This window comes from Bacillus cereus group sp. BfR-BA-01311 (assembly GCF_022664295.1).
GTDB classification, from domain to species: Bacteria; Bacillota; Bacilli; order Bacillales; family Bacillaceae_G; genus Bacillus_A; species Bacillus_A cereus.
In genome coordinates this window covers 1-57,671 of record NZ_JAKUHC010000015.1, presented here as the reverse complement: position 1 = coordinate 57,671, position 57,671 = coordinate 1, and the positions used below count along the sequence as shown (strand labels likewise).

Genomic DNA, 57,671 nt, shown 5'->3' with positions numbered 1-57,671 from the left:
GGAAATAATAAAATGTATAAAATTCTTATAAAAAAGCCCTAGGATTAGGGGATCTAGGGCTTCCTCTGTTGGTATATCTCACACGACATTATAAAAAGAAAAGAACTTAATGAAGGTAACACATGAATGTTTCGTAAATGTATCAAAAAAGTGAACAAAAGCGTTATTTTATTAGAAAAGTATGATTGTATGAAATAACATGTATGAAAGAAGAGGCGTTAGCAAAAATATCCCTTAACGAAATCGGCTTTATTTTTCAGCAAAGTAACCTTCTTAAGTGACTCATGTTGTATAGGTAGCAGAGAAAACAGAAAGAGTTCTTTTTATGGAGGACGGAGAAGTTGTTAGTGAAATACAACTAGGCAAGTTTAGGAATGATGATTTAAAAGCGCGAGAAGAGAAATTGTTAAAATGGTTAGCTGTACTCGGATTTTAAAGACAAAAACTCCTATTGAATATAGGAGTTTTTTCTTTGTTTGAAAGTTCGAAAAGATATATAATAATTTTCTGACTATTAATTTATGGAGGGGTATTAATGAAAACTGAAACGTTACACACACAAGAAGACATTTTAAAAATGCTTGATTCATTATTAAGACCTGCAGAACCATTTTGGAATGATTTTTATAAGAATAGAGAAAAGGATGTTCCGTTTTTTGAAAATGTTCCAGATGAGAATCTAGTTTCGTATATACAAAAAGAGAGAGTTTCAAAAGGGAAGGTATTAGAACTTGGATGTGGTCCAGGTAGAAATGCCATTTATTTAGCGACTCAAGGATTTGATGTAACAGCAGTGGATTTATCTGTAGAAGGCATTAATTGGGCTAAAGAAAGGGCATTGGCAAAAGGGGTAGCAATTCATTTTATTTGTGATTCAATTTTTAATTTAGAGGTTCAAAACGAATTTGATTTTGTATACGATTCGGGCTGTTTGCATCACATTCCACCGCATAGAAGAATAAATTATGTGGATTTAATTAAAAACTCATTAAAATCGGGTGGTTATTTCGGATTAACATGTTTTGCGGCAGGCGATTTAGATGAGCGAAATGGATCGGAAATAACAGATTGGGATGTATATAGAGGATGGAGTCTACAAGGTGGTCTTGCATACTCGGAAGAAAAGTTAAGAGAGATATTTAAAGAATTTGAGGTAATTGAGATTAGAAGGATGAAACAAATGAAACAACCGAAAGAAATGTTTGGAGAATCATTTCTTTGGACAGCATTATTTAAGAAGAAATAATAAAGTAGATAATTGACAAACTCATCGTTTTTATAGACAATATATTCATAGGAATATACGTTCGGTTTTTGAGTGACGTATGTTTTACATAAATACATAACAAGGGGCTGTCTCCATATGAGTAACGCAAATCAAAAAATTACTACGTTTTTAATGTTTGAAGGCAAAGCTGAGGAAGCAATGAATTTTTATACGTCGCTATTTGATCAATCGGAAATTGTAAGTATTTCTCGCTACGATGAAAATGGACCTGGTAAAGAGGGAACTGTAATTCATGCAACTTTTACGCTAAATGGCCAAGAGTTTATGTGTATTGATAGTTATGTAAATCATAATTTTACATTCACTCCAGCTATGTCTCTTTATGTAACTTGTGAGACAGAAGAAGAAATTGAAACGGTCTTTCATAAACTAGCGCAGGATGGAGCAATTCTCATGCCTTTAGGTTCTTATCCGTTTAGTAAAAAGTTTGGCTGGTTAAATGATAAGTATGGTGTATCTTGGCAGTTAACTCTTGCTGAATAAAAAAGAAAAAGCGTAGCTTATTTTTGTTTGTAAAAGATGTTCATCTTGTATGGAATGAAGTTTCTAGGGTTTTAAAGAATAAAGGTATTCTTATTGCTGGATTTACAAATCCGTTACTATGGATTTTTGATGATAACCAAGAGCAAAAAGGTATTCTTGATATTAAACATTCAATTCCTTCATCAACATTGGATTATTTACCAGAGGATGAAGTTCAAGATTACATCGATTCAAATCAAACAATAGAATATGCGCATACTTTAGAAGACCAAATCCAAGGCCAAATTGAAGCTGGTTTTGCTATAACAGGTTTTTATGAGGATGATTTTGGTGGGACAAGGATATTAGATAAGCATATTAAAACATTTATTGCGACAAAAGCTATAAAGTTAAAGATGGATTAAGAATTTTTGCTTGTCATACGGGGCGTCAGTCGAAGAATGCTCTTAAAATAGAAAAGGATGGTGCTTTCCATCCTTTTCCTTATGTATTTTGAGTGTCGAAACTATTCTCAAAACAAGTTTTACACTACCAATTGTATAATTAGGTTATGCTTTTATATTAAGAATTTTGCTGACCAAATCTTTTCCCGAGTTTAGCTAACAATTCAGGTTGATCGCTTTGGCTCATTATAACTTCAATAAAGATAAGTTGATTCTTATTAAAAGTTATATTTGTTAAGACTTCTGCTAATTCTGCTTCATTTTCTACTTTAAATGTTAGACTTTTTTCTTCTGACCCAAATACCATTGATAGTTTATTGTAATCCCACATTTGTATATCATTATAAGGTTGGTTTTGGCCGTGAATGGCACGTTCAACGGTGTATCCGTTGTTATTGATTAAAAATATAATCGGTTTTAAATTTTGACGTAGTATAGTTGATAACTCTTGGGCAGTTACTTGGAAAGAACCATCACCAATAATTAAAATGTTGCGCCGTGATAAATTGGCGAGCTGTGTACCAAGTAGAGCGGGCAGTGTATATCCGATAGATCCCCATAACGGTTGTCCTACATATGCAGTGTTATTAGGTAGAGGGATAGCAGCACTACCAAAGAAAGGTGTTCCTTGTTCTACAATTAAGATGTCGTTTTCTTGTAAGAAATGGTACATTTGCTGCCAAAAACGTTTTTGTGTGACCATTTTTGCTTTTGGATTGAACTCTTCAGTAAAAGGTGATGGTGCTGAAATAAATGGCTTAATTTCAAGAGTATCTTTATTACGATGCGCAATTGAATCACTTAAATGTTGTAAAACATCCTGCATTACAACTGGACCGTATTTTTTATCTATAATTTTCACAGTGTAGGGATGGATTTCTATAACTTGTTCTTTTGTAAAACCTTGTGTGAAGCCGCCTGTAATAGTATCAGTTAACTTCACACCAATACTAATAATACAATCAGATTCATCAATTCTTTTTCGCAAGTACGGAGAACTTACATCACCAGTATAAATCCCTATAAATTGAGGGTGTTTTTCTGGGAATATTCCTTTTCCCATACTTAACGTCGCGATGGGAAACCCAGTTTTTTCTACAAATTGATGTAAATTTTCTTTAGCGTGAAATCGATCTACTTCAAAATCAGCTAAAATTACAGGTTTTTTGGCGTTATTTATTATTGAAGTAGCATGTAGTAGCATTTTATCCAACGCTTCTTTATTACTTAAAATCGGTTTATATAAAATTGGTTCTGTAGGTTTATTAATTGGTTTATTATATACATCAATCGGCAAATTAATATGAACCGGGCGTTTTTCATTCCAACATGCACGTAAAACACGGTCAATTTCCTCAGCAGCATGCTCAGGTGTTACATTTGTTTGTGCCACAGTGATTTCTCGATACATATTGGAAAAGTGATCGAACTTTCCATCTCCTAACGTATGATGGACGATTGCTCCATTTTCCATTACTTTTGTTGGTGGCGTACCCGTGATTTTTATAACTGGCACGTTTTCCGCATATGAGCCAGCAATACCGTTAATAGCGCTTAATTCTCCAACTCCGAAAGTAGTAATAAGAGCAGCGATTCCTTTTATGCGAGCGTACCCATCTGCTGCATATGCAGCATTTAATTCGTTACAATTGCCAATCCACTTTAAATTTTCATGTGCTACCACATCATCTAAAAAGGCAAGATTATAATCACCAGGAACCCCAAATATATGTTCAATTCCTAATTCATGTAGTCTATCCAATAAATATGTACTTACAGTATATTGTTTTTTCAAATGAATCATCTCCTAATTATGCAATGAATGTTTCAATAGACTAAATAAGTTCTAATGCGTTGATTAAAATATTCATTACTAGATTGTGGTATAATTTACATACAGGGGGAAAGTAGATGACACAACATAAAGAAGAACAGATGAATGAGGCATTAGCATTATTTTATTTTGCATATAAAACATTTACTGAAAAGCCAGATGAAATTATAAAAGAATATGGCATTCAACGAGTACATCATCGAATTTTATTTTTTATCGCACGTTTTCCAGGGATAAGTGTAAATGAGTTATTATCACTATTAGAAATAAGTAAACAAGCTCTCCACGGACCGCTACGTCAACTTGTGGAAAAGGGCTTAATTGAGAGTAATGAAGCTATGCATGATCGACGTGTGAAACAGTTGTCTTTAACAGAAAAAGGTACAGATTTAGAGAAAAAACTGAGTGATGTACAAAGACAACAAATGGGTTCTATTTTTTCAAAATTTGGTGAATCATGTGAGGACAATTGGCACCAAGTTATGAATGAAATGGCAAATAGCCGATCAGGTTTTGATGCTTGGATATCCAAACGTGAAATACCAGTCGATCAAAAATAATGAAAAAACTTCTGTTTTTATCGTTTGAAAAAGAACAAATTTTATCCATACATTTGGCAACTATGATTTGGTCATAGAGTGAATGGATAAAAAGATACATTACTAGATACTTTATACGTGTACGCAATGGAACAATAAAATTCACATTTCCGAAAGGGGAATTATAATGATAAAACTTGTACTTATTCGTCACGGACAAAGCTTATGGAATCTTGAAAATCGCTTTACTGGATGGACAGATGTTGATCTATCAGAGAATGGATTAAGTGAAGCGAGAGAAGCAGGAGCAATATTAAAGAAAAACGGATATACTTTTGATGTGGCTTATACATCAGTATTAAAACGCGCAATTCGGACGTTATGGATTGTACTTCATGAGATGGATCTTACTTGGGTTCCAATACATAAATCTTGGAAGCTAAATGAAAGACATTATGGTGCATTGCAAGGGCTGAATAAAGATGAAACTGCACAAAAATATGGTGAGGAGCAAGTTCATATTTGGAGAAGAAGTGTTGATGTAAGACCACCGGCTCTTACTGAAGACGATCCTCGATATGAAGCGACCGATCCAAGATATAAAACACTCAAAAAAGGTGAATTTCCATTAACTGAATGTTTAGAGGATACGGAGAAGAGAGTACTTGCTTATTGGCATTCAGAAATTGCGCCGACATTAAAAAGTGGTAATAAAGTAATTATTTCATCACACGGTAACACAATTCGCTCGCTAGTAAAATATTTAGACAACCTTTCAAGTGATGGTGTAGTTTCATTAAATATTCCCACTAGCATTCCGCTTGTTTATGAATTAGACGAAAACTTACGTCCGATTCGTCATTATTATTTAAGTATGGATGGAGAAGTACCTGAAGGGGAAATTCCGAAACATATTTCTTTTTAATACGAAAATTTGAAATGAATGCTTGTCTACATATACAATATAGACTCATGGTAAAGTGAAATTTTAATCAGTAGGGGTCTTATTTCCCACAAATAACAGGATAAAAGACGTGGTACTTTCTAATATATATGCGATGTAGCTAATTTTAGAAGCTTGTCCACGTCTTTTGTCATAAAGAGAGCAGCTTGCGCATGTAATGATATCGTGAGTAGTTTTTGAATGGAGGGTGATGTGATTAATGATCTCTAACATTCGAATTGGCTTATTTGTTTTAGCGATTGTCTTTGTAGTCCTTGTTTTCTTTTATTGGAAAAATGAGGAGTTGTACGAGGAGAAAAAGCAACGTATTAGAAAGGCTTGGTATGGTTTGTTTATCATATCTGTCACCGTGTATTTCATGATAAAAGGAATTGATTTAACCCTCTGGAAAAATCTTTTAATGTTTACTGCAATGGTTATTTTTGTTGATATTGCGTTCATTTTAACGCCTAATATTTCAGAAATATGGGGTGCGAAATTTAGCGATATTGGCAAGACAGTTCAATCAATAAAACGATCATTAATTGCATCTAAAGCGAGAGGGGAAATATACACGACAATTATTCAAAATGTTAATCCAGCAGTATTCGGTACGATGGAATGGCATACGGAAGAGGAATATACAAAGAGCTTAAATGCATTTTTAGATTCATATGGGGAAAAGATTGGCGCGAAAATTGTTGTTTTTGAAGCCGCGAAAGAGTTAAATACAAACTTTCGTGGTATTCGCTCGCAATTTAGTATTATCGTTCCGTTAGAACATATCGAGCAATTGAATGAGCAGAAAGCGGTGCAAGTAGAAAATGTCGGGATTATACCAGCAAAAATAGTAAGTGACGTTTTCATTGTTATTGATGGAAAGAAAAATAACCTGCAAGATCGGGATTTTGAAAATGTATATAATTTAACAATACATCATAGTTATTTTAGTAAATAAGGACAGAATCTTTTTCTGTCCTTTTCTTCTATACATAAATTAAAAACAAAATCCGACAAAGTTGAATAAAATTGGACAATCATTCCTACACTAGCATGTAGAGGTGATTGTAGTGGTAAAAGATTATGACAATGATTTTTTTAAAGAAGGTAACGAAGATACAACAGATTTCTCTTTAATAAAAGGGGATACGTTGCAGCAAGTAGAAGAATTAGAAGAAGAATTAAAAAGAAAATCATAAGTGTACACTCTTTCTACATTTGCTATATAATATAAATAAAAGGTTGTATCTTTTTGAAAAGGGGGAGAAGAGATGGCTGAAGTCAATGTGCAAAAGTCTTCGTTTTTTAAAGAAAAAAAAGAAGAATCCAATACAGATTTCTCTCTTGTGAAAGGTGCATTAACGGAGAATATAAATCGGTTAGAGAAACTGATGAATAATAGTAGTTCAAAATATATACAGGTGAAAAGAACAAAAGAAAATGCATAGAGCATTTTCTTTTGTTCTTTTATTTAATAGTAAACTTATCTTTTACTTTTTCAGGTAAATCTGCTTTCTGAATCTCTTCATAGGACTTTACTTCAATTGATGATATTTCATTTTTATTATTATCATCTTGATCTACATAAAGGCGTAAAAACGCGTCTGCATTTAATTTATGATTGTTTTCTTTTTTTGTACTTCTAAATGTAATTTGTTTTTTGACGCCATCTTCATCATATGCGGGCAGCGTATAGTTTCGTAAGTTTCTACCATCTACCTTTTCGATAGTTCCTTCGCCTTTTATCTGCATGTAATATACATCTTTACCAATTCTATTTAGTGACGCTCTCTCACAGCCAATAGTAAAACTAGAAAATAATAAACATAGTGTAATAATTGCTAAAAACTTTTTCATTTTCTTTATCTCCTTTAATGTGTTTCTTTAAAAAGTATACGGCTATTATTAAATGAGAAAAATCGATATAGATTACAATGCCCTTACAATGTTGTAAGAGTGTTTTACATAAAATGAACAATAAAAGTTAAAAGAAAGGTAAAATAATGAATCATGGTATAATGATAAAAGACTTACATAATATTTTTTCATTTTGAAAGGAGCTTGAAAAATGTATTCTACTTTAGAACAATTAACAAAGCACCCTGTATTTTATCATTTTGCAGAAATTTCAAAGATTCCTAGAGGATCAGGTAATGAAAAGGAAATTAGTGATTATTTAGTGGGCTTTGCAAAAGAGCGTAACTTAGAAGTCATTCAAGATGAAGCATTAAATGTCGTTATTAAAAAAGAAGCAACAGCTGGTTATGAAAATGTACCAGCTATTATTATTCAAGGTCATATGGATATGGTTTGCGAAAAAAATCAAGCAACAGTACATGATTTTGAAAAAGATCCAATTGAATTACGAATCATTGGGGACATGTTATATGCAAATCAAACAACTCTAGGTGCTGATAATGGTATTGCAGTTGCGTATGCATTAGCTTTATTAGATTCGAAAGAAATTCCGCATCCAGCACTTGAAGTCGTTATCACTACTGAAGAAGAAACGACAATGGGTGGGGCTTTTGCTATTGATCCAAATCATTTTGAAGGAAAGATATTTATAAATATTGATTCTGAAGAAGATCATAAATTACTTGTAAGTAGTGCAGGTGGTGCGAAAGCTGTTGAAACAATTCCCGTAATTTGGGATGAAACGCCAGCGAATATGGATGCATACCGTCTATATGTTGGTGGTCTAAAAGGCGGACATTCTGGTATGGAAATTGATAAACAACGCGGTAATGCGAACAAAGTATTAGGACGAGTATTACGTGATTTATCAGCACATACGGAGTTTAACATAAGTGAAGTTCACGGCGGATTAAAAACGAATGCAATTCCGCGTGAAAGTATAGCTACAATTTTAATTCGTACAGAAGATGTAGGACAAGTAGAAGAAAAACTAGAATCATGGACACGTGTATTACAAGAAGAAATGCGTGCTGTTGATCCAGATGTTCATGTTACACTGACAAAATTGGATGAAACAGTTGAAAAAGTATTTGCTAAAGAGACACAAAAGCAGCTTATTTCATCATTATTCTTAATTCCAAATGGCATTCAAAGTATGAGCATGGATATTAAAGGTCTTGTAGAAAGCTCAACAAATTTAGGCGTTATTGAAACGTTGCAAGATGAAATTAAATTACGTAACGAAGTGCGAAGTTCTGTAAGTAGTTTAAAACAACATGTTGCAGAAGAAATCAAATATATTGCTGAATTAGTTGGTGCTACATTTGAAATAGAGTCAGAGTATCCAGAATGGCCATACAATCCAAACTCACAAATTCGTAATTTATTTGAAAAAGTGCATCAAGAAAAATACAATAAAGAAATTGAAATCTTCGCTGTGCATGCGGGGATTGAGTGTAGCGCATTCGTTCAAAAAATGCCTGAATTAGATGCAATTTCATTCGGACCAGACATTTTTAACGTCCACACTCCAGATGAACATATCAGTATCTCTTCTGTAGTGAATAACTGGGGATTCTTCATTGATGTAATGAAGGGTACAAAAGAATTAGCTAAGTAATAACGACGAAATAAAAAGGAGCCTATAAAAATTTATAGGCTCCTTTTTTGTATTGGAATTTATCCCGCTATTTGCAGAGCAGCCCGATTGGTTTAACTAACAATCAGTGGGGGATGAATAAAACCACTACTGATCAAAGTTTCACTTTATGAGAAGTCATTTTTCGTTAGTATGTAATATTAAGCTTGAACAATTAATAAGGATGAATTGTTGATGTTTTTTAGTACTGATGAAGGGGTGGAGAAATGAAGGGAAGAAAGCATTTTATTGTTTGTATGTTTTTATTGTTCTTCACATTTAGTTTTATTGGTGTTCAGAAAATAATAGCAGAAGAAGTTGAATTTACAGGAACAACAGCTCCATTGAATGTAAATGTTAGAGAGGCAAAAAGTTTGAATGCAAATATTGTAGATGTGATTCCCGGAAATACAACAGTATCTTTTAAAGGATGGGAGTATGGTGAAGCGGTTAAAGATTACTGGACAGGAAATTTAGATAATCGTTGGTTTTATTATTTTAAAGATGGAAAAAAAGTATATGTAACGTCAGCGTATATTAATGGAAATCCTCCAAATACATCAATAGATCGTAAATTATCTGTACCTAACATATTACAAGAAAGATCAAATTGGTGTTGGGCAGGCACTTCGGTTTCAGTTTTAAATTATTTTGGGAAAACTCCTTCACAAGATCAGTACGTTAGGTATGTTAAGGGTGGATCATATAATAATCCTGCAACTTCACGTGAAATACAATATGGATTATCAGGATATGGTGTTAGCTCAGCTATAAGTTCTGGAGCAAAATCATATGATTGGTTCAAAAGACAAATTAATAGTAATCAGCCGATGATTGCACTCATTATGTGGCAAAATGGAGCTAACATCGGACACTTTCTAGTACTTGATGGGTTTTATAAAGGGACAAATGGAACAGATTATATAACGTACATGGACCCTTGGTATGGTGATCATTATAATCATAATTTCAGTACGTTCCATAACAATAATAATTTTTGGTGGAGTGAAACTGTTTATAATATCCATGCAAACTAATAATATTAAAAGCGGGGGTTCATAAATGGGAAAACTACTTAAGCTTGTGATACCGTGCATGTGCTTAATGACCGTTATTATTTTCGCTAGTAAAATTAGTTATGCATCAAAAAATAAAAGTGAATCAGTACAATCGATCGCATTAAAAGATTATCAATATAGTAAGGGAAGTTCTTCTGAAAATTTAAGTTTTGAAAAAATAACAACATCTCCATTTTCGTTACCAATCTATGCAACAATTCCAGCACAGCAAATTTTAAATAGCTCTGAATTTAAGAATTTACTATTACCAACAAATGAAAAGCTGTGGTTTATTATGAAGGGTGAGCAGCCAGAAGGACTAATTGTTGCGAATGATATTGAACCGATTCGAACGGGCGGAGAAAATAGAAGTAAAGATTTATATGGATTATATACAGCAATAAAGAATAATACAAATGAAACAAAAGATATTAGTTATTTCGAATTTGAAGGGCAAGGAATATTGGTAGTAAATCAAAATAATGATCAAGAAATATACCTTAGTAAAGGTGCCGCTGCCATATTAAAACTTCCTACTGGTCAAAAAGTATTGAGCAGTGAAGTATTACAGAAAATGAAAGAGAGAATTGTAACTGGTTTTGAATAGTGGTAATGTCTGATTCTTTTTTGTGTTTATACAGGGTTGAATAGGGAACAGGATCAATGGTAGCATTAGGGCATCTTTACTGTTTGAAACCTAATAGTGTATATAAAAAGGTTAGAGAAGTTAATTCTCTAACCTTTTTATATTAATGTATGAAATTTAAAAAGTGATGGAGTAAACCAAATAATAAAAATTTGTCTGCTCTTCTATTTTTATTTGCAATTTAAACTCGTTATATTCCGCTATCTATTGTACAACCTTTTTACATAGCTGAATTTTTTTATTTGAAAATAAGGGTGCATCTATAAAACCATAATGATAAACTAAAATACCTAATTCCACTCTAGAATTAATATGCCATTTTTCTTTAATATGATTAATTATCGTTGAAATTCTTCGAGGGGTAACATATATTTTTTTGGAAATTTCTGCATCTGTATATCCTTTTGCTACATAAATAGCTACTTCTAACTCTCTTTCGGTCAACATTCTTTTCATAAAATACGCTCCTTCGAAATTATTTATATAAAAATCAAAAGAAACTATTAAAAGAAATAAAGGTGAAAAATCATATTTATTTTAATCAGGCTATTTGCGGATAGTAAGACTCCCACCTCAAAATTTAGATGTGGCAAAGAAGTCGAACTCCCTGTAAAAGCCTGCCTGGAGTGGACTAATAATCAGTGGGGGGATAAAACTCCCATTAATTATTAGTGAACCATATTTTAATAATTTCTCGTATTGTAATACAAGTTTGTAAAAGAAACTATAAATCCATATAATTAGTAATTGTAACTATATTAATTTTACATTACATTAAAAGTTGGGAAATATTCTTATACTCATAAAGTGTTACATTTGAGGGAGGAAAGATGGAATTCTACAATCTTGGTATTATTATTAAAGAACTTAGAAAGAAAAAAAACATGTCACAATCTGAATTATGTCATGGAATATGTTCACAAAGTCAAATTAGTAAGATAGAAAAAGGTATTATTTATCCATCTAGCATATTGTTGTATCAATTATCTGAAAGACTTGGTATTGATCCAAATTATATATTCGCACTAACCAAAAATAAAAAAATAAAATATATTGAAAATGTAAAATGTGTAATGAGAGATTGTGTGAAACAAAAACAATATAATGAGCTTTACGAAATAGTAAAAAAAGAGAAAGATGAGAATAATTTTCAATCAAAAGAAGATAAACAATTTCTATTATGGCATGAAGCGATTGCTATATATTATGTAAATGGAGCAACAAGTAATGCCTTTGACATTTTAAATAGAGCACTAAAACAAACCTTAAGTAGTAGTAACTTTTTATCAGAAAAAGAAATAAGCATAATGAATTCAATTGCTATAATACATGCAGAAAATGAAGAGTATGAGAAAAGTATAAATATATTAAAACAAAGTTTAATTAATTTTAATAAGATAGAATTTCCTAGAGAAAAAGAAATCAAATTAAGACTCATTCATACGTTAACAAAATGTTTACACCTTGCAAATCAATATGAAGAAGCAATAAAGTATAGTGAAATAGGTATAAAATTAGCGATAAATATGAATACTTTATACTTATTAGGTGAATTATTTTTTGAAAAAGGTGCAATTTTATTGAAAGTTCAGCACTCAAATGAAGTTGGTTTAACAGACATAAAAAAAGCATTATTTATATTTGAACTAACTGAAAGAAAACAATATATAAAAATGATCAAGGAAAAATATATTAAAAATCAAGAATAAACAAGAAAGAATTCTAACATAAACTATTCCTAATTGTTATTTTTTTCTAAAAAAAGTACTGTAATACGAACTATTCCTAATTGTTATTTTTTTCTAAAAAAAGTACTGTAATACGAACTATTCCTAATTGTTGTTTATTGCTAAAATAAATACCGTAATATTAGATAAATATAAAGGGTGGCATTTTATGAAATCAAGAGGAATTACTCGTAAAGCAGATAGCATGGGGCGTATTGTTATTCCAATGGAAATAAGACGGAGTTTAGGAATTGTAGAAAAAGATTCTCTTGAAATGTTTATAGAAGAGGACCAGATTATTTTACGAAAATATCAATCTCCAAGAGCTTGTGCACTTACAGGGGATATTTCAGACAGCAATATTTCTTTAGCGAATGGGAAGATTATTGTAAGTCCAAACGGGATGGAACTGTTAATAAAGAAGTTACAGCAATATCTTTTAAAATAAAGTGAAACTTTAATCAGGGGGAGTTTTGTTCATCCCCACTGATTATCAGCCCTCACCAATCTTGCTTTTATGGGCAGCCCGAACCCCCACCTAACTTCTTTGCTTCCGCTGTATTTCGAGGTAGGGGTCTTACTGCCCGGCAAATAGCGGGGTAAAAGGTAAGTAAGAACTTTAAAATAGAATATACTTGAAAAAAATTCCTCTATCAATTTAGGGGGGGTTTTTATTTTTATCAATAAAATTGAGGGGTCGTAGTTCGTTCAATGGAATACGAATTACTTCATAAATAGTCTGACTATTTTTTATAAAAAAACTATTCATTTACATTTTTTGGTTTCGTGTTATATTTTTAATGTTAACATAGTTGTATTGAAAATTCCGATTTTAAAATTAGGAAAACTTTAGAAAATGAAAGAGATTTTTAAATTAAATTTACCAATTCAATAGAGGTTCGTCGGGGAAATGTACCTAAGAAGAAATCTCTTATAATCCACGTTTTTTATTTGGAAATCGGTAGTTCTAATAGCTCTGACGAAAAGCGAAGGAGCAAAAAAGAAATGGATAGTTTGTTTAATAGAAGATAGAGTATAAAAAATAAAACAACGGAGGTTTTATAATGAATAAAGGAATACTGCAGATTACAGAAATTGAAGAAATTAGCATTCCTAATGTATTGAAGGATAAAATGAAGAATCTGATAGAAAATGAATTGAAAACTCATAATCCTTATACTTGTGATCAAGAAATAGCAGCATATTTTTCAAAAGAGTGGCTTAATTGTTTGATTGACTATTCAAAGAAAAATCCGAATTCAGATATGAAAAACCTACTACATATAATAAAAATAGCGAATTGTGGCGGAAACGTACCACCTACTCTTATTAAAAATACTCCATGTGATCCTATGGAAACACTATTACCTGGGGAAAATCGCAGAGGTTTTAATTATGGCGAAGACGAACACGATAGAATGAAAAAATATTTTTATGCAGAATGGGTCACATGGCTTTTTGCCACACTTTTTAATTATGATGCTTTAATTCACCCATCCGAACATGCAGGGAAAAATAGATTTCATCTTATTTCACCTTTAAACAACGATGAAGTTTTGCGAAATGTCGGTGCAAGCACCGGTGGCGGGAACTTTTATCAACATAACGATGCCACAGTGTATACAGATATGAAAGACCAATCAGATATTGAAGCAAGATTGAAAACATTCAATACGAATTTAGAAATTGTATCAAATAGACTTAATAAATCCGTGGAACGAATAGTGTCTGAAATTACTTGTGGAAAATTTACTAGAGTTGATGCTCTTTTATTAAAAGGAGTGTTAAATTTAAAAACTCAAACTCATATTGGAACGCCAAAATTACTGCAAAAGCATCTTGAAGAAAATCACTTCAGTAAAGATGACATATTGGCGGTAAGTAAAATGCCTATTGCTCATATCGCAGGAATGGCTGATGGTGAAATATCGGGATTTGTAGGAGAAATAAACCAAATTATATTTTTAGATGATAATGGTGATATTATTGCAACTTGTTTGAATGGAGCGGAAAATAGATTAATTTATGTGGGAGAAAGTGAAGAAGAAAAATTGAAATTTGACATGTTTTTAGAACTCTTACGAACAACGCCTACTTATAAGGTTCCACTTACATCTGAAGATTTATTACTTATACCAAATTCATACTATGGTAAACAAACAAATGTAACTCATGGTAGGGAAAGGTTATCTGAGGAAGAATATAAAATCCCGATTGGAAACAATAAATATGGAAGAAGAATTGTTTGCAGACAATACGTTTCCAGTCGATTACGTGATCAAAAAGAAAGTTACTTTACAGATTTAATTAACTAGTTTAAAGAGAGGAGGGACGATGGGGAGGTTTGGGTTATAATAGCTCAAGCCTCCCCATATTCTTTGTATGGATTTTACTATTGAATTACTTATACTACTATTTTTAGTAGCTGTATTAGCAGGATGGATAGATACGATTGCTGGGGGCGGTGGTATGATAACTATCCCGATAATGTTATTAGTAGGTATGTCTCCTTCTGTAGCGATAGCGACTAATAAACTACAAGGGAGTAGCGGAACTCTCATGGCAACAGTGTTTTTTATTAAGAAGAAAGAAATTAATCTTAAAGAAATGCGTTTGTCCATCTTAATGACCTTTTTGGGATCAGTTTTGGGTGGATGGCTTGTTTTACAGATACGAGCAGAATATTTAATCATGATATTACCTTTTTTACTTATTATTATTGGTCTTTATTTTCTATTATCTCCAAATATAGCAAACGAAGATCGACCGAGAAAAATAAGTATGTTGTTGTTTGCGTTAACAGTGGCTCCATTCCTTGGATTTTATGATGGTTTCTTCGGCCCAGGAACAGGTAGTTTAATTGCTTTAGCATTCATTCTTTTATGTGGATATAGTGCTACGAGAGCAACTGCAAATGCTAAAATCTTGAATTTTACAAGTAATTTCGCTGCTTTGTTATATTTTATTATTTTTGGCCAAATCGATTGGACAATTGGGTTGATTATGATGCTTGGTCAAATTATAGGATCGTATATTGGAGCGAAGATGGTGCTTACAAAAGGGACGTCATTAATACGACCAATAGTGGTTATTGTTTGCTTTGTCATGGCAATTAAAATTTTTTTACAAAATATAAACTGAATGTAATCAATATATTATTTGGATCAAAGTTAGAGTGTTTTCATGTTCTTATTGCAGTATTACGCTGTTTAAGATGTGTTCAAAATTACACAATTTGACTAGTGTAATGTATTGCGTTATGCTTTTTTTAGTATAAAAGAAAGGCTTGAAGATAATGATTCGTCGTTTGAGAAAGCTAAAAAATGTAGCTGTCGTAGTAAGCTTCTAAGTAAATAGCAAAATATATAATACTTAGAAGCGAGGAATAAAGTTATGAAGTATCCATTATTTAATCATTGGTCAGAAACAAAGTATATAAAAGATATAGTAACAAATCCACTCATTGAAGTGGGAGAGTACTCCTATTATTCAGGCTATTATAGTCATCAAAATTTTGAAGATGGCTGTGTAAGGTATTTGTGGGGGGATGCTAAGTCTCAAGCACTTTTCAATCCAATTGAACAGATGGGATGGCATCTTGATAAACTCATTATTGGGAATTATGTTTGCATTGCAAGTGGGGTAGTCATTTTAATGGGTGGTAATCATAATCATCACTCAGAATGGATTACAGTATATCCATTCGCTGAGCAAATCAAACAATCATATGAACCAAAGGGCGATACAGTCATTCAAAGTGATGCTTGGATTGGAATGAATGCTATAATAATGCCTGGCGTTACTATTGGTGAAGGGGCAATTGTTGCTGCAGGATCTGTCGTAAGTAAAGATGTTCCGCCGTATACAATAGTTGGTGGAAATCCTGCTAAGGAAATAAAGAAACGATTCACTGATATAGAGATAAATATGTTAATGGAAATGCGTTGGTTTGATTGGGATAGGAAATTGATTGAGAAGGCAATTCCGCTGTTATCTAGTCCATCCATCGAACCATTATTTGCTTTTTATAGAAATGAAGTGAAAAATAAATAAATTAGTTAGAAAAACTACATCCAGTATAGGTTGTAGTTTTTTTATTACAAAAAACTAATAGTTTAGACTAAATAAAATTCATCTCTAATATAGGTCTAGCAAATAGCTGAATTGAATAATTAAAATCCTTGATAGCTAATAAAAGAATGTTTTGTTACCAGTGTGTCTTGATATTTAATGGGGACACATTGGTTTTATCCCGTAAAAGTATTTTTAAATAAGAGTGTATTTGTATATTTAGGAGAAATTTCATACAGTATCTATTTGTGTCATTTTCCAATCATGATGGTACTATTTAAACTTTTGTATACAAAAATACCTATCTTTTTCCTTCTTACTTTGTGCATTGCAATGACACTACTTTTTTCTATAGTTTCATATCATTTAATCGAAAAGAAATGTATCAACTGGGCAAAACAAAGAACAACAAATTTTTTGAAAAAAGTATAATTCCTAGATAGATTTTATTTCTTTAGTAAATATATGAATATGACCGATTCCTAAGTATACTTAGGAATCGGTCAATTTTAGATTCTAAATGTAAATATAGTAAAGTGGAATATAATTGAAATCGAAAGCCACTTAGAAATAACAATTACGGTGTGAGCTATTGTATAGTATAGATATGGTTAACAATAAAGGGGGAATACATATGTGGAAGCGATTTGTAGCAATTGGCGATAGTTTTACAGAGGGGATAGGGGATGAAGTTGAGGGAATTGCATTAAAAAGCTGGGTAGATCATTTTGTTCAACTGTGTGAAAATAATATAGAATATGCCAATTTTGCAAAGCGTGGGTTAGTAACTAAAGAAATTCGATCGCAGCAATTGGAAAAGGTGCTAACTTTTAATCCAGATTTGGTTAGTCTCATTGCAGGGGCAAACGATGTTTTAAAAGGACGTTGGAATCATGATGCATATAAGAACGATATGGAATTTATGATAGATACATTAAGTAAAGCAGGGGCTGATATTATTATAGCAAACCTTCCAGATTTTACAGTTAGGCTTCCTTTTGCTTCTGAAAAAAAACAAGTAATAAAAGAACAATTATTAGAGGCAAATGAAGTTATACATTCACTGAGCAGAGAGTATAAGCTTCATCATGTTGATTTTTGGAATCATCATTTAGTTAATGACAATACGCTTTGGTCTAAGGATTTAATTCATCCAAACTCAAAAGGATATGTAAAAGTTGCTGAACTAATTTTTAGTAGTTTGCCTGTACAGAAGACAAAATAATAGTTTGCAATGTAACGAATATGATATTAAGTGTATGAAGCTATGTTTTTTAGTAAATGGAAAGAACTAAACATTTAGCAAACAAAGCGTTTCTACGATATATTTCTACAGTAGTGCACAAATACAGAATCACAAAGAAAGATCACTTATGGAAATAGGTGGTCTTTAAATGTTTTTATAACTAAATTAGTATATACTGTATTACTAACAGTTTCGTACTACATAAAAATTAAGTTCTCTTATAGAAAAACTGATTTTATATTATCTTAAAATATAATAAAACGTTCAAAACATATTTTGGGTATGTATACTAATTGTGAATGATGTGTAATTTTTTGAAGTATAAATATCCAATAAATAAAATAGGTAGTAGGTGCAGAAGTATTAATACTATATTATTCAATTCTTGTTATGAGTACATTAGTGATTGGTAATATTATATTTTTATTATCAACTTTAGTTATTGGGATTAATTTGCATAGAAAATATGTAGGATAAGAAAAAAATATACTTTATTGTATATTTTTTTTGTTTAGTAGGATTTACGGTCTCTTTAAACTATTATGTTAATAAAATTAAAAAACTTAATTCTTGATACCCTTATGGTTAAAGCTATCTATAAAATGAAAATATAAATAAATAAATAATAGTTTGTTATGATTTGTGGATTTGGTTTTTTATCCGAATTTTCTGATTCAAATATTTCAACTTTATGAATATAGTAGGTGAAATATTTGTGTGATAGTATTTGAGATAGAAAAAAGCCAACTTTAAAAAGGATGTGAATTGAATGTGTAAACGACTGTAAAGGGTTATATTAAGGCAACGTTTAGCTGTTATTAGTGTAAGATAAAGATATATTTTGTAACAGTTGATATAAAAATGAAGAAATAGGTACGCTTTCGTTTGTCTGACTATTTTAAATATATGAAAAATAAGACCGGTTTGAGTTTTGGCGAAGTTAAATTCTAGGTGAGATGTCAATAATGATTAATTAGGTTTAATAAAGAGGTACCTTATACGCAAAAGCGTTTATATTAGTAACCTAAGGAGCTTGCTTTTATGAAAACTACTGATTCAAAAGGCCTATTAGGAAATAGGGTTTATTTACAAGTTTTCTCTGCCTATTCATTGCTTATGCTTGGTGTTTTTATTGATATGTTAGCGATTATGACTATAGTTGGGTTTGAATGGGAAGTAGATCCTACTATGATTGGATTGATTCCTGTTGCATATGCACTTCCTGGAATTATTTTTGGCTCATGGGCAGGTGTTATTGCAGATCGTTTTAGAAAAATTCCAATTATGATGTTCTGTAATCTAATGGTTGGTCTAATAACAATTGCTCTTTTATTTGTACAAGATATCCACTGGCTCTTAGTGGCATTAATGATTCGTTCCATTTTTATTGTTTTCTATTATCCTGCACAGCAAACACTAACAAGACAGATTGTATCCCCGGACTTGCTTACTAAAGCAGTAAGTATCAACGGAATAGTAGAGCAGGGTACCAAGATAGTAGGCCCCCTTATAGGGGGCATGTTGTTGAGCTGGTTTCAACCAGAGTTCTGCCTCATTATAAGAGCTATAAGTTGTTTATTAGCTACCTTAGTTCTCATACCCACAATAAAATTTAAAGAAACTATATCGAAAGAATTTGTTGAACAGCAAAAACAAAGTACTTGGACCGCTTGGGTACAAGGGTGGGGTTATGTGTTATCTAATCGGATAATATTATCAACCATGATTTTCGTTACAATAGCCATGGCGGTATTACAATTAGTAGACTCACAATTCCCAACTTTATTTAAGAGCTTATTCCCACATGATAAAAGTAAAATGGGATATATCATTTCTATTATTGGTCTTGGCGGAATACTTGGTGCATTACTAACTCAGAAATTAAAACAATTTCAATATGGCTGGGTAGTATGTGGAGGTATGGTTTTAATGGGAATTGGTTTTGGGGGGATTGGTTTGATAACGCCCGGTACGGTCTTCGTTTTAGCTTATTTAATTAGTTTTATCGCTGGTATCGGAAGTGGGCTGATGCTTGTATCTAATCAAGTCATTTTACAAATAGAATCCGATCAAGATCAAGTAGGAAGAGTATTTGGTATACAAAGCAGTTTAACAAACGCAGTTCTAATTATTTCTCCTGCTATGAGTGGTCCATTAGTGCATTTGTTTGGAGTAACTCAACTCTATGTTTATGGAGGGATTGGGCTTGTTATTATTGGAGTAATTGGAGTTTCACTGCAGAAATATTTATGGGCTAAACATAAACACGAACCTATAAGAGCAAATAATTTTTGAAGGGAAGATTTTTATGACCAATGAGGAATGCTATCCATTAAGCCATCCGCAGCGAAGAATATGGTATACAGAAGTCGTTCATTCTGATAAAGGAATATGTAATTTAAGATTTTTATTTAAACTTCATCGAAAAATGAATTATTCAAAATTAAACCAAGTTGTGAATCGCGTTATCAGTGAAAATGACGGTCTGTGCATTAGGTTAAAAGAAAATGGGCATCAGGAACCGAAACAATATTTTACTAAACATGAAGAACAAGAATTTGAGTTTTTTGATTTCAGTAATGTGGAGAATACAAATTTGCTTGAGGAATGGATTGAGCAGAAAACAAAAGAAACGTTTACATTATTTAATTCAAATTTATACTATTTCGCTTTAATAAAATTAAACGATAATGAATGTGCAGTCTTTGGAAATGTTCATCATATTATTATGGATGGTTTATCAATTCAAATATTTACTGAGCAGATTGCAAAATATTATTATGACATGCATAACGAGAATGAGGAAGGCGAAATTAAAAATTCATATGTTCAATTTCTGACCAACGAACAAACATACTTGAATAGTAGTCGCTTTCAAAAAGATCAAAAATTTTGGTTAGAGGAATTTAAAACACTGCCATCTGTGACTGGATTGAAGCCTTATAATACGTACCAAGTTAGTACAAAAGCATCACGTGAGACGTTTATATTAACGGAACATTTGAAGAGAAAGATAGAGAAATTTTCTGAAGATTATAAAAATAGTTTATATACTCTTTTTGTTGCTGCTTTTTCGTTGTCCATGTATCGGTGGACCTCATCGCTTGATATTGGTTTAGGAATGGCTTACGGCAACCGTATGACTAAAATGGAACGAAAATTGATTGGAATGATGGTGAGTACAGTTCCTTTAAGAATGGATATTGATCCAGAAGAAGAAGTACTTTCATTTATTAGTAGAGTGTCCAGAAAACAAAGTAAATCATTAAGACACCAGAAATATCCATTTGATTTGTTATTAAAGCAGATTAATAAAGAGAATAACAGTAATGTGAGACTTTTCGGAACTACGATTGATTATAGGGATCGTGATGAAAGTGGTGACTCACTATGGATTCCAAACCGTGAAGAAGTACAAGATTTTGCAGTTCATATTGAAAATCTAATTGATATAGACTCTTTATATGTACATATTGATTATCGTGAGGAGCTATTTTCTAAGGAAGAGATAGAACGATTCTTTAACGTTATGCTAGTGATACTGGAAAATATTTTTGAAAACCCAAAGCAGAAGGTGGCTGAAATAGAAATCATTTCTGAGGAAGATAAAAGAAAAAGTTTAGTTGAGTTCAACAATCCTAAACTGGATGTCCCACCTCAAGTAACTATTCATGAAATGTTCGAACGGCAAGCGATGATTTATCCAAATGCTATTGCAGTTACGTATGAAAAAGAAAAAATTACTTATAAGGAGCTTAATGAACGTGCAAACCAGTTAGCTCATTATCTGCAGAAAAAGGGAGTAGGACCTGATACTTTAGTTGGACTGTGCGTTGAACGTTCCCTCGAAATGATTGTAGGTATTTTAGGAATTTTGAAGGCTGGTGGGGCTTATGTTCCGCTTGATCCAACATATCCAGAGCAGCGACTTCAATATATTTTAGAAGATGCTAGCATTCAGTTATTCGTAACGCAAGAAAGTTTAAAAGAATTGAACTGGTTACCAGAAAATGTTGAGTCGATTTGCCTGGATCGTGATCAAGATGAGATTGGGAAAGAAAGTAAGACTTTGCCGGTTTCTAGTGTCGGTCCCAAAAATCTGGCATATGTAATCTATACTTCGGGATCAACGGGAAATCCAAAAGGCGTTATGATAGAGCATCACAATGTTATACGGTTATTTAAATCGACGGATTGTTTGTATCAGTTTAATGAAAAAGATACTTGGACGCTTTTTCATTCGTATGCATTTGATTTCTCAGTATGGGAAATTTGGGGAGCGTTATTATATGGTGGGAGATTAGTTGTTGTTCCGTACTGGATTAGTCGATCACCTAAGGATTTTTATCAAGTATTGGTGGAGGAAGAAGTCACAGTTCTAAATCAGACACCTTCCGCATTCCGCCAATTAATACGAGTGTGTGAACAAGAAGATAAGAATAAAAATTTGCAGCTGCGTTACGTGATATTTGGCGGAGAAGCGTTAGAACCTATTGGCTTGTTACCGTGGTTTCAAAGGTATGGGGAGAAAAAACCACAGTTAATTAATATGTATGGAATTACAGAAACTACAGTTCATGTTACATATTATCCAATTACTCAAGATGATGTGCAGCATGCTTCAAGAAGTAATATTGGAAAGCGGATTCCCGATTTAGAAGTGTATATACTAGACGCTTATCAACAACCTGTTCCTATAGGTGTTGATGGTGAACTTTATATTGGTGGAGCAGGATTGGCACGTGGATATTTAAATAGACCTGAATTAACAGCAGAGCGTTTTATATCTCATCCATTTAGTAGTAATCCGAAAGAAAGATTATACCGGACAGGAGACTTAGCTAGGTATTTGCCAGATGGGAATCTAGATTATCGTGGAAGAATTGATCATCAGGTTAAAATACGTGGTTTCAGAATTGAGATTGGGGAAATTGAGTCTACTTTAAATACATATGCATCTGTAACAGAGGCAGTTGTAATTGTAAGAGAAGATCAGCCGGGCGATAAAAGATTAGTAGCATATGTTGTAGGAGATGGAAATGTAGATGCGTGGAGAGAGTATCTTAAAGCGAAACTACCAAGTTATATGGTTCCTTCGGGATTTGTGGCGATGGAAGCTATTCCACTTACAGCTAACGGTAAAGTTGATCGTGAGGCCTTACCTATGCCAGAGGAAAAGCAGATTAATAGTGAATGGGTTGGCCCTCGGAATAGTAACGAACAGATACTGACTACCATTTGGAAGCGAGTATTAGGTGTTAAAAAGGTGGGAATCTATGATAATTTCTTTGAAATTGGTGGCGACTCGATTCTCAGTATTCAAATCATATCTCAAGCAAGTCAAGTGGGGTTAAAACTTACTCCAAAGCAAATGTTTGAATGCCCAACTATCGCTGAGCTGGCACAAGTGGCTATAGAAACGCAGGGAGTACAAGCGGAGCAGGGAATTGTGATAGGTGATGTGCCTCTTACTCCAATTCAGTGCTGGTTCTTCGAGCAAGAACATCCACATACAGAGCATTGGAATCAATCAATGCTTTTAAGAGTAAAAGAAAGATTGAATGTGAAATTACTAGAGGGAGCGATATTAAATTTACTGAAACATCATGATGCTTTACGTTTCCGGTACGAACAGTTACCAAACGGAACGTGGAGGCAGAGAAATGAAGGGACTGATGAGCTGTCAGTACTCCATGTTGTAAAACGGAATCAAGTTAATGAAAAAGAGTGGAATAAAATAATACAAGAAGAGATGAATATTCATCAAGCTAGTTTCAATTTAATTACTGGTCCGTTAATGAAAGTAGTGTACTTTGAAGATAACTTGACTGGAAATGATCGAATATTCTGGGTGATACATCATTTAGTAGTAGATGGAGTGTCATGGAGGATTCTATTGGAAGATTTACAGGTGGTATATAACCAGATGAAACAAGGTCAAGAAATTCGCTTACCTGCGAAAAGTACATCTTTTAAAGAATGGTCTGAACGACTTCAGACATACAGTGATTCGGGTATTTCAAAAGAAGTAAAGGATTATTGGAATGAACAAGTAGAAAAAGAAACGATGAAAATTCCAATGGACTATCCAATACAAGAAACGACAGAAGAATCGATTGATCAAGTGACGAGGACTTTAGGAATAGAAGAAACACAAGCATTGTTACACGAAGTTCCAGTCACTCATAAGACAAGGATTGATGAGGTACTATTAACGGCATTAGGACAAGCTATCGTCGATTGTACAAATCAGCAAACCGTTTCTATTCATCTAGAAGGACACGGAAGAGAAGAGATGATTGAAGGTATTGATTTATCAAGGACAGTGGGCTGGTTCACGAGTATTTATCCCGTTCATCTCAATTTTCAAGGAACTCAGACACCTATTGAAGGGTTAAAGGCAGTCAAAGAACAATTGCGTCGAATCCCAAATCGCGGAGTAGACTATGGTATTTTACGTTACTTGAATAAAGGATTACTTCCGTTTTATCAGCAAAAGCCTTCAATAAGCTTTAACTATTTGGGCCAATTTGATCAGGTGTTTTCAAGGGACTCTTTGTTTATGCAAGAGACAGGATTTACATTTTTAGATCATGCTCCAGATTCCAAACCATCTCATCTAATTGATGTTATCGGAATGTTGAAGGATGAAAAGTTACATTTTATTTGGCTGTATAGTAGGGAACAGTTTTCTAAATTAAAAATTCAAGTGATAGCAGATGGTATGTTGAGGCATCTTCGTCAACTTATAAATAAACCAACAACAGAGTCTGCTTTTACGGTATCAGATTTTGCTGATGCAGAGGATCTTACGGAAGAAAGCTTAAGCAAAGTATTACTTAAATTAACAAAGAAGAGGGTGTAAAAATGGGAGACGTTATTGATATATATGGTTTATCACCTTTGCAAAAAGGAATACTGTTTCATACTTTATACGATCAAGATGATGAACATTCTTTTTCCTATATTGTACAAGTAGGTTTCTTGCTCGGGGGGCAATTGGATGTTGCTACTTTTGAAAAAGCTTGGGAATATGTTATTCAACGACATGAGGTTCTGCGCTCAGTATTTGTTTGGGAGGAAGTAGAAAAACCTCTACAAGCAGTTTATGAACGTCTTCCTTTTACTATTCATCAAGAGGATTGGAGTACCCATTCGCACGAGGAGAAGGAGAAGAAATTACACCAGTTTTTGACTGCAGATCGTAGAAAAGGATTTTTATTGGATGAAGCACCATTGATGAGAGTCACTGCGATTAAAGAAGCAGAAGGGGAAACGAGAATTATTTGGACACATCATCATATTTTGCTAGATGGATGGAGTGTGTCATTGGTCTTTAGTGAAGTGATGGAAGTTTATCTCAAGATGATAAAGGGAGAATTGTTGAATCTTTCTAAATCTCTTCCTTATAAAAAATATATCCAATGGATAAATAAACAAGATCAAAGTCAAGCAGAGGAATTTTGGAAAGAAGAATTAAAAGGGTTCTATGCACCTACTCCATTAGCAATGGAAAGAAAGGATCAAGGACAAGAGAAGGGTTATGGGGAGTGTGCTTATCAAGTATCTGAGGAACTTACTGAGAATTTACAAGAGTGGGTACGAAATAGTCGATTAACGTTGAATACGTTAGTACAAGGTGCATGGGCTTATTTGATGAGTAGGTATAGCGGTGACAGTGACGTCGTATTTGGCGTAACTAGCGCTGGACGTCCTACTGATTTAATGGGAGCAGAGAATATGGTGGGGCTATTTATTAACACATTACCTACCAGAATTCGATTAGCGGATAATACATCAGTAGTAGATTGGCTTCGTAAAATACAAATGAAAGAAATGGAACGAAGACAGTATGAGTATAATTCGTTGATAGATATTCAAGGCTGGAGTGAGGTTCCGCGAAATAGCTCCTTATTTCATACCTTGTATGTGTTTGAAAATTATCCAATTCAAGGTGAGAGAAATGATGATTTAAGATTACTAGATGTTACAAGCACGGAACAAACAAATTATCCTTTAACACTCATTGTAATGCCCGGTAAGAAAATTACTTTAAAGTTGATGTATGATCGAAGCTATTTTAATGAAGAAACAATAAATCTGATTCAGAATCACTTATTGCAAATATTAATTCAGATGACGAAGAGCCTAGACTCAAAACTATTTGAAATTACTCATTTAACAGAAGAAGAACAGATACAGTTACTAGAGGAACGGAATCATACTCAAGTTAATTATTCGGCTGAAGGCATGATTCATACGATGTTTGAGGAGCAAGTTAAAAAAACACCGGAAGCAATCGCGGCTAGTTACGAAAATGAACAAATTACCTATAAAGGGTTGGAGAAGCGTGCAAATCAGCTAGCTCATTATTTACAAAAGCATGGTGTAGGCCCAGAGTCTCTAGTTGGGGTATATATGGAACGTTCATTACAAATGATGATAGCGTTATTAGGTATTCTAAAATCAGGAGCAGCGTATGTTCCACTTGACCCTACTTATCCAGAGAGTCGACTTCGATATATATTAGAGGATGCTGGAATCGAAGTACTAGTGACGGAAGAGAATTCTAAAAATTTGTTTGTATCTGAAAATATAGAAACGATTTGTATGAATAAAGATTACACTGCAATTGAAAAAGAAGAAACAACCCCATGTATAAGTGGTGTAACAGGAGAAAATTTAGCGTATGTTATGTATACTTCAGGATCTACAGGGAATCCAAAGGGAGTAATGATTGAGCATCATTCAGTAATTAATTATCTAGAATGGATGCAACATAAATATCCGCTTTCTGAAAAGGATGTGGTCTTGCAGAAAACGCCATTCTCATTTGATGTCTCTGTTTGGGAATTGTTTTGGGGCATTCACGTTGGTGCAAGTGTATCTTTCCTGCCTCCAGGTGGAGAAAAAGATCCTTCTATTATAGCTGAAGTGATTAAACAACATCAGGTTACTATAGTCCAATTTGTACCTTCGATGTTATCTGTTTTCTTAGACCACTTCAATCATATTGAATTGAACATGAATTGTTCGTCCGTACGCCATGTATTTTCTGGTGGAGAAGAACTAAGTTCAGGGTTAGTTAGACGTTTTCAACAGAAATGGGATTATAGTGGACAAGTGAAATTAACCAACTTTTATGGGCCAACTGAAGCCACTATTTATGTGAATGCATTTGATATTCAGCCTAATCAAGAATTTGTTTCTATTGGGCAACCAATACAGAACACGCAATTATATGTATTAGACCAAAATCAACGCTTGCAATCAATAGGAATTGAGGGTGAGTTATATATTGGTGGTGCTGGTTTGGCACGTGGATACTTAAATCGTCCGAATCTTACTGCTGAAAAATTCGTTTCGCATCCATATCGATTTGGGGAACGACTATATCGAACAGGAGATTCAGTAAGATATCTAACTGATGGAAATTTAGAATTTATAGGTAGAATGGATCACCAAGTCAAAATGCGTGGTTTTAGGATTGAATTAGGAGAAATTGAAGCGACTTTAGAAAAATGTTCGTTTATTAAAGAGGCTGTCGTATTAGTTAGAGAAGATCGTCCAGGTGATCAACGATTGGTTGCATATGTAATAAGCGATGGAAATACCGAGGAGTGGAGAGAGTATTTACAAAAACAATTACCGACTCATATGATTCCAGCGCACTTTATAGAGTTAGAACACTTCCCGCTTACTCCAAATGGGAAAATTGACCGAAAGGCCTTGCCAGCACCTGATGAGCAAGCTATTGAAGATTTAAATGTGCTACCTCGGACGCCATCGGAAGAGCTTATTGCCTCGGTTTGGGGTCAAGTGTTAGGGATAGAAAATATTAGTATTCAGGATTCCTTCTTTGAACGTGGTGGGCACTCACTACTTGCTACTCAAATCGTCTCTCGATTGCAAGAACTGTTCCAAATTAAAATTCCATTACGTGAACTTTTCAAGCACGATACAGTGGAAGCATTGGCGAAACGAGTGGATCAGTTACGAAAAGAAGATAAAAAACGAGAGGTTGCTCCCCTTGTACCTATGAAACGAGAAGAAGTTATCCCACTTTCCTATGCGCAGAAACGTCTATGGTTTATTAATCAATTAATGCCAAATAGTGCTATGTACAATATCCATGCAGCGTGTCGCTTAACAGGTGAATGGTCAATTGAAGCATTGAAGGTCGGATGGAATCAATTGTTGGAGCGTCATGAATCATTAAGGACGACAATTCTAGAACGAGAGGGTGAACCTTTTCAACAAGTTCAATCTCATGTATTCAGACATATTCCTCAAACGAATCTAACAGATCTCTCTTTGGAAGATAGGGAAAGAGAAATGAAACGACTCATTCAAAACGAAGCTGAGGAACCATTTCATTTTGGACAAGGTCCTCTGATTCGAACACGATTATTGAAAGTGGACAGGGAAGAATGGATTCTCATTTGTACGATGCATCATATTATTTCAGATGGATGGTCAATGGGAATCTTACTTGAAGAATGGATGGCTTTTTATGAAGGAGCATTAAGCGGCAAACCGGCGGAATTGAAGGAGTTATCTATCCAATATGCAGATTTTGTCATGTGGCAGAAGGAATGGCAAAAAGAAGAGAATTTGAATCAGCACCTTCAATATTGGAAGGAAGAATTATCTGGGGAACTACCGGTTTTACAATTACCGATGGATCGTCCTCGACCGGCAGTTCAAACCCATCGTGGTGCAAGTCAGTCCTTAATAGTGGCGAATTCCCTACAGGAAAAGCTCAAAGATTTAAGTCTGCAAGAAGGATGCACTTTATTTATGACATTGATGGCAGCGTATCAAAGCTTCCTTTCTCGTTATACAGGACAGGACGACATTATAGTTGGAAGCCCAATCGCTAATCGAAATGTAAAAGAGATTGAGGGATTAATAGGATTCTTTGCAAACACGTTGGTTTATCGAGCTGATTTCAGTGAAAATCCGACGTTCCAAGAACTTTTGTCGCAGGTAAGAAAAAAAGCGCTAAAAGCATACGAGTATCAGGACATCCCATTTGAGAAAGTGGTAGAATCCGTAAAACCTGAACGGAATACAAGTCATTCACCAATATTCCAAACTATGTTTACTTTACAGAATACGAAACAAGAGTTTGTTCAGCTATCTGAAAGACAAATGGAACTCATGGAAAGCCATGCTTCTGTTGCCAAATTTGATTTGAGTTTATTTGCTTCTGAGACGGAAGAAGGATTATCACTAACCTTTGAATATAATACTGATTTGTTTAATGATACAACCATTGAACGGATGGGAAGTCATTTTAAACATTGGTTAAATCAAATTGTCTCTCATCCAAAATGTGTACTATCAGAACTGAATATGTTATCGAAAGTAGAATATAAGCAACTACTAGAAGAATGGAATAAATCGAGTGTTATAGATATGGAAGAAAGTACGATTCATACAATGTTTGAAGAACAAGTGGAAAAAACACCAGAAGCAATTGCAGTAGTGTGCGAAGATGAAAAACTAACATATCGCGAGTTGGACGAACGCTCGAATCAGTTGGCACATTATTTACAAAAAAATGGTGTAGGTTCCGAATCATTGGTTGGGATTTGCGTTACACGTTCATCCGAGATGATTGTCGGTCTCTTAGGAATTATGAAGGCGGGAGGAGCATATGTCCCAATTGATCCAGCGTATCCGGAAAGTCGACTACAGTACATTTTAGAAGATGCTCAAATAAAGGTACTGGTGACACAGGAAAAGTTACAACAAAAAATGGTTATACCTAAATTCATTGACGTGATTTGTATTGATGGTGATCGAGCAGAAATAGAACAAGAAGTAACTACGGTATGTATGAGTGAAGTGACGGCTGATAACTTAGCCTATATTATCTATACTTCAGGTTCCACTGGAAATCCAAAGGGAGTAATGATTGAGCACAGGAATACAGTAACAATGATTCATTGGGCGCATCACACGTATTCCCGAAAGGAATTAGCGGGAGTGTTAGCTTCAACTTCGCTATCTTTTGATTTATCCGTTTTTGAAGTATTTGTTCCCTTAACGATGGGTGGTAAGGTGATTGTCACTGAAAATGCTTTACATCTAGAGAAGTTGTCTTCCAAAGGTGTAACTTTGGTTAATACTGTGCCATCGGCAGCGAAGGAACTGGTTCGAGCAAAAACAATCCCTTCTTCGGTAAAGGTGATGAATTTGGCTGGAGAACCATTGCCATATTCGCTTGTTCAAGATTTATACGAGAGAAGTACGATTGAAAAGGTGTACAACCTATATGGCCCGTCCGAAGATACTACATATTCCACGTATATGGAATTAGAAAAGGGGGTCATGCATAGGGTACCACCAATTGGTAAACCAATATTCAATACAGAAGTATATGTACTGAGTGCCGAACAAAAAATGGTTCCAATTGGTGTAGTTGGTGAGCTATACATTGGTGGATCAGGATTAGCACGTGGATATTTAAACCGCCCTGACTTAACGCAAAATCGTTTTATATCGCATCCGTTTAAAGAAGGAGAGCGAGTATACCGGACTGGAGATCTAGTAAGGTATTTACCAGATGGAAATTTGGAGTATGTTGGACGAATCGATCATCAAGTAAAAATTCGTGGGTTCCGGATTGAATTAGGAGAAATTGAAGCGGCATTACAAAGGCATACACTAGTTAACGAAGCTATTGTGATGGTGCGGGAAGATTATCCTGGCGATCCGCGTTTGATCGCCTATGTTGTAGGAGGCGGGGATGCTCAAAAGTGGCGTGATTATCTCAAGGATCAACTACCAAATTATATGATTCCAGCCTATTTTGTTGGATTAAATGCATTTCCACTCACTCCTAATGGGAAAATTGATAGGAAGGCCTTACCAGCACCAGAGAGACAGGAGATAGCAAGTGGTTATATTGCTCCTCGTACGTCTACGGAAAAAACAATTGTTTCGATATGGCATGAAGTTTTAGGTATGGAAAACATCGGAATTCAAGATTCATTTTTTGAAATTGGTGGCCATTCACTACTCGCTACGCAAGCTGTTTCCAATCTTAAAGAGGCTTTTGGAATCGAGATACCATTGCATGATTTATTTATGTTTCATACGGTGCAGCAATTGGCAGAACAGATTGATCAATTGCTCGATAACAAAAATCAAGAAATGCAGAATGATAGTAAGGAGAATGTAAGTCTTCAAGACTATGTTCAAAAAGAAGCAGAAGTGAGTAATGATGAAGAATTATTGGAACTACTTAAGCAATTAGAGGAGCTATCAGAGGAAGAAGCACAAGGGATATTCGAGAGTAATTTGATTGAGGAAGGGGTAAAAAAATGAGAAGTGATTTACTTGCAAAGCTGAGTTCACTTTCTCCTGAGAAGAGAGCATGGCTTCAGAAGCAAATGCAAAAAAAGGAGAATAAAGAAGCACTCCCGTTGTCTTATGCACAACAACGCTTGTGGTTTATGGACAGATTTAATCCAAACAGTTCTTTATATAATATTCCAACGGTATGGCATCTAAAAGGAAATTGGATACCTGAAGCATTAGAAAAGGGATTCAATCGACTCATTGAACGCCATGAATCATTACGAACTGTTTTTAAAGAAGTAGGAGAACAACCTGTGCAACAAATTGTCGAATTCCTTCCTAGAGCATTACCTGTAAGAGATTACTCTCAACTTCCTCTAGAAGTAAAAGAAAAAGAGGTAGATAGTTTAATTGCGAGAGAAGCGCAAGAACCATTTGATTTAATGAATGGTCCTTTAATTCGTAATCAGCTTGTTCAATTAGAGAAGGATGAATGGTTATTACTGTGTACGATGCATCATATTATTTCTGATGCTTGGTCCATTGGTATATTCATGAATGAATGCCTTGCTTTCTATGAAGAAGAAACGGGCGGAAATCATGCTAAATTAAGTTCACTATCCATTCAATATGCAGACTTTGCGAAGTGGCAAAAGGAGTGGTTGCAAGGTGATGTGCTAAATCGTCAGCTTACGTATTGGCAGGAAGAATTGTCTGGTGAACTTCCTATCTTACAACTGCCAGTGGATCGACCTCGACCGGTTAAACAGACTTACTCTGGGGCTACGCATCATGTAATTTTTCCATATAAATTGCTCAGTCAATTGAAGGATATAAGTCGACAAGAAGGATCTACTTTATTTATGACTTTAATGGCCGCATACCAGAGCTTTCTTGCTCGTTATACGGGACAAAAAGATATTCTAGTTGGTAGCCCGATTGCAAATCGGAACCATAAGGGAGTAGAAGGATTAATTGGTTTCTTTGTTAATACATTGGTTTATCGATCAGATTTGAGTGGCACCCCTACTTTTCGGGAGATTTTGAACCAAACAAAGAAAAAGGCGTTAAAAGCTTATGAATATCAAGATATACCATTTGAAAAAGTAGTAGAAGCTGTGCAACCTGAACGAAGCATGAGTCATTCCCCTATATTTCAGACCATGTTTACGCTACAGAATATAAAACAAGAACGACTAGATTTGCCTGATAGAAGTATTGAAATGGTAGAAAGTAATATGTCTATTGCTAAATTTGATTTGAGCTTAACTGCCTATGAAGTGGAAGAAGGTCTATTCGTCTCATTTGAATACAACACGGATTTATTTGATAGTAGTACCATTGCACGTATGGCAGGACATTTTGAGAACTGGCTAAATGAAATCACGTATCATCCAGATGAATCATTTACAAAGCTGTCAATGTTATCGGATAATGAGCAAAAACAACTCCTAGAAGAATGGAATGATACGGACGTAGTTTATGGTCATGATTGTATGATTCATGAGCTATTTGAGCAGCAAGTTGCACGGACACCTGATACAGTGGCGGTAGTTTATGAGGGTGGAAAGCTAACGTATCAAGAACTTAATGAAAAATCGAATCAATTGGCACATTTTCTACAAAAACGAGGTATCGGACCTGAATCATTGGTCGGTATATGTATTGAACGTTCTCCTGATATGATTATCGGTCTCTTTGGGATTTTGAAGGCAGGTGGGGCTTATGTCCCACTGGACCCAAGTTATCCCGAAAACCGCCTGAGATATATTTTGGAGAATTCACAAATTCAAGTGCTGTTAACAAAAGAAACACTACAGGACTGGTTACCTAAAGATATTCAAGCAATTTGTTTAGACCGGGATCAAGTGATGATTTCTAAAGAGAGTAATTTAGCTCCGGTAAGTGGAGTAACAGCAAATAACTTAGCCTATATCATATACACTTCGGGTTCGACGGGAAATCCAAAGGGGGTAATGATTGAACATCATTCCGTTATCAACCGTCTACAGTGGATGCAGAAAAAATACCCATTGTCCGAGGAGGATACAATCCTACAAAAGACACCGTTCTCATTTGATGTTTCTGTCTGGGAATTATTTTGGTGGTCATTTGTAGGAGCACGTGTTTGTTTACTTCCACCAGGAGGAGAGAAAGATCCTGCGGTGATTGAGGAGTATATTGAACGATATCGTGTGTCCACCATGCACTTTGTTCCGTCGATGTTATCTACTTTCTTAGATTATATGGAACTATATAATTCGAAAAGGGATGTATCGTCTTTAATTCAAGTTTTTACTAGTGGAGAAGCGTTAAACACTGAGCAGGTTCGCCGGTTTAAGGGGATCTTTTACAATGTTCAGCAAACAAAGTTAATTAACTTGTATGGTCCTACTGAAGCAACTGTGGATGTGACTTATTATGATTGTGATTTAGAAAAAGAAGCAATGCTTATTCCGATTGGTCGTCCGATTGATAATACAGAGTTGTATGTGCTAGATCAATATCAACAAGTGGTCCCGATTGGTGTGGCAGGGGAACTTTACCTTGGAGGAGTAGGATTGGCACGTGGCTACTTCAATCGACCGGATTTAACTACTGAACGTTTTATTCCGCATCCTTTTAAGGACGGGGAACGATTATATCGAACGGGTGACTTGGTGAGATATATGAATGATCGTAACTTAGAATATATTGGAAGAATAGATAACCAAGTTAAAATTAGAGGATTCCGAATTGAATTGGGAGAAATTGAAGCAGCTTTACATGATCACTCATCTGTAAAAGAGGCAGTCGTGTTGGTGAAGGAAGATCGACCAGGAGATAAGCAGTTAGTAGCTTATGTAGTGGGTGAAGGGGATATTGGAGAGTGGCGTGAATATCTCAAGAAGCAACTGCCACATTATATGGTTCCGGCATACTTTTTCAAAATTGAAGGTATGCCACTCACTCCAAATGGTAAGGTGAATCGGAAAGCCTTACTGGAATTAGAAGAACAGTTCATAAGTGAAGATATTACTTCATCACGAACACCAGTGGAGGAGCTTATCGTTTCCGTTTGGAGTCAAGTGTTAGGAATAAAAAATATTAGTGTTCAGGATTCCTTTTTTGAAATCGGTGGTCATTCACTACTAGCTACTCAAGTAGTGTCACGTTTACAGGGAATTTTTCAAATTGAATTACCAGTACGTGAACTATTTGAATATACAACGGTGGAGTCACTGGCAAAGCGATTAGATCAGTTACGTAAAGGAGATAAAAAACGAGAGATTCCGCCGCTAATACCAATGAAACGAGGAGAAGCTATCCCACTATCTTATGCCCAACAACGCTTATGGTTCATTGATCAATTTACACCTAATAGTGCCCTTTATAATATGCCAATGGTATGTCGCCTTACAGGGAATTGGCTACTTGAAGCATTGGAAACGGGATGGAATCAACTAATAGAACGTCATGAATCACTGCGGACGGTCTTTCACGAAGTGAACGGTCAACCCGTACAGCAAATTGAACCGTATGCTTTTCAATCAATTCCGAAAACGGATTTAACTATGCTTTCTTCTGAAGATCAAGAAGAAGAAGTTAAACGTTTAATTCAACAAGAAACAGAAGTGCCATTTGATTTAACAGAGGGTCCATTAATCAGGACAAGTATTTTGCATGTGGGAGAGGAAGAATGGATACTCCTTTGTACTCTACATCATATCATTTCAGATGGATGGTCAATGGGAATCCTACTTGAAGAATGGATGGCATTTTATGAGAAAGCAACGGATGGAAAGGTAGCGGAACTTGAACCATTACCGGTTCAATATGCAGACTTTGCTCAGTGGCAAAAAGGATGGCTAAAGGAGGAGGTGCTTAATCAACAACTCCAATATTGGAGGGAAGAATTGTCTGGGGAGCTTCCTGTACTCCAACTTCCTATGGATCGCCCGCGTCCCGCAATACAAACTCATCACGGGTCGACATACACTCTGGTTCTGCCAAGCAGGCTACATGATAAATTGAATGAACTTAGTCGAAAAGAAGGGGCTACACTCTTCATGACGCTTTTAGCTGCATATCAAAGTTTTCTATCTCGTTATACGGGACAAGAAGATATTCTGGTCGGAAGCCCAATTGCGAATCGGAATTATAGAGAAATTGAAGGACTAATTGGTTTCTTCGTTAACACGCTGGTTTATCGAGCTAATTTGAGTGGTAGGCCGACATTTCAAGATGTACTATATCAGGTTCGTCAAAAGGCATTGAAGGCGTATGAATATCAAGATATTCCATTTGAAAAAATTGTAGAAGTTGTACAACCGGAACGAAGTACAAGTCATTCGCCAATCTTCCAGACTATGTTCATCTTGCAAAATATGAAACAAGAGTTTCCGATGTTATCTAGTAGAAGTATTGAAATGATAGAAAGCCATAGTCCAATTGCAAAGTTTGATTTAAGTGTAATGGCAGCTGAGACGGAAGAGGGATTACTTTTTACTTTTGAGTACAATAAGGATTTATTCAATGCTACTACTATTGAACGGATGGCAGGACACTTTGAGAAATGGCTACATGAAGTTTCTCATCGCCCACAAAATCCGTTGCATGACCTGAGCATGCTATCAGAATCCGAGCGTACTTTGTTATTAGAAACATGGAATGACACTGTAATGGAAATGTCTCATCAGGGTCTTATTTGCGACAGATTTGAGGAGCAAGTAGCAAGGCGTCCGGATGCGATTGCGGTAGTTGATCAAACAAAACAGTGGACTTATGGTGAACTGGATGCACAAGCAAATCAGTTGGCAAATGTTTTACAGCGAAAGGGAGTAGCCCCAGAGTCAGTGGTAGGAGTTTATCTTCCGAGGTCAGCTGAGCTGATGGCAAGTTTACTAGGCATTTTAAAAGCTGGTGGAGCTTATGTCGTTTTAGATCCGTTGTATCCAAAATCAAGGTTAGAATACATGATTGAAGATGCAGGAATTCAATTTGTAGTGACGGCGGAAGGACAAGAAGGACATTTCGCACACGTCGAAATGGTGAGGTTAGAAGAATTAACGGTGGAAAGCGTAATCCCACCTACACGTCAAATAAATCCAGAGAACTTAGCCTATATTGTTTATACCTCTGGTTCTACAGGAAAACCGAAGGGTGTTATGGTTGAATATCGCTCATTAATGAATATGGTTTCTTGGCATCAAGAAGTTTATCGTATTTCAGCAGAGGATCGTGCGACTCAGATTGCAGGGGTTGCTTTTGATTCGGCTGTCCAGGAGATTTGGCCGTATCTAACTGCTGGTGCAGCACTCTACTTGTCAACAGAGGAACTGAGAATTAATCCAGAAGCACTAAGGGACTGGCTCATTGATTCACGAATAACAGCTAGCTTTGCACCTACGCCTATTCTGGAAAGACTCTTGAAATTATCTTGGCCAGATAAAACGGATCTTCGTTTTATCATTACTGGTGGGGATCAATTAACACAGTATCCATCTAACGATATTCCTTTTGCGGTAATTAATCAGTATGGTCCATCGGAAAATACAGTCGTTACCACAGATAGTTATGTACCTATAGGAGTGACAACAGGTACGCCATCGATTGGTCGACCGATTGCGAATACAGAAGTTTATGTATTAGATTCTCATCTTCAGCTAGTACCAATTGGTGTAATTGGAGATCTCTATATTGGAGGGAAGAGTCTTGCACGTGGATATGCTAATCGTCCGGATCTTACAAAGGAAAAATTTATTCCACATCCTTTCAAGTCAGGAGAACGTCTCTATTATACAGGGGACAAAGCAAGTTATCTTTCTGATGGTAATCTCCAGTTCCATGGACGTATAGATGACCAAGTGAAAATTCGTGGTTTCCGGATTGAATTGGGAGAAATAGAAGCTGTTTTGCAGGCGCATTCTTCTGTGAAAGAAGCTGTTGTATTGGCGCGAGAGGATAATCAAGGTGATAAGAGATTAGTAGCTTATGTAGTTGGTGAAGGAAGTGTCCATGAATGGCGAGAACATCTACAAACACATTTACCTAATTACATGGTTCCAACAAATTTTATTGAGATGGAATTTTTACCACTTACACCGAATGGAAAGCTTGATTTGAAGGCATTGCCTATACTTAGTGAACAATCCGCTGAAAATACTGTATACCCAAGAACTCCGCTGGAAGAACTTATTGCTTCAGTGTGGAGTCAAGTGCTAGGAATAAGAGACATTGATGTTCAGGATTCTTTCTTTGAGCTCGGTGGTCACTCTCTACTTGCTACACAAGTGGTCTCACGCTTACAGGAAGTCTTTCAAATCAAATTGCCAGTACGTGAACTGTTCGAATATTCAACGGTCGAGGCATTATCGAAACGAATAGATCAGTTACGTAAGGGGAGCGAAAAACGAGAAATTCCACCATTGATGCCGATGGAACGAGGGGGAAATATTCCACTGTCTTATGCCCAACAGCGCTTATGGTTTATTGATCAATTTGCACCTAATAGTGCCCTTTATAATATGCCAATGGCATGCCGTCTTACAGGGAATTGGTTACCTGAGGCATTGGAGTTGGGATGGAATCAGTTGATAGAGCGTCATGAATCTTTGCGGACTGTATTTTATGAAGAGGATGGCCATCCTATGCAGCGGATTCAACCGTACGTTTTCCGTCCGCTTCTGCAAATGGACTTAACTAAGCTTTCATTAGAGGAGCGAGAAAGAAAGTTGGAGCAATGGATTCAAACTGAAGTCGAATCTCCATTTGATTTAGAAAAAGGGCCATTGTTCCGTGGGAAACTCATAAGAATTTCAGAAGAAGAATGGGTTCTTCTATGTAATATGCATCATATTATCTCAGATGGATGGTCGATGGAAATCTTGCTTCAAGAATGGATGGCATTTTATGAGAATGCGATTGGTGAAAAACAAGCAGAGCTGGAACCACTACCAGTTCAATATGCCGATTTTGCTCAGTGGCAAAGAGAATGGTTGAAAGATGAAGTACTATATCAACAACTTGCGTATTGGAAGGAAGAATTATCCGGTGAGTTACCAGTCTTAATGTTGCCAATGGATCGTCCGCGTCCGCCAGTGCAAACCCACCATGGATTAACTCATAATGTTTTGTTATCGCGCTCATTACTGGATAAATTAAACGAACTAAGTCGTCAAGAAGGGGCCACACTTTTCATGACCTTATTGGCATCGTATCAAAGTTTCCTTGCTCGTTATACGGGACAAACGGATATTATTGTTGGCAGCCCAATTGCAAATCGAAATTATCGAGAAATTGAGGGGCTGATTGGTTTCTTTGTCAACACCTTGGTTTATCGAGCTGATTTAAGTAATGCACCGGCATTTCAAGAGTTGTTGTCTCAAGTGCGGATAAAAGCATTGAAGGCGTATGAGTATCAAGATGTTCCGTTTGAGAAAATTGTAGAGGTTATCCAACCTGAACGAAATACAAGCCATTCTCCGATTTTCCAAACCATGTTTACATTGCAAAATGCGGGACAGAAGCTACCAGAACTACATGGAAGAAATATAGAAGTAATGGAAAGTAATGCTCCAATCGCTAAGTTTGATTTAAGTTTAACTGCTGCAGAAGTGGAAGAGGGTTTATTACTTACTTTTGTTTATAGAACTGATTTATTTGACAGCTTAACTATTGAATCCATGGCTGAACATTTTGGGAACTGGTTGAATGTAATCGTGGAGAATCCTGATAAATCATTAGCTAAGTTGCCTATATTATCAGGATTACAGCAAAAACAGTTGGAAGAGTGGAATAATAATACTGTAGCATATCCACAGGAAAGTACGATTCATCAGCTGTTTGAAGAGCAAGTAAATCGTACACCTGATGCGGTAGCAGTGGTAGATGAAAAACAGCAGTTAACATATCGAGAGCTGAATGAAAAAGCTAATCAATTGGCCCACTATCTTCAGCAATGTGGGATTGGGACTGAATCATTAGTTGGAATTTGCTTTGAGCGTTCAGTTGAGATGATTGTTAGTATTATGGGGATCTGGAAGGCTGGAGCAGCCTATGTTCCATTAGACCCATCATATCCAGAAAGTCGCCTACGATATATTTTGGAGGACACTGGAATTCAAGTATTAGTTACGAACGAGTCATTAGAAGATTGGATACCTAAAGAAATCAAGATAGTTTGTCTAGATAGGGATCAAGCAATGATTTCAAAAGAAAGCATTCTTTCACCAAAATGTGAAGTAACAGGAGAAGACTTAGCGTATGTTATCTATACTTCGGGATCGACGGGAAATCCAAAGGGTGTCTTGATACAGCATCATTCTGTACTAAACTTGTCGCATGGTTTACAAAAAGAGGTTTTCGAACATGAGATACCATCTAACATGCATGTCGGTTTAAATGCGTCAATTGCCTTTGATGCATCTATTCAGCAATTACAAATGCTGCTTTATGGTTCAAGTTTGTATATTATTCCAAGCGAAGTACGAAGTGATCCGGAACAGTTTGTAGCTTATATTAGGGAGAACAAGTTAGCAATCTTTGATATAACGCCTTCAATGCTTCAATTACTTATAGATGCCGGATTGTTAGAAACGTACGATGGTGTTCATGTTCCAAGTAAGGTACTGGTTGGTGGTGAAGCGATTATGCCGTCATTATGGGAACAGCTAGTAGAGACTGATAAAATACAGTTTTATAATGTATATGGTCCTACAGAATGTACGGTTGATGCAACATGCTATCATATCAAAAAAGATAGTAAGAGAGTAACAATTGGGCGTCCATTGCCTAACATCCAAACTTATGTATTAGATGGAAATAGGTTGCCAGTTCCAGTTGGTGTGATGGGCGAACTTTATATCGGAGGAGCGGGTCTAGCGAGGGGATACTTAAATCGTCCAGAGTTAACATCCGAACGATTTATTTCTCATCCATTCAAAGAAGGCGAGAGGTTATATAGAACAGGCGATCTTGTGAGATATCTTCCTGACGGTAATATAGACTATCTAGGAAGAATGGATAATCAAGTGAAGATTAGAGGATTTCGAATCGAACTTGGGGAGATTGAGTCGACCTTACAGGAGCATGACTTGGTAAAAGAGGCAGTTGTAATGGTTAGGGAAAATCAGTTGGGAGATAAGAGGCTGGTAGCTTATGTAGTGGGCGAAGGCAATTTAGAAGAATGGCGAGAGTATCTTAAAACAAAGCTGCCAATCCATATGATACCTTCCTACTTTGTCGAAATGAAAGAATTACCGCTAACCATAAATGGAAAGATTGATCGGAAATCGTTACCTATACCAGATTATCAAGGAACACAAGAAGGATACGTGGCCCCAAGAAATGAACGTGAACATAAGCTTTCTATCATTTGGGAACGTGTGCTAGGTTCAAAACGTATTGGTATGAATGATAACTTCTTTGAAATTGGTGGAGATTCAATTCTTAGCATTCAGATTGTCGCGCGCGCGAAGCAAGCTGGTTTACAATTGACACCAAAACAAATATTTGAACACCAAACGATTGCTGAGTTGGCGCAAGTAGTCAAAGAAGAACAAGGTGTACAAGCTGAACAGGGAATTATAACTGGAGAGACGATACTTACACCTATTCAGCAAAGGTTTTTTGCACAAAATCATCCTAACCCACATCATTGGAATCAATCCATGTTCTTCAGAACGAAAGAGAAATTGGACATAGGATCACTGGAAAAGGCAGCGCGTAACCTTCTACTTCATCATGATGCCCTGCGTTTAAGATATGAACGTTTACCTAATGGGACTTGGGAACAGTGGAATGAAGGAATTGAAGAACAATTGATGCTGACTGTCATTTCATTAGACGAAGTGCCGGAAGCGGATTGGCATGAAGTTATTCAAAAAGAGATTAATGTTGCACAAGAAAGATTGAATTTACATGATGGTCCTTTAATGAGAATGGTGTATTTTGATGAAGGTGAGGAGACTGGTCGATTATTTTGGACAATTCATCACTTAGCCGTGGATGGTGTTTCTTGGCGGATTTTATTGGAAGATTTGCAAACAGCATATACGCAAGCGGTCCAAGGGCAAAAAATTCAATTACCTATGAAGAGTACATCTTTTAAAGAATGGTCGGAGAAATTACAACATTACGCTCAAACTGGAATATCAAAAGAAGTGCTACATTACTGGGAGCAGCAGGTTGAACAAGACGTAGTTATACTGCCAGTAGATGGTACTATAAGTAATCCAGTAAGCGCAGTAACTGAGGAAATTACTGTGGTGTTAAACGAGAATGAGACCCGTATGTTATTGCAAGAGACTTTAAGCACTCACCGTGTCCAAATCAATGAAGTATTATTAGCAGCATTGGTACAAGCTACAGCAGCATGTACGGGGCAGCCGATATTAAGCGTAGATTTAGAGGGACATGGTCGAGAAGAGATTATTGAAGATGTTGATTTATCGAGAACCGTGGGATGGTTTACAAGTATTTACCCAGTTCATTTAAATATTACTAATGCTAATACGCCAATTGCAGCATTAAAAGCAGTTAAAGAACAAGTTCGCAAAATTCCTAATAAGGGTGTTGATTATGGGGTGTTGCGTTACATGAACACAACAATGTGTGAGCCATTAAGCTCCCAATATACACCGTCTATTAGTTTTAACTATCTTGGACAATTTGACCAAATGTTTTCTAGCGATGCAATGTTTATTCCAGAGAACGAATTTAAGCGTTTAGATCATGCTGCCGGTTCCAAGCGATCGCATGTAATTGATGTAATTGGGGTTGTAACGGATGGAAAACTTCAGTTCACTTGGGTATACAATGTTGGACAATTTGCCAAATCAACGATTCAAAGTATTGCACAGAATATGCTATATCAACTGAGTACATTGATTCAATCTTCAGATAGAGAATCTGCACTGACCATTTCGGATTTTGCAATGGCTAATCTTAGCCAAGAAGGTTTGACAAATGTACTAAATAAAATGCATCGTGGAAAGAAAAATCAGATTACTGATTTATATCCACTATCACCTTTGCAAGAAGGTATGATCTTCCACACATTGCATGATCAAGGGGATGAACATGTTGCACCGTATATAGTGCAATTGAGTTTTATGATTCAAGGGGAAATGGATATTCCTACTTTTGAGCAGGCGTGGAAATCTGTAATTCAGCGGCATGAAATTTTTCGTACAGCATTTGTATGGGACGAAATTGAAGAACCTGTACAAGTGGTGTATGAAAATATCCCATTTAAAGTGAACAAAGAAGACTGGCGTACAATGACAAGTGAAGAGATAGAGAAAAAAAGAAAAGTCTTTTTGGCATTAGATCGAAAACAAGCCTTCCAATTTGATGAAGCACCATTGATGCGGGTAACAGTCATTCAAGAAGGTGAGGAAGAATATCGGATTGTTTGGACCCATCACCATATTTTACTGGATGGATGGAGTTTACCATTAGTATTTAATGAATTACTTACAGTCTATCAGAAGCGAATGAATGGAGAAGCTGTGAAGTTACCTAAGTCCTCACCATATAAGAAATATATCCAATGGTTAAGAGAGCAAGATAAGGAGCAGGCGGAACAATTTTGGAGAGGGAAGCTAAAAGGTTTTACTGCGCCAACTTTGCTGGGCTTAGAAAGTAAAGAGGAAGAAAAAGGTTACACAGAGAAGGTTACGTATTTATCAGAAGAGCAGACTCAAGCGTTACAAGGATGGGCGAAACGCAATAAACTTACTTTGAGTACAGTAATTCAAGGTGCATGGGCATATCTCATGAGCCGATATAGTGGAGAAAATGACATTGTTTTTGGTGTAACAAGCTCAGGGCGTTCTACGGAGATTATTGATGTTGAAAACATCGTAGGTCCTTTCATTACAACGTCACCGACGCGAATTCAATTGATGGATGATATAAAATTAATAGATTGGTTGCAGAAGATACAAGAGGAAGAGATAGAAAGAAGACAATATGAGTATGCTTCTTTGACAGAGATTCAGGGGTGGAGTGAAGTTCCTAGAGGAATACCGCTGTTCAATAGTTTATATGTGTTTGAAAATTATCCAGTGAAAGAGGAGTCTTCAGAAAATCTGGAAATTGGTGAATTGGAAGGGGTAGAACAAATCCACTACCCATTAGGGTTAGCTGTAGTTCCAGGAATCCAGTTATCGTTAAAGTTAATGTATGACCGTAGTAAGTTTAATAGAGTAACCATTGAACGAATGCTGGGTCATTTACACCAAGTGTTAATGCAAATGCTCAAAAACATTGATCAAAATCTATCGGAGCTAGTATATATTACGGAAGCTGAACAAAGAAAGCTATTGGAAGAATGGAATAATAATACTATATCCTATCCACGTGAGAATGCAATCCATCAACTATTCGAAGAGCGAGTAAATCGTACGCCTGACGCGTTGGCAGTGGTAGATGAAAAACAGCAACTAACATATCGAGAGCTGAATGAAAGAGCTAATCAATTAGCCCATCATTTACAGAAATGTGGAATTGGGACAGAGTCATTAGTTGGCCTTTGCTTTGAGCGTTCAGTTGAGATGATTGTTGGTCTCATGGGAATTTGGAAGGCTGGAGCAGCCTATGTTCCATTAGATCCATCGAATCCGGAAAGCCGCCTGCAATATATTTTAGAAGACACGGGAATTAGAGTGTTAGTTACAAATGAGGTATTACTAGGATGGATACCTAAAGACATCAAGACAGTTTGCCTAGATAGGGACCAAGCAATGCTTTCTCAAGAAAGCAAACTTTCACCAATATGTGAGGTAACAGGGGAAAACTTAGCGTATGTTATCTATACTTCTGGTTCGACAGGGAATCCAAAGGGGGCTTTAGTACAGCACCATTCTGTAATAAACCTATCCTATGGTTTACAAAAAGAAGTTTTCTCACATGAGATACCTAGTAATATGCGCGTCGGTTTGAATGCATCAATTGCCTTTGATGTATCTATTCAGCAATTACAAATGCTGCTGTATGGTTCAAGTTTATATATTATCCCAAGTGAAGTTCGCACTAATCCGGAACGATTTGTGTCTTATATTAGGGAGAATAAATTGGAAATGTTTGATATGACACCTTCATTACTTCAATTACTTATAGATGGAGGATTACTAGAAACAAGTGCTGATGTTCATGTGCCAAGCAAGATATTGGTCGGTGGTGAAGCGATCATGCCGTCATTATGGAAACAGCTAGTAGAGACTGAAAAAATTGATTTTTATAACGTATACGGTCCTACAGAATGTACGGTTGATGCAACGTGTTATCATATCGAAACAGATAGTAAGAGAGTTACAATTGGACGTCCGTTGCCGAACGTTCAAACTTATGTATTAGATAAAAATTTGTTACCTGTTCCAGTTGGTGTAACAGGTGAGCTATATATTGGTGGTGCAGGTATAGCGCGAGGATACTTGAATCGTCCAGAATTAACAACAGAGCGATTCATCCGTCATCCATTTAATGAAGAAGAGCGTTTATATCGTACGGGAGATTTGGTTCGTTATTTACCTGATGGTAATTTAGATTACTTGAGAAGAATTGATAATCAAGTGAAAATTAGGGGCTTTCGTATTGAACTTGAAGAGATTGAAGCGAGTATAGAGAGGCATCCATTGGTAAAAGAAGCAGTAGTTTTGGTGACAGAGGATAAGCTAGGAGAGCAGAGATTGGTTGCTTATGTAGTTGGAGATGGAAGTATGCATGACTGGCGTGAATATCTCAAGACACAAGTACCGAATTATATGGTTCCCGCACACTTTATAAAGGTAGACAAGATTCCTCTTACACCGAATGGAAAAGTTGATCGAAAGGCATTGAACAGTTTAACAATTCAAAGAGAAAATAATTTGTCTACACCAATCATTCCAAGGGATGAAATTGAATATCAGTTGATTAAAATCTGGCAGGATGTGTTACAGATAGAAGATGTCTATGTAAATGATGATTTCTTTAATAGAGGGGGACATTCTCTCCTTGTAATTAAATTGATTTCAAAAATTAAGGAGAAGTTTGGAAAAGAGATTAAGGTGTCTACATTGATTAAGAATCCAACATTGGAAGGAATCGCATGCCTTATTCGTGATAAGCATGATATGACGAAATCAGTAGCAGCGCTGGTTCCACTACAAGAATCAGAGAAAAGACCTTTCTTCTGTGTTCATCCGTTTATGGGGAATGTATTCTGTTACATTCAACTAGCAAGATTACTTAAGAACCATTGTTCATTTTATGGTTTACAGAATCCTCTTATAGAAAAGGGAGAAATTGATGAATTGACCTTGCCGGAAGTAATTCAACTTTACATTGAAGAAATCAAACGTGTTCAGCCAGAAGGTCCATATCGTCTTGGAGGATGGTCTTTAGGCGGTGCGATTGCTTATGAAATCGCAACTGTACTAAAGAATCAAGGTGAGGAAGTTGAGTTGTTGATACTAATGGATACTAAAGTACCTTCAGAGCAGGACTATAAAACAACGGAGGATATGCTCTCATATATATATGAGCATTTCATTTCTAGAGATTTTACTGAGCGGGGGGAAGGCCTCTTCCATGAACAAGATATGCTTGTAGAGCGATTACTTATGGAAGGAGTACTCCCGCCTGATGCAGATCTTATGAATTTGAAGCAAGTTATCAATGCTCATAGGAAATGCCTGAACATAATGGCAGATCATGATTTAATACCATACTCTGGAGAAGTTCTCTATTTTAGTGCTGAGGAAGGAAAAGAGTTGTTTACAGATTGGGGACCTTTATTAAAAGGAAGAGTAAATAAGTATTCTGTCCCTGGATCACATGAGGAAATAGTAGACTTCCTCGCAGTTGAAAAGATAGCTAAGTACCTATTAAATGAATTTGAAGAGATAAAAGAAACATCCCTTTCATTAACTGAAAAGTAGAGAGTGCAAAAGATGCAACGCTATGAACGAAAAGGGCAGCCCAATAACTGCAAATAAAGTGTAGGCAATAATGAATATATCAAGAGTATTACTTTTTAAGAGGATAATGTAAAAAGTAATTGGTAGAGACATAGAAATCTTTGTAATAGAAGCGAATGCCTGATGATATTACTGAGGAAAGGTGCATATTTTCATTGATATGTAAATATGCACCTTTTCTATTGTATTTGCAATTTAATAAAGTTAATTTGAATTTATGTAACGCACATATATGAAGCCATCTTTTAAAAAAGGAAGTGATTTATCATACACATTCAAGCTGTGAAAATACCAAAGAATATTGAAAGTCATTTGTTTAAGCAACTTAGTAACTTAGTTTCAAATGAGAAGAAAGAACGAATAAAGCGTTTATTAAACTCATGCGACGTTAATAGGACCCTGATAGGGGATTTACTAATCCGATCTCTAATCTGCCAAAAGTATAAAATTAATAATGAAGAAATTAGATTTAAATATAATGAGTATGGAAAACCTTTTGTTGAAAATTTTTCTGACTTTCATTTTAATCTGTCACATTCAGGAGAATGGGTGGTTTGTACTACTGCTAATTTTAATGTGGGTATTGATATAGAAAAGATTTCAGAGATAGAGGCTCTTAAATTAGCAAAAGAATTTTTTTCAGCGGATGAATTTTATGATATATCTAATATGAATTCTGATGAACAAATTAATTGTTTTTTTGATTTATGGACATTAAAAGAAAGCTATATAAAAACGATTGGAAAAGGGCTTTATACCCCATTAAATTCATTCTCTATAAAAAAAGAATCACGAACTTTAATTTCATACAAGAATATAACTAAAAACTTTTACTTTAAACAATATAACATTGATCCAAATTATAAGTTATCTGCTTGTGCAACAAGGGATGAATTTCCGCAAGAGATAATAATTAAAGACATTTATGCAATTTTCCAAAATATATACAAATTTGAAAGTAAGGAGAAAATCAATGCAGAAGACTAAACTTTTTTGCTTTCCACATGCTGGGGGATCTGCGTTTAGTTACGCAAAATGGAAAAATCACTTTAATCCATATATTGAGGTAGTCCCGGTAGAGTTAGCTGGTAGAGGATATAGAATTGAAGAAAACTTGTACCAAAGTATGGAAGAGGCAGTAAATGATGTCTACAATAAAATAGTTATGCAGATAGATGATTCGCCCTACATTCTATTCGGGCATAGCATGGGAAGTTTGATCGCCTATGAAGTAGCCAGAAAAATAAAAGATTCTAAAAACGTATCGCCTGAATTTCTTGTTTTGTCCGGTAGAAATCATCCAAATAGTAAAATAAAAAATATCCGACATAATCTTTCTAATGAGCAATTTAAAAGAGAAGTTATTGCAATGGGAGGTACACCATCTGGGGTACTGCAATCAGAAGAATTAATGGAGATCTTTCTCCCTATTCTAAGAGCAGATTTTAAAATCGTTGAGACGTATATTCATGACAAAAATACACAACCATGTAATATTGATTTTCTTATATTTAATGGGGAAAATGATGAATTTACTACATATGATCAAGTAATAAAATGGGAACGATACACAAGTAAAACGTGTACTTTTCATTCTTTTGAAGGTAATCATTTCTTTCTAAATGAAAATATTGAAGAAATAGCAAATAGTATTAAAAGAAAGTTAGATTCTAAAAGATTATCAAATAGTTTTTAGAGTTTTATAAGTATGCTCATAGCTAAAAATATTAAAGGGTTTGAAGTATACACTTCTTGTGCAGATATGCATGGCAAAAAGACAATCGAGTACATTCGGTGGTCTTTTTCTATTTTTATGGAGTTTGTGGCGAAATGCTAGACTTGCTAGATTGTGGATCTAGTAGCCGTTGAATGTGCGGGTTCAAGTCCTGTCATTCCGACCACGAGGGGGGATAATTTAAGGGTAAAACAGGGGCCTCCAGAACCTCTGATGTGGGTTCAATTCCCGCCATCCACTTATACTTGTTCATTAAAAGGTTTCACAAACAATATGTAATACGTTATGGGTACTTACATAAATTTATTGATTTTCAGTTAAAAAGTATTGTGCGATTATACACGTTATGTTACAGTGATGTTACTAAGTTGTTACAAGATATCATAAATGTTTCGGTATTATTTCTTGTTATTTCCGTAATGTTACAAAAAACTATAAATATTGTTATGTGTATAGGAGTGTGTGTAGTAAAAAGTCTGAGTTGAAAGTACGTGCACACTTTAAATTTCCTTTTTGTCTGAATGAAGAAGACTACCAACTAATTAAGGGCTTTAAAGTAACCACTTTAAATAAAATGTGCTTCCTTTCCCACACACAATTGAGTACATATTTAAAGTACAGTCTAATTGCTACACAGACTCTTGTACATATAAACATTAAGGTGAAATAGAGATAAGAATTCATTACATAAAAAGCATTACCAAGCTAAACGTACAAAATATCATCTGTGCATTTTGATGAAATGTTAAAATGCCTAGATGATATTTTTTTGAAGAATTCTTGGATATGTTTATGAATAACAATTCCTAATACTTAATGATTCTCTACTACTAAAACATCCAATAATTTATGTAATTAGATTTATAGGGTGTATGTACATTCACTTATATAGGGAAAATGAGGTTTTTCATATGAAGTATAGTTATAAAGTGTTTATATTTATTTGGACAATTATTTTATTGTTTTTTCTACTTTATTTTGGTTACAGTGAAATTTCCGAAAACGAGCAAATGCCAGTCATAACAATCAAACAATAAAAATAAGAAATACTACAAAAGCAAAACATAATAAAAATAGATACCCGAAAATGTTTAAGAACAGGAACAATTACATGCATAAACAACCTTACGATTTCCATGCATACCCCACGTCATTTGGGCAATAGGGGAAAAGTATTATTATTTGGCGTGCGCAATCTTCCATCACTAGTAGAAACGGAAAGTTCCGTATACCTGCTGAAGGAAGAAGATGTTTACCTGCCAGGGGGCGGATCTATTCAGCATCTAGAAATATTGGAATTAAAAGTGTAGAAAACAAATAGTGAAAAGGGAACATATCTTGTGATTCCTTTTTTATTCTTGTAGATAAGTCTGGGGAGAAAACGGGGATTTCTGCACGTAACATAGATCTCATCGGTATACTAATTGTGTTTTACGTATAGCTGGGAGTTGGTGTGATGGTATTTGCAATGGATGTGAGATTCCGTCATTCTTTTCATGAAATTGAATCATTAGACATTCCAAATATATTGTTTCCGAGTCAGTGCAGGAAATTGTATCAAGTGATTGGAATCGGCATTCAAGAAGAATTCCGCAATCCCTATGTCATTATAAAAGAGCAACATGGTTCCGTTACATTCCGATTACCAGAAGAATTATCAACATGGGTGCAGAACAAATTATTACTTGTTAAAGGGGGCCAGTTTGTTTCCATACTGCATTTCAGTTAGCCATGCGAAGTTTTGTGCCATTTTTTGATCTCGGATATAAAAAGAATAGTCTGTCAGGTTAGGTGAGGAGATGCCACCTCTGACTTTCACATCATACGTAGGATGTGGTGTAACTTGAATCAATTCAGATTTATGATTCTGAATAAACATTCTAACCTTTTCAAACTTGTTAATTACGGGCTGTATCTCCATTTTAAACCGATCATAGGGATATGTTTTATTTTTATTGTAATACCTATCCAGTTCAATCAACTCTGACACTGCTGTATCAAATTCACTCTTTACTTCAGGATTTACTTTTTGCAACCATTCTTTTGCATAAGAGCGGAATGAAGATTTATAAAACAAATTCATATCAAAACCAGCTAATGTGAGTGGCTTTCCTTTTTCTTTTTGTTCTTTCATATAGGTAAATAATTGTTCAAGTTCCTCAGTTTTCCATACAGAGTATAAGGATTGTTTCATCGCTTCTGTAGCGGTTGAGTTATCAAAATTTTGCTGAACAGCTGCTGCTTCCCAAAGCCCTGTTTCAAATGCAATCACATCATATTCCAGGTGTAACAGCTTGAGAGGAAGTGCTGGAAGACGGGATCCCTAAGAAAGCAAAAAAACTAGGTGTGAAATAATCAATTATTTGTGATGGTGGATTCTCCTAGGTGGAGGGTTCGCCGTTTTTTATTATATGTTATGTTGTGGTTTTTATATAAAGCATATTGAAAAGATGGATTAAATCTTCTGGAATGATGTCTCCATAATTAATAACTTGTACAATACCTTTCAATTATCACTAAATCCATTCATATCAACAAGTTGTCCCATATATCCCTTTGTAGCAATATCTTTTAAAGTACGCTAAAAAATACCCTTTATTTTATCTTTATCTTATCTTTACCTTATCTTTAAATTTTTATATTAAACTTAAAACCTTAAAGTATTGATGTTTGAGTCTAAAAAGGGCGGGAGATAGATGCTCATTACATAGTTTGTAAATAACCAATTACCTTTGAAAAATTAAATTTTTTATACGAGGAGGAATATATGAAGGATACAAGTAAAAAACAAATTATAAAAGTGTTCCTTATTAGTATTTTAGGCTTAGTAATAATACTTGGAATGCTATATTTTAATCATAAAACCAATATTCAACAAAATAAAGCGCAAGCCACCGAAAAACGTGTATTGCAATATGAGTCTACCTTAAAAAAAGAATTAGAAAAATATAATTTAGGAGAGAAAACACCAATTTTATTAGGAATTATGTATCAAGAGAGTAGAGGTGAGGGAAACGATCCTATGCAATCATCTGAATCACTTGGATTAAAGCCAAATGAAATTCAAGAGACAAGCTTGAGCATTGAACAAGGGGTAAAACACTTTGCTAAAATGTACAAATATGGAACGGACAAGGATGTTAGCATGGATACAATTATTCAAAGCTATAATATGGGGCCAGGTTATATTGATTTTGTTGCTAGTCAAGAAGTTAAACAACACTCGGAGGATTCAGCCAAAAAGTTTTCTAAGATGAAAGTTGATCAAAATCCAGCGATGTATACTTGTGGTGGAAATAAAAATAATTTTAGGTATCCATATTGTTATGGTGATTTCACATATGCCACAAAGGTAAATGAAAAAACAAAACTTATTGAAGAACTTCTTCGAAATGTACATAGCTCTTCTAAATAAGTTGCAGAATAAAATATAATGATACCGTCAGTTAATAATAATAATAGCTAAGAAAAAACTACTTCCTTTCTTAATTCACATAATTTTCAAAAATAAATCCTGTGGATGTTAATATTTGTTATATAATATATTTGTCAAAGCATTACCCCTAAAGTTTCTACAGTCAATCTGTAAGATAGTTTGTTTGGCTCGTATATTCACCTTAAAACAAAAAGAACTTGTAGAGAGTCCTACAAGTTCTTTTTGTTTTAAGGGTTAAATGTGGATTTAAAATATAGTTGCAATTTTTTGAGGGGGAAAAGTAAATGTTTATAAAAACAGAAAGATTATTAATACGGAAATTTGAGTTCAAAGATTGGCAAGCTGTTCATGAGTATACATCAGATATCAATGTTATGAAATACATACCTGAAGGGGTTTTTACTGAAGAAAATACAAGAAACTTTGTGAATGAAAACATTGGTGAAAACGCTAAGAACTTTCCTGTAGTATTAATTCATAAAGATATTCTGATTGGTCATATAGTTTTTCATAAATATTTTGGTGAGCATACATATGAGATTGGTTGGGTGTTCAATCCTAAATATTTCAATAAAGGATATGCTTCTGAAGCAGCACAAGCTACATTGGAATATGGCTTTAAGGAAATGAAATTACATAGGATTATAGCTACATGTCAGCCACAAAATACCTCATCATATCGAGTAATGGAGAAGATTGGAATGAGAAGAGAAGGCTATTTCAGGAAGTGTATACCACATGGGAATGAATGGTGGGATGAATATTATTACGCTATTTTAGAAGAAGAGTAGTGCCTTGGAACGCATCATTTAAATTGACACTCCTATTCCTAAATAGGTAAGTTGACTATCTTTATTGGAGATTCTTGCTACTAAAGGCGAAGTTTATTTCCGGTATCGCTGACGTGCAAAACTTTGTATAATCTGATCTTATCTCTAAATCACAACTGTTACCCCATCACCATCAAGTTAAAGTTTCATTTTATTTTGCTAACTTGAGGGTGATGTGACGTAACCTTAATTATTTAAAAATTTTAAAAAGGCCCCTTAGCCATGTTAAAGGGACCTTGATCACGCAAATGATCTGTAAGCCAATTCATTTTTGATATACAGATCATTTGTATGATAATTTTTATAAATAATTGCTAAATAGTGAATTTACATAAATGCTTTTAGAAGTTCTTGAATTAATGGGATTGCTCCACCTATAAATTTTAAAACTGCCATTGCGATTTCCATATTATTCTCTCCTCTTTTTCGTATTAAAATGTAATAAATCTTTATAACTTTATTATAGTAAGCGCTTACAACAATAACAATACATTTCCGTATGCAATATTGCATATTTATACATTAGATCTCTATTATTCATTTTTTAATGGTACTATAGCGAGGTGAGAGTCTTTAAGGGTTCTCCTTAATAGGAGGAAATATGGAAAGAGTGCAAGCGATTTACAGTAATCAAAAATTTAAGAGTTGGGTTAAACAGGTATTAGCTGTAGGAGGAGTAATAGGGTGCTGTTATTTGGTGTTATATGTTTTCTGTTTCTTAGTTATCATGTAAATAGTATACAACTAAACTAGTAGAGTCTTGCCTAGAGAGGTAAGGCTCTTTTATTGTAGTACCTGGAGATGAGCAAACTACATACAATATCTCTCAGGTTTTTCAGATCACTTTGTAGGATTCCTTGTTTAGAACACTAATTCATATCATTGAAAACAGAATTCTATGGATAAAAAATATGTTTTTACTAGATACATACTAAAAAGATAAGCATAAATTATATTAGATTTTGGCAAAATCTTTTTGAATTGGAAAAGGATTTAAATCTTACTTATAGACTTGATTCCTTTTTATATACTATAATCCTTATATTGATACGTAAATATAATACAGTAACAATAAATTAAAAGCAAGAATTTTAGTAGCGGTACGTCCACACATCCATCAACTTAAGATTTTCAAACAAAAAATTCTTTTTTTAATTGATTAATAGTAAACGAGAAAGATTGGCAAATTAACAACTAAAGAGATTTCTTCAGGTAAAATCTATCAAAAGGTCCTTTACAAAATTTATACATAAGTCAATTATAAAATAATGTAAATATTATGTATTTTTGTAAAATAAATTCATTGACACTTGTGTATATAAGTAACTATACTCGTTACATCAAATTGAATGCGTGATAATACGATTTTATTATTATTACAAACATGTAAATATAAAAATAGAAAATCTCAATTTGATAAATACAATGGTAGAGGTGTTTATTTTAATGAAGCACAAATTAATTGCAACAGGTATCCTTGCAGGAGCTATATTATCCTATTCTTCTAATATTTTAGCAGATACTCATAAATTCCCTGATGTTCCTACATGGGCTGATAAATCCGTTAACTATTTAGTTGATAAACAGGTATTAAATGGTTATCCAGATGGAACTTTTGGTTCAAATGACTCCTTAGACAGAGCTTCGGCTACAAAAATTATGACAAAAGTTTTAGGTATAAAAATTGAGCCTAATGCAAAACCATCTTTTACAGATTCACAAAACCACTGGGCTACTCCGTATATTGCTGCTGCTGAAAAAGCTGGTATTGTTAAAGGTGAAGGGAATGGAATCTTTAATCCATCCGGAAAAGTAACTCGTGCTGCTATGGCTACCATGCTAGTAAATGCATATAAACTACAAAGCACAGCAAATCATAACGAGCAGGTTAGATTTGAAGATTTAAAAGGGCATTGGGGAGAAAAACATGCCAATATTTTAATAGATTTAAAAATTTCTAATGGTACCGAGAACGGTTGGCAACCAAATAGATTTATAACACGTGCTGAAGCTGCTCAACTTACTGCAAAAACAGATATGTTACAACAAAATTTAAACGATGAAAAAGAGATTACTACTGCTACCTCATATGAAGATTTAAATTTAACAGTGGCTTCGAAAATTACAGCTCAAGAGATTGATAGTTTTATTGCAAAATATCATTCAGATAGTCCCTTAGTTGGACATGGACAAGATTTTATCAATGCGCAAAATCAATATGGCGTGAGTGCTCATTATTTAGCGGCGCATGCGATTTTAGAATCTGGATACGGAAAATCAGAAATTGCATATCAAAAACATAATTTATTCGGTCTACGTGCATATGATGGAGACCCGTTTAAATATGCGAAATATTTACCAAGCTACGGCGATAGCATTGCTTATAACGCTAATTATGTACGAGAAAGATATTTAGAAGAAAGTGGTATGTATTATAACGGGTCAACATTAACTGGCATGAACGTGAAATATGCATCAGATAAAGGCTGGGCTAAGAAAATTGCGGGTATTATGGAACGTATTAAACCGTTTCGTGTAGAAGACTATACATATGCAAAAAAATTACCAAAGAATCCTGAAACATTAGATGTCGACGCGTTATCTAATGAAATTCCATATAAAATGTATGCAGACGGTTCAAGCTCAAATGTTGTATCATCAGCTACTTACTATCAGGTACCTTATCCATTTAATTTAAAAATTAAAAGTAGACCAGATGTAGCTGTCGAGGAGAATAAAGTTGGTACAGTAACTCCTGGAACAACCATCTTTATTTATCGTGAAGATCCGAATGGATGGGTAGAATTCTCTTTTGAAGCTAATGGAGAAAAATATTGGACATTAAAAAATAAATTAAGTATGTAATTAAAAAGATCTATTTCACTAGTTTTAAAAGTATGGGATTGGACAATTGATTCTCTAGATTGGAAATACAATAAATTACCCGTTGATGTAGCAGCTGCAAAGATTATTCAAAATGTCTTAGCAGGTGCGACATCCGCATACTTTTTCGGGAAAATGTTGCGCAAAGTAGGTTCATTTTCAACACTATCTCCTGGTTCACCGTAATCTTCAATGATGTAATATTCCTTATCTTTAATGTATATATTGAATATACGAATATATTGTGTTATGATATGAATTAGAAACTCGCGTGTTTCAAATACAACATTTTTATCTTTTTGATGACCTCTTATCTTTCCGTAAGAGGTCCTTTTTTATCCCTCCGTATTGCATAGCCGCTAAAATACTATGAAAAGATACTAGAGACTACTACAATGTGATATTCTCTAGTATTTTTTCTTTATCTATATTATCTATTGTTAGGTAAACGACGAATTATTACTTTTTGTATAATTTTCACAAAATAACTTTGAATCATTATTTATTTCAATATAAAATAATAAAGGTATATATATGAATAGGTATGTCCTTTTTATGTGATGATAATGCGAATTGAAGCGTAATACTGAAACGGTAAACGAGAAGAATCAGGGCCGAAACAGATAGTAAGGAGCAGACAATACTTATAATGAAAACGTTCATAATGGACTGTCTATGGATGGAGAAAAAATACGAAAAGATAAAAGGGGCAAATGAATATGAACAGAGCCTTTAAAGGTACCGTATTAGCAGGGATAAGTGTGGGTTTCTTGCTAGCTGGTTGTACAATAGAAACATATGTCCTAACGCAGTCCAGAATATAAGCAAGTAGATTAAGTATTCTAAGCAGATAAATGAAGACTATAGCGATGAAGAAATTGAAAGACAACTAAGAGGTATAGCATCCTGACTTTCTAAATAACATGAGTGTTTCTATAGAATGAATCCTTAGGAGGGCTATTGTGGAACCTTTAATCAATGCTATTTTATACTTTGTATTTTTATTTGGAGCACTGTTTCTTATACTGGGTACTGCATTGGTTTTATTAATCGTGGCTACATTACCAGTAATCTGGAAGAAAAATCTATCATTCCTAATGATTAGCTTAGGTATAAATATACTTGTCATTCCATTGTCTTTTTTTATTGGCGGGATGGCAACAGATTCCCCTGGTAGTACGATGCACGATTTTTGGGAAGTATTTTTGTTTATTCAGATATTTCCGTTTCCCCTAGTACTGCTATCTTTAGTTTGGTGGCTTGTGCGTCGAAAAAAAGAAAAAGTTCATGTGTAGCGTTTTTAATGCAAATAAGCTGTCCGTTTGGGCAGCTTATTATATTTATTACTAAGCGTGATTATTTCCAAAATGAATGCAATACCACTATACAGTTAAATTGAAGGTGAACCATATTGAAATCTTATCAAACTTTAGCCCACTTGTATGCATTAGGACTAGGCTGCGGACTTTGGAATAGAGAGGAGGTTATTTCATGGTGCGATAGGTTGATTGAAGCAAATGATCACCCGCCATATGAAATTATGGAGATATCTTTAATGTCTAAAGCAAAGCTGATATATATAGAATCGGCTTTACTGTCATATAGCCGCATAGTTGATGAAAACCCCTCGGTAAACATCCTTCTTTCAGTCTTAAATGAAAAGTTAGTAGCTCAGAAATGGAATATTAAACAAGCTATTACTTGCTCTACTCGATTACTAGTAAATAGAGGCCTGTATTGGGAAGAAGAATATTTTGATTTATACAGCCTTAATGATAGCTATGACTTAGCACAGGAAGGTATCCATTTTAATGAAAAAGATGTGATTTCTACTTATATCGATACATTAGGTGTTTTTCGCGTCCATTTTAACGAGTTTGAAGATCTCTATTTACAAGTCATGAAACAGAAGTGGCAAGGGTAGAAGGCAGGAAAAAGAATCATTGAATCGTAAGAGTTACTTCCTGTATTTATCACCAAATTTATCTAGCCAAGACAAATCTGTCTTCGTGTTGATGAATTTTTGTCTCTTAATAACTTAATGCTATCGTTTTTATTTTTTCCGACAGCAAGCTAAGTTAGCATGTTTAATGCATAATGAGACGCCTGTAAATGAGCATTACTATTTAAATTTTTACCAGAGAGTAATTTAGTTAATTAGTAGAAAAAGGAAGGGGCCTATTTGGCTCCTTCCTTTTTCTCATACATACATAACGCTTGTTGACAACTTATGAAATAATAGCATTCATCGCTATTAAAATATAACATTAAAAGCAATTAATTAGATATGTAATTTTGCATATATTGTACTATTTCATGAATAGGAACAAAACTATTTATCTCTTTCTGTATGGAGACAAATAGATTTAGGTTTACTTAAGTTAAGAAGATCTGATCATTGATTACTGGTTAAACCATATTTCTACGTATTTGAAAAAAATTATATTTGATGACGGATCTATTGTCTTTAAGACGGGAGATAAAGTAACAGAAGAAAAAATTAAGAAATTATATTGGGCAGCCAAGGAAGTAAAAGCACAATATCACCGTGTAATTGGAAATGATAAAGCACTAGAACCGGGTAATGCTGATGATGTACTAACAATAGTAATTTATAATAATCCAGATGAATATCAATTAAATAGACAATTATATGGATATGAAACAAACAACGGTGGAATTTATATTGAAGAGAAG

The 57,671-nt window shown here is 34.8% G+C and carries 33 protein-coding genes and 6 pseudogenes; 33 read left to right on the top strand and 6 right to left on the bottom strand.

All coding sequences use genetic code 11. The features are described 5' to 3' along the window. Positions 1–295 precede the first annotated feature (295 nt). The 4 genes and pseudogenes from MR136_RS28690 to MR136_RS24085 form a co-directional block, all read left to right on the top strand. Positions 296–436 (top strand): annotated as a pseudogene (locus MR136_RS28690) (ABC transporter ATP-binding protein); the annotation flags it as partial. Between the two features lie 99 nt (positions 437–535). Then, the gene (locus tag MR136_RS24095; protein ID WP_242259652.1) at positions 536–1,246 is read left to right on the top strand and encodes a class I SAM-dependent methyltransferase; all 711 of its coding nucleotides are present in this window, start codon (positions 536–538) and stop codon (positions 1,244–1,246) included. A 117-nt stretch (positions 1,247–1,363) separates the two neighbouring features. Then, positions 1,364–1,771: a VOC family protein gene (locus MR136_RS24090; RefSeq protein WP_000063589.1), complete on the top strand. Its 408-nt coding sequence runs from the start codon at positions 1,364–1,366 to the stop codon at positions 1,769–1,771. Between the two features lie 23 nt (positions 1,772–1,794). Further along, positions 1,795–2,175: pseudogene (locus MR136_RS24085) on the top strand (SAM-dependent methyltransferase); the annotation flags it as partial. Between the two features lie 157 nt (positions 2,176–2,332). Here the strand turns inward: MR136_RS24085 and MR136_RS24080 are convergent. Further along, the gene (locus MR136_RS24080) at positions 2,333–4,018 is read right to left on the bottom strand and encodes an alpha-keto acid decarboxylase family protein (protein WP_242259651.1); all 1,686 of its coding nucleotides are present in this window, start codon (positions 4,016–4,018) and stop codon (positions 2,333–2,335) included. Between the two features lie 107 nt (positions 4,019–4,125). Here MR136_RS24080 and MR136_RS24075 point away from each other — a divergent pair, with 107 nt between their 5' ends. From MR136_RS24075 to spoIISB, 5 genes are all read left to right on the top strand, one after another. Beyond that, entirely contained in the window at positions 4,126–4,608 is a 483-nt protein-coding gene (locus MR136_RS24075; protein WP_242259650.1) for a MarR family winged helix-turn-helix transcriptional regulator, read from the top strand. A gap of 166 nt (positions 4,609–4,774) precedes the next feature. Further along, a complete protein-coding gene (gpmA, locus tag MR136_RS24070) occupies positions 4,775–5,512 on the top strand; it encodes a 2,3-diphosphoglycerate-dependent phosphoglycerate mutase (protein WP_000594152.1) in 738 nt (245 codons plus the stop codon). Positions 5,513–5,750: 238 nt separating this feature from the next. Further along, a complete protein-coding gene (locus tag MR136_RS24065) occupies positions 5,751–6,488 on the top strand; it encodes a type II toxin-antitoxin system SpoIISA family toxin (RefSeq protein ID WP_242259649.1) in 738 nt (245 codons plus the stop codon). 112 nt (positions 6,489–6,600) lie between these two features. After that, positions 6,601–6,729 (top strand): hypothetical protein, encoded by a 129-nt coding sequence (locus MR136_RS24060; RefSeq protein ID WP_000237819.1) that lies wholly within the window; start codon positions 6,601–6,603, stop codon positions 6,727–6,729. 72 nt (positions 6,730–6,801) lie between these two features. Continuing rightward, positions 6,802–6,978 (top strand): stage II sporulation protein SB, encoded by a 177-nt coding sequence (gene spoIISB, locus MR136_RS24055; RefSeq protein ID WP_000852629.1) that lies wholly within the window; start codon positions 6,802–6,804, stop codon positions 6,976–6,978. Between the two features lie 19 nt (positions 6,979–6,997). On the opposite strand, the gene MR136_RS24050 is transcribed toward spoIISB, so the two are convergent. Beyond that, a complete protein-coding gene (locus tag MR136_RS24050; RefSeq protein ID WP_242259648.1) occupies positions 6,998–7,387 on the bottom strand; it encodes a YxeA family protein in 390 nt (129 codons plus the stop codon). Positions 7,388–7,598: 211 nt separating this feature from the next. Here MR136_RS24050 and pepD point away from each other — a divergent pair, with 211 nt between their 5' ends. From pepD to MR136_RS24035, 3 genes are all read left to right on the top strand, one after another. After that, a complete protein-coding gene (gene pepD / locus MR136_RS24045) occupies positions 7,599–9,068 on the top strand; it encodes a beta-Ala-His dipeptidase (protein ID WP_242259647.1) in 1,470 nt (489 codons plus the stop codon). A 245-nt stretch (positions 9,069–9,313) separates the two neighbouring features. Beyond that, positions 9,314–10,123: a papain-like cysteine protease family protein gene (locus MR136_RS24040; RefSeq protein WP_000678369.1), complete on the top strand. Its 810-nt coding sequence runs from the start codon at positions 9,314–9,316 to the stop codon at positions 10,121–10,123. A gap of 25 nt (positions 10,124–10,148) precedes the next feature. Continuing rightward, complete coding sequence (locus MR136_RS24035; RefSeq protein ID WP_000517271.1) at positions 10,149–10,751, top strand: hypothetical protein; 603 nt, start codon at positions 10,149–10,151, stop codon at positions 10,749–10,751. A gap of 243 nt (positions 10,752–10,994) precedes the next feature. Here MR136_RS24035 and MR136_RS24030 read toward each other — a convergent pair whose 3' ends face one another. After that, complete coding sequence (locus MR136_RS24030) at positions 10,995–11,246, bottom strand: response regulator transcription factor (RefSeq protein ID WP_000827560.1); 252 nt, start codon at positions 11,244–11,246, stop codon at positions 10,995–10,997. A gap of 374 nt (positions 11,247–11,620) precedes the next feature. On the opposite strand from MR136_RS24030, the gene MR136_RS24025 reads away from it, so the two are divergent. From MR136_RS24025 to MR136_RS23960, 14 genes and pseudogenes are all read left to right on the top strand, one after another. After that, entirely contained in the window at positions 11,621–12,499 is an 879-nt protein-coding gene (locus tag MR136_RS24025; protein ID WP_000397979.1) for a helix-turn-helix domain-containing protein, read from the top strand. A gap of 187 nt (positions 12,500–12,686) precedes the next feature. Then, a complete protein-coding gene (locus tag MR136_RS24020; protein WP_000842216.1) occupies positions 12,687–12,965 on the top strand; it encodes an AbrB/MazE/SpoVT family DNA-binding domain-containing protein in 279 nt (92 codons plus the stop codon). 616 nt (positions 12,966–13,581) lie between these two features. After that, entirely contained in the window at positions 13,582–14,832 is a 1,251-nt protein-coding gene (locus MR136_RS24015; RefSeq protein ID WP_001032358.1) for a hypothetical protein, read from the top strand. Positions 14,833–14,899: 67 nt separating this feature from the next. Beyond that, positions 14,900–15,658: a TSUP family transporter gene (locus MR136_RS24010; RefSeq protein WP_000347994.1), complete on the top strand. Its 759-nt coding sequence runs from the start codon at positions 14,900–14,902 to the stop codon at positions 15,656–15,658. Positions 15,659–15,910: 252 nt separating this feature from the next. Next, entirely contained in the window at positions 15,911–16,570 is a 660-nt protein-coding gene (locus MR136_RS24005) for a CatB-related O-acetyltransferase (RefSeq protein ID WP_078421164.1), read from the top strand. Between the two features lie 201 nt (positions 16,571–16,771). Continuing rightward, a pseudogene (locus MR136_RS24000) lies at positions 16,772–17,020 on the top strand (acyltransferase family protein); the annotation flags it as partial. Positions 17,021–17,222: 202 nt separating this feature from the next. Then, on the top strand, positions 17,223–17,813 hold the full coding sequence (locus tag MR136_RS23995) for an SGNH/GDSL hydrolase family protein (protein ID WP_119683391.1): 591 nt from the start codon (positions 17,223–17,225) through the stop codon (positions 17,811–17,813). A gap of 1,062 nt (positions 17,814–18,875) precedes the next feature. Then, positions 18,876–20,129 carry an MFS transporter gene (locus tag MR136_RS23990; RefSeq protein WP_000858621.1) on the top strand — a complete coding sequence of 418 codons (1,254 nt, stop codon included), beginning with the start codon at positions 18,876–18,878 and terminating at the stop codon, positions 20,127–20,129. A 13-nt stretch (positions 20,130–20,142) separates the two neighbouring features. Then, on the top strand, positions 20,143–24,699 hold the full coding sequence (locus tag MR136_RS23985; RefSeq protein ID WP_078421162.1) for a non-ribosomal peptide synthetase: 4,557 nt from the start codon (positions 20,143–20,145) through the stop codon (positions 24,697–24,699). Positions 24,700–24,701: 2 nt separating this feature from the next. Further along, complete coding sequence (locus MR136_RS23980; protein WP_088338355.1) at positions 24,702–31,172, top strand: non-ribosomal peptide synthetase; 6,471 nt, start codon at positions 24,702–24,704, stop codon at positions 31,170–31,172. Then, positions 31,169–46,051: a non-ribosomal peptide synthetase gene (locus MR136_RS23975; RefSeq protein ID WP_242259646.1), complete on the top strand. Its 14,883-nt coding sequence runs from the start codon at positions 31,169–31,171 to the stop codon at positions 46,049–46,051. The genes MR136_RS23980 and MR136_RS23975 overlap by 4 nt, the downstream gene beginning before the upstream one ends. A gap of 321 nt (positions 46,052–46,372) precedes the next feature. Continuing rightward, positions 46,373–47,077 (top strand): 4'-phosphopantetheinyl transferase family protein, encoded by a 705-nt coding sequence (locus tag MR136_RS23970; RefSeq protein ID WP_017673986.1) that lies wholly within the window; start codon positions 46,373–46,375, stop codon positions 47,075–47,077. After that, positions 47,064–47,786: a thioesterase II family protein gene (locus MR136_RS23965; protein ID WP_078421159.1), complete on the top strand. Its 723-nt coding sequence runs from the start codon at positions 47,064–47,066 to the stop codon at positions 47,784–47,786. Before MR136_RS23970 ends, MR136_RS23965 begins: the two co-directional genes overlap by 14 nt. Before the next feature lie 1,495 nt (positions 47,787–49,281). After that, a complete protein-coding gene (locus MR136_RS23960; RefSeq protein WP_002164541.1) occupies positions 49,282–49,554 on the top strand; it encodes a hypothetical protein in 273 nt (90 codons plus the stop codon). Here the strand turns inward: MR136_RS23960 and MR136_RS23955 are convergent. Further along, on the bottom strand, positions 49,507–50,097 hold the full coding sequence (locus MR136_RS23955; protein ID WP_002183587.1) for an erythromycin esterase family protein: 591 nt from the start codon (positions 50,095–50,097) through the stop codon (positions 49,507–49,509). The genes MR136_RS23960 and MR136_RS23955 overlap by 48 nt on opposite strands. A 495-nt stretch (positions 50,098–50,592) precedes the next feature. Between MR136_RS23955 and MR136_RS23950 the strand changes: the two genes are divergently transcribed. Further along, positions 50,593–51,240: a lysozyme family protein gene (locus MR136_RS23950; RefSeq protein WP_000655735.1), complete on the top strand. Its 648-nt coding sequence runs from the start codon at positions 50,593–50,595 to the stop codon at positions 51,238–51,240. 305 nt (positions 51,241–51,545) lie between these two features. After that, positions 51,546–52,052 (top strand): GNAT family N-acetyltransferase, encoded by a 507-nt coding sequence (locus MR136_RS23945; protein ID WP_242259645.1) that lies wholly within the window; start codon positions 51,546–51,548, stop codon positions 52,050–52,052. Between the two features lie 366 nt (positions 52,053–52,418). Here the strand turns inward: MR136_RS23945 and MR136_RS23940 are convergent, their stop codons facing one another. After that, a complete protein-coding gene (locus tag MR136_RS23940; protein ID WP_078421158.1) occupies positions 52,419–52,604 on the bottom strand; it encodes a hypothetical protein in 186 nt (61 codons plus the stop codon). Positions 52,605–53,537: 933 nt separating this feature from the next. On the opposite strand from MR136_RS23940, the gene MR136_RS23935 reads away from it, so the two are divergent. Both MR136_RS23935 and MR136_RS23930 read left to right on the top strand, forming a co-directional pair. Beyond that, positions 53,538–54,956: an S-layer homology domain-containing protein gene (locus MR136_RS23935; RefSeq protein ID WP_017673987.1), complete on the top strand. Its 1,419-nt coding sequence runs from the start codon at positions 53,538–53,540 to the stop codon at positions 54,954–54,956. Between the two features lie 24 nt (positions 54,957–54,980). After that, positions 54,981–55,094, top strand: a pseudogene (locus tag MR136_RS23930) (polysaccharide deacetylase); the annotation flags it as partial. Here MR136_RS23930 and MR136_RS23925 read toward each other — a convergent pair. Next, positions 55,082–55,189: pseudogene (locus tag MR136_RS23925) on the bottom strand (peptidase M56); the annotation flags it as partial. The pseudogenes MR136_RS23930 and MR136_RS23925 overlap by 13 nt on opposite strands. A 747-nt stretch (positions 55,190–55,936) precedes the next feature. Between MR136_RS23925 and MR136_RS23920 the strand changes: the two are divergent. The 3 genes and pseudogenes from MR136_RS23920 to MR136_RS23910 all read left to right on the top strand — a co-directional run. After that, positions 55,937–56,269, top strand: coding sequence for a hypothetical protein (locus MR136_RS23920; RefSeq protein WP_139365851.1), 333 nt, complete (start codon positions 55,937–55,939; stop codon positions 56,267–56,269). A 116-nt stretch (positions 56,270–56,385) separates the two neighbouring features. After that, on the top strand, positions 56,386–56,898 hold the full coding sequence (locus tag MR136_RS23915) for a protein kinase (protein WP_078421157.1): 513 nt from the start codon (positions 56,386–56,388) through the stop codon (positions 56,896–56,898). 509 nt (positions 56,899–57,407) lie between these two features. Continuing rightward, a pseudogene (locus tag MR136_RS23910) lies at positions 57,408–57,671 on the top strand (collagenase); the annotation flags it as partial.

Excerpts from the sequence above, each read along its gene's own strand:
- MR136_RS23995 (WP_119683391.1), top strand. The coding sequence starts at position 17,223 with ATGTGGAAGCGATTTGTAGCAATTGGCGATAGTTTTACAGAGGGGATA.
- MR136_RS24040 (WP_000678369.1), top strand. The coding sequence starts at position 9,314 with ATGAAGGGAAGAAAGCATTTTATTGTTTGTATGTTTTTATTGTTCTTC.
- MR136_RS23950 (WP_000655735.1), top strand. The coding sequence starts at position 50,593 with ATGAAGGATACAAGTAAAAAACAAATTATAAAAGTGTTCCTTATTAGT.
- MR136_RS23985 (WP_078421162.1), top strand. The coding sequence starts at position 20,143 with ATGACCAATGAGGAATGCTATCCATTAAGCCATCCGCAGCGAAGAATA.
- gpmA (WP_000594152.1), top strand. The coding sequence starts at position 4,775 with ATGATAAAACTTGTACTTATTCGTCACGGACAAAGCTTATGGAATCTT.
- MR136_RS24095 (WP_242259652.1), top strand. The coding sequence starts at position 536 with ATGAAAACTGAAACGTTACACACACAAGAAGACATTTTAAAAATGCTT.
- pepD (WP_242259647.1), top strand. The coding sequence starts at position 7,599 with ATGTATTCTACTTTAGAACAATTAACAAAGCACCCTGTATTTTATCAT.
- MR136_RS24005 (WP_078421164.1), top strand. The coding sequence starts at position 15,911 with ATGAAGTATCCATTATTTAATCATTGGTCAGAAACAAAGTATATAAAA.
- MR136_RS24015 (WP_001032358.1), top strand. The coding sequence starts at position 13,582 with ATGAATAAAGGAATACTGCAGATTACAGAAATTGAAGAAATTAGCATT.
- MR136_RS23960 (WP_002164541.1), top strand. The coding sequence starts at position 49,282 with ATGGTATTTGCAATGGATGTGAGATTCCGTCATTCTTTTCATGAAATT.
- MR136_RS24010 (WP_000347994.1), top strand. The coding sequence starts at position 14,900 with ATGGATTTTACTATTGAATTACTTATACTACTATTTTTAGTAGCTGTA.
- MR136_RS24075 (WP_242259650.1), top strand. The coding sequence starts at position 4,126 with ATGACACAACATAAAGAAGAACAGATGAATGAGGCATTAGCATTATTT.
- MR136_RS23935 (WP_017673987.1), top strand. The coding sequence starts at position 53,538 with ATGAAGCACAAATTAATTGCAACAGGTATCCTTGCAGGAGCTATATTA.
- MR136_RS24035 (WP_000517271.1), top strand. The coding sequence starts at position 10,149 with ATGGGAAAACTACTTAAGCTTGTGATACCGTGCATGTGCTTAATGACC.
- MR136_RS24050 (WP_242259648.1), bottom strand. The coding sequence starts at position 7,387 with ATGAAAAAGTTTTTAGCAATTATTACACTATGTTTATTATTTTCTAGT.
- MR136_RS23975 (WP_242259646.1), top strand. The coding sequence starts at position 31,169 with ATGAGAAGTGATTTACTTGCAAAGCTGAGTTCACTTTCTCCTGAGAAG.
- MR136_RS24020 (WP_000842216.1), top strand. The coding sequence starts at position 12,687 with ATGAAATCAAGAGGAATTACTCGTAAAGCAGATAGCATGGGGCGTATT.
- MR136_RS24030 (WP_000827560.1), bottom strand. The coding sequence starts at position 11,246 with ATGAAAAGAATGTTGACCGAAAGAGAGTTAGAAGTAGCTATTTATGTA.
- MR136_RS23990 (WP_000858621.1), top strand. The coding sequence starts at position 18,876 with ATGAAAACTACTGATTCAAAAGGCCTATTAGGAAATAGGGTTTATTTA.
- MR136_RS24025 (WP_000397979.1), top strand. The coding sequence starts at position 11,621 with ATGGAATTCTACAATCTTGGTATTATTATTAAAGAACTTAGAAAGAAA.
- MR136_RS24065 (WP_242259649.1), top strand. The coding sequence starts at position 5,751 with ATGATCTCTAACATTCGAATTGGCTTATTTGTTTTAGCGATTGTCTTT.
- MR136_RS23945 (WP_242259645.1), top strand. The coding sequence starts at position 51,546 with ATGTTTATAAAAACAGAAAGATTATTAATACGGAAATTTGAGTTCAAA.
- MR136_RS23965 (WP_078421159.1), top strand. The coding sequence starts at position 47,064 with ATGCAGAAGACTAAACTTTTTTGCTTTCCACATGCTGGGGGATCTGCG.
- spoIISB (WP_000852629.1), top strand. The coding sequence starts at position 6,802 with ATGGCTGAAGTCAATGTGCAAAAGTCTTCGTTTTTTAAAGAAAAAAAA.
- MR136_RS23940 (WP_078421158.1), bottom strand. The coding sequence starts at position 52,604 with ATGCAATATTGCATACGGAAATGTATTGTTATTGTTGTAAGCGCTTAC.
- MR136_RS24080 (WP_242259651.1), bottom strand. The coding sequence starts at position 4,018 with ATGATTCATTTGAAAAAACAATATACTGTAAGTACATATTTATTGGAT.
- MR136_RS23980 (WP_088338355.1), top strand. The coding sequence starts at position 24,702 with ATGGGAGACGTTATTGATATATATGGTTTATCACCTTTGCAAAAAGGA.
- MR136_RS24090 (WP_000063589.1), top strand. The coding sequence starts at position 1,364 with ATGAGTAACGCAAATCAAAAAATTACTACGTTTTTAATGTTTGAAGGC.